The organism is Rhizobium sophorae (assembly GCF_013087515.1).
Taxonomy (GTDB): Bacteria; Pseudomonadota; Alphaproteobacteria; order Rhizobiales; family Rhizobiaceae; genus Rhizobium; species Rhizobium sophorae.
In genome coordinates, this window is record NZ_JABFCN010000045.1 from 1 (window position 1) to 53,940 (window position 53,940).

Genomic DNA, 53,940 nt, shown 5'->3' on the forward strand with positions numbered 1-53,940 from the left:
CCAATGCCAATGCCAAAATAACCTTGACCAAGGCAATGCGATTAGACAACCGCTGCACAGTTTTGCGCGACATACTCTAACCTCTCATCCGCCATGCCGCGAGCCGGCTGAAGCGGGCCGTAAAGCGGCGCAGCTCGGCGGCGGCGCGATACGGCAGGACGCTCCACGGCCGGCGGCGGCCAAGCCGGTATGCCGAGAGCCCTGCCTGGATCTGGGAACAGGGATCGGCCCTTTGGCTCACCGGCAGCGGATCGACGAAGCAGGCGCAAAGACCATCATCGAACTCCAGATCGAAGGCGAGATCATAGGGCAGACGCATGGGGACAAGCACGCCGGCAATCCAGCCCGCCGCCTTGCGGTTGATCAGATAGGCGCCGGACCCCTTCTCGCGGGTCAGCGCGATGGCAAGCGAGCGCGACGCTGTCAGCGGCTCCACCTTGTGCTTTCGGCCGGAATTGACAGTCGACAGTCGCAGGATGTCCCAGCGCGCCTGGTGTTCGAGGGCGGCCTCGAGCAGTTCCGCCAGATCGTCATCGAAATCGAGATCGTCTTCCAGAATGAGCGCGAATTCGGCATGGCTGCCGAGGAAGCGCTTGGCGCATTCGACGTGGCTGAGATAACAGCCGATCTCGAAAGGGTTCGGCCGGCGGCCGTGCCGGCTGAGATAGGATGCTTCGTCAAAGCCCGGATGCGGCAGGCTCAGCCCCGCCCCGTCGATCGCCGCCACGCGCTCGAAGGCAAGGCCGAGGTTTGTCAGCAGGCGCTCCATTCGAAACCTGCGCAACGGCGCACGGTCGAGATTGATCAGGTAGGTGTTCACCCGCAGGCTGACCGGATGAAGGGCCGGCATAAGGGCGGCAGGTGCGGCGCGCATGTTCATGAGAGAGCTGACCTCGACTTGGCAATGATGGCGCCAAGCCTGCGCCCCAAACCTCACGGGGACCTCGCTGGAACTATACATTTTGGTAAAGTGCGGCGGTCGAACGGCCGGGGTGGCATTCTTACGGATTGGTATGATCCCGGCAAAGGACTCGTAAAAATTCCGCGCTACCAGCGTCATGCGGCATGCAGTGGACGCCTCCCTTCCCGCGATCGAAACGACAACCCCGCGCCTTCGATGACGACAGCGACCACTGCGTGCCGCGCCGGATGGGCCTTGGCTGAGCAATCGGCTCAGAGCCCACCACTCTTAAACCCCGACGGAGACCAACGATGAAATCAGTTACCAGACTGCTGCCACTTTTCGCCGCAGTTGCCATCGCCTGCTCGGCCGGAGCAAGCTTTGCGGCCGCCACCGTGATCAATGTTACGGAAGATGGAGAAGGCGGCGGTGCAATGTCGCTGAAGCTCGACCCACCAACGGTGAAAGCCGGCCCCGCGACCTTCGCAGTCCATAACGATGCGATGACGGAGCAGCATGAAATGCTCGTCGTCCGCCTGAAATCTCCGGACCTGCCCATTCCGCTCAACGCCGCCAAAAACCGCGTCGATGAATCGAAGCTGAAAAGCCTGGGCGAGGTTTCGGATCTGAAGCCAGGGGCCAGCGGCAGGCTGAATGCCAAGCTGGCGCCAGGCACCTACCTGCTCTTTTGCAATATGAAGGGACACTACGAAGCCGGGATGGAAGCCAGGCTGACGGTTACGCCGTAGGGCGTGCGACTGCCTTTCTGCAGGACCGCTTCCGGCCCAGTTGTGCCGGCATTAAGTAGCAAAGACCACCTAAAACGGCTTACTCATTGAATTAGACCAGAAATCCCAGCTAAACTTCCGGGAATGCCGCTGACATCGATCGCGTTAGTGGCAGCGTTGCACGTGAGCGTCAGAGTGCTTCGGTCGGAAAGCGGCAGAAGTGGTCATCTCAATGTCGTCTCATAATAGTGAATCTCCAGCAGCAAGCAGCCCATCTCTGATCTGAATGGCCCATGAAAGACCCCTGGAGGACGGCATGCGTAGGTATGAGCAGGATATGTTTCGGGGGACCTGTCGCCGACTATGAGGTCGCCTTCGAGAAGATAGACCTCTTCCCAGTAGTCATGCACGAACGGCTTTTCAGTGCGCGCGCCCGGCAGGAAACGCAGCAATCGTGTCCGGTTCCCTTCGCCCTTCACTTCGTCGAGCCGCCCCGCCAATATTTTCTGCTCGATCCCCTCCGGGTAGCCGGGAGGGACGCGCCACCCTTGTCCCATGTCCACCTGGTGGAATTCCTTGTGCTCTTTCAGTGGGAACGGCTGTGTGGTCATGCCGCCACCGCCGTATGGGCCGCAAGGTCGCCCTCGAGAGAATAGGAATCGAGCATCTGATCGACCAATCGGGTTCCCGAATGCCAGTCGCACGTTCTGTAACTGTGGGTCCTGGTGACGAAGTTCGCGCCCGCATAGAACATCTCGTATTGGGTATGCCTCGAGGCGAACTCGGAGCCGATAGCGTCCCAGGCCAGCTTGAAGAGCTTCACCCGCCCTTCGGCACTCGTGGATGGTGACTGCTGGGTCCTCTCGATCAGAGCCTTGAGTTGGGGATCGGCGAAGTCTTCGACGCTTGAGGGCAGCATGATCAGTCCGCCGCCCGCCAGTTCGCGCAGTGACGAAATCACGTCCGGATAGAGCTTCTGGGTGAGTACCTGGGCAGAGTAGAGGGTGTGCGCATCCGGGACGAAATAGGCACCGAAGTTTCGTCCCTTGACCTCCATGGCATGCACCAGCGCATCGACCATGGTGGCCTGGGCCGCCAGGACTCCGAGCGTTTCGCGCACTTGCGGGAAATTGACGATGCCGTTGGTCTCGGCGATGCGATGTGCCAGACCCAGGAGAAATCGCATCTTCACCATCAGCCGGATTTGTGCCTGATAATTCTGCAGGACATGGGCGGGCGTGGCATGAAACTGCTGCTGGCACATGCGGATATCCTGGTTGATGAAAACCCTGTCCCATGGAACCTTGACGTCATCGAAGTAAAGGATCGCATCGTTCTCGTCGAAGCGGCTGGCGAGCGGATTGTCGAAGACGCTGGTCGCCTGCTCTTCATAGGACCTGCGGGACATGATTTTGAGCCCGCGTGCATTCATCGAAATTGCAAAGGAGACCGCATAGGGTTCATCGCCCTCGGAGAGCGGCTGAATGCAGGTGACGAAAACCTCGTTGGCCATGATGCCGCCGGTCGCCAACATCTTTGCGCCGCGGATCGTCAGACCTTCTGCATCCTGGTCGACGATGCCGGCCGTCAAGGTACGGTCCTGCTGCTGGCTTGCGCTCTTCGATCGGTCGGCCTGGGGGTTGATGATCACATACGTCAGGTAAAGGTCGTTGTCGCGAGCGTATCGATAGTATTCGGCAAGTGCCTCGGCGCGTTTCGGCTCGTAGGCCTGAAAGACCTCAATGCCCATTATCATGCCCGCGAGACACGAAGCGACATGGTCCGGGGCACGGCCGAGGAAACCGCAATGCAACGTTGCCCAGGTTTCCAGTGCCCTGCGGCGCGCCACCAGCTCGGCGTAATTGCCGGGCATCTGCCAGATACGGCTTGCAGCGCCGGCGCCGTTCACCTCGTATGTCATGATCGCACGGTTCTGCTCGGCGCTTTGGAAATCGTAGAGCCGCGCCACGGACTGTATCGATTGTCGGAATGCGGGATGAACGGTGACATCATCCGCAAGCTTTCCATTGATGAACACCTGCCTGCCGTCACGCAGGGTTTCGATGTGCTCCGAACCCGTTTTCAACATGTCATCCCCCTCAATAATGTATGGCCAGTGGCCAGGACACCTCGTTATGACTTCCACTTTCCAGCGCGGCATATCTGCCCTGGCTGAACACGAGCGGCCGGCGGTCGCAAAACGATTGGAATGATGTCACTCTGCCAATGAACAGCAGATGGTCGCCGCCATCATGGGCAGCCCACGGCGCGCAGTGAAAGACTGCGGCAACTCCCGGAATGATGACGCCATGCCCGACCTTCGTCTCACAGGCGAACCCTTCCCATTTGTTGGTAAGCGGCCTGGAAAATCGGCTCGACAGATCGGCTTGGTTCTCGGACAGCACATTGATGGCGTAGCACTCCGCCTGCATCCACAGGGAAAGGCTGGCGGCCCGGCGATCGATGGAAAAAAGGATCAGCGGCGGATCGAGCGACAGCGAGTTGAACGAACTGATCGTGACGCCGAGTTTTTCAGTGCCAATCACGCTGGTGACGACGCAGACTCCGGTGGGGAACTGCCCTAACGCCTGCCTGAATGAACGCACGTCGATGACCGGTCCCATGGCCGCCCCCGATGTCGATTTGATCTATCTGATTGCCAATCACGTGATCCCAGTTTTATTTGCCAGTCTGGCCGCAAGTTGCGACCTATACCACCGCGCGCGAGCCGGGCGACCAGTCGCCGAGTGTGGGTGCTCGCAATGCGGCCAAAGTCCGAGCCAAATGCACTCCCACCGCTGCGGCGGCCTCGTCCGCTTGCGATGTACGAATGGCCTGCGCTATTGCCCGATGTTCCGCCAGCACCTCGTCAACGCGGCTGCCGACAGAGATCGCATGCACCCCCATTCGAACCTGCCTGTCGCGAAGGCTCTCATAGAAGGTCGCGAGAACAGGATTGCCCGCAGCCCTTACGATCGTCCGGTGGAAGTCTCGATCGCTTTCGATGAACGCGACACGATCGCTTCGGACTTGCTCCTGCTGGGCGATCAGCCGATCCAGCTCGTCGGCCAGGCTCGCCCCGAAACGGCTTGCCTGTTGTGCGCACCATTCCTCGACCAAGCCGCGCGCCTGCATGATCGCGTCGACCTCGATCTCGGTGATTGGCGCGATATATGCCCCCTTCTTGGGCAAAATCCGCAATAAGCCATCGGCCTCCAGCCGCAAAAACGCCTCTCTGACCGGGGTTCGCGAGACGCCGGTTTGCCGACAGACCTGCGTCTCCGTCAGGAACGTCGCCTCATTGCGCGGCAGTGTCAGCACATGCTGCTTCAGCCAGGCATAAACGACATCCTGCGCTGCATGGAGCGCGGCAGAGCCGCTGGCCGAATTATTTGTCATAGACGTGTTGTATACAAGATGCATATAACAAAGTCAAGCGCATTTCATTTTGACGATGGTTGACCGGAATGGCCGCTCAGAGCCGACTGGCGTGAACCGGATAGTGCGGGTGTCCGGGCTTTCGCTGCACTTGCTTGCTGCGATCGTTGAGGTCGATGCGTTGAAGGTCGGCGACACGCACCATGATGAGCTGTTAATGCGGTTGAAAATTGGTCCGAAGTAGTCACCGTCGGTGGTATCAAGCGCCAATGCACACACATCCTCGAACGTTCTTCGGAAAGGGAAAAACTTGGCCGAGAATGATTATGATGCGTTCGCGGCGGCTTATGATGCCGATAACGAGGTCAATGCCTGGAATGCCTATTACGAGCGGCCGGCTATTCTTGCCCTGGTTGGCGATGTCGCCGGGCTTTCGGTGCTCGATGCGGGATGCGGCGGCGGGGTGCATGCGGCAGCGCTCCTTGAGCGCGGGGCTGTTGTGACCGGGATCGACGCCAGTGCCGGCATGCTGGAGATCGCGCAACGTCGCCTGGAAGGGCGCGCGCGGCTGCTGTCGGCCGATCTCAACGAAGCACTGCCGTTTGCGGACCAAGCTTTCGATCTGATCCTTGCCTCGCTCGTCATGCATTATCTGCCCGACTGGTCGAGGCCGCTTTCGGAAATCAACCGGCTGCTGCCCGAAGGCGGACGCCTGGTTTTTTCCACCCATCATCCCTTCATGGATCACGCCTCGACCGGCCGCGACAATTATTTCGAGACCTACAGCTTCGATGAGACCTGGCAGCGCGGCGGCAAGGATATCGCCATGCGCTTCTGGCACCGGCCGCTGCATGCCATGTTCGATGCGCTCAGGTCGGCCGGATTTCAGATCGACGTCGTCAGCGAGCCCCAGCCCGACCCTCGCGCCCGCGCGCTTTTTCCGCAGGCCTATCAGAGCCTGACAACCAAGCCGCGGTTCCTGTTCTTTTCGGCGGTGAAAGCGTGACGACGGGCGTTGGGGTCTCTTGACTCTATCGGGCGTGCTGTTCCGATCTTTGTTCTGAATTGGCTGCGGCGACCGGTGTAGTTTGGACGATATCATTCGTTGTCACGTGAGCCACAATGGCCGGGAGAGCCAGCCACCGGCGATTCAACGGTTGCCGGCTTTGCTCCGGTGAATACCGATGTTTAGGCATTCGCCTCGAGTGTCCCGATGTCGCACCCCAGTCAAGTTCGGCCGGTCTTGCCTTGCCTCGCGCGGAGCCCCTCGGGCGAGCACAAAGTTCCTTGCCTGCCATTGAACTTTTATTAATATATAATATATTATAATATATATTGTTAGACGCCACGGAGCCAGCCATGCCTGTAACCGCAATATCCGAGAAACTGTCGGTCTCGCCGCAGCCAAGTATCGAGGACATCCAGTCGCTACGCGACCAAGGATTCAAGACCCTCATCAACAACCGACCGGATAACGAGGATACTTCCCAGCCGAACACGCGAGCCGAAAGACAGCAAGCGAAGCAGTGCGACCTTTCCTATGCGTTCATTCCCGTCACGGCCGACACGATCACCGAGGCGGACGTCCGTGCCTTCCAGCGGGCCGTCGATGAATCGGACGGACCCGTTCTTGCACATTGCCAGACCGGCAAGCGCTCGCTTAACCTCTATCTGATTGGAGAGGTTCTTGACGGCAGCATCTCTGGCGACAAGGTCGCCGAATTCGGACGCAGCCGCGGTTTCGACACCAGCGCGGCTGCAGCCTGGCTCAAGCAACATGCTGCCCGCAGGCCGCAGGTGAAGGGCTTCTTCGACAGGCGCACCTGGAGCGTCCAGTATGTGATTTCCGATCCGGTGACCCGCAAGTGCGCTATCGTCGATCCAGTACTCGACTTCGACGAGAAGTCCGGAGCTACGGCGACTATCAACGCGGACGCGATCCTCGACTACATCAGCGACAACGGGCTGACGGTCGAGTGGATCCTCGACACCCACCCCCATGCCGACCACTTCTCCGCCGCCCATTATCTGCACGAGAAGACCGGCGCGCAAACGGCGATCGGCGAGCGCGTCGTGGACGTGCAGAAGCTGTGGAAGGGCATCTACAACTGGCCTGAGCTTGCCACCGACGGCTCGCAATGGGACCGGCTGTTTGCCGATGGCGAAACCTTCGAGGTCGGTTCGGTCGAAGCCAAGGTGCTGTTCTCGCCGGGACACACCCTCGCCTCCATCACCTTTTTGATCGGCGACGCTGCCTTCGTGCACGACACGCTCTTCATGCCCGACAGCGGCACGGCGCGCGCCGATTTCCCCGGCGGCGACGCGCGCGTCCTGTGGAAGTCGATCCAGGAGATCCTCGCACTCCCGGACGAGACGCGGATCTTCACGGGTCACGACTACCAGCCAGAGGGTCGGGCACCTCGATGGGAAAGCACGGTGGCCGAGCAGAAGAAGTCCAACCCGCATCTTGCCGGCGTGAACGAGGAAGAGTTCGTTGCGATACGGACGAAGCGCGACAGGACGCTGCCTATGCCAAAGCTCATCCTGCATGCCCTGCAGGTGAACATCCGCGGGGGGCGCCTCCCTGAGCCGGAGGCCAACGGCAAGCGCTATCTCAAGTTTCCGCTAGATGCATTGCAGGGAGCGGCATGGGAATGACAAGCGATCTGAAGGCGATAATGAAGGCTGGGCTTTCCCCCGCCGAAATGGCCGGCCGAGCCGGAGAGGTGGCGAACCTGCTGAAGACGCTGTCACATCCCGCGCGCCTGATGATCGTCTGCACGCTGGTGGAAGGCGAGCATTCTGTCGGGGAGCTTGAAGAGAAGATCGACGTCCACCAGCCTCATCTGTCGCAGCATCTGACGGTACTGCGTGGCTCCGGGATCGTCGAAACGCGGCGCGAGGGGAAACAGATCTTCTACTGCCTGACGGAGGCGAAGGCCGCGCAACTGGTCGCCGCCCTCTATGACATCTTCTGCGTAAAGGATGACAAATGAACGCGTATTTCCCTTCATTGGTCGGGGGCATGCTGATCGGCGTGTCGGCTGTCATGCTTCTGCTCCTCAACGGCCGGATTGCCGGGATCAGCGGGATCGTCGGGCGTCTCGCGCAAGGGATCGGCTTGACGACCAATCTTGCCTTTGTGCTGGGGCTGCTGCTCGGGCCGTTTACCTACCTGCTGTTGTTCGGCGGCTGGCCGGCTGTTCAGATCACCGCCGGCTGGCCGCTGATTATCGTCGCGGGGCTGCTCGTCGGCTTCGGCTCGCGCATGGGATCGGGCTGCACCAGCGGCCACGGCGTGCTTGGGCTTGCCCGCCTGTCGCCGCGGTCGATGGTGGCGGTCGCCACGTTCCTGACGGCCGGCATTATTGCCGTCACAGTTCTGCGAGGTCTCGGACTATGAACCGGAACATGCTCCAATTCGTGGCCGCTCTCGCTTCGGGTATCGTCTTCGGCTTCGGCCTGTCGCTGTCCGGCATGCTGAACCCGGTCCGGGTCCAAAACTTCCTCGACGTGTTCGGCGCCTGGGATCCGAGCCTTGCCTTCGTTCTCGGCGGCGCGATCGTTGTCGCGTTCATCGGCGTCCACATCATGAAACGGATGAAGCGTCCCGCCTTCGACGACAGCTTCCACGTGCCGACGAACCGTCGGATCGATGCTCCGCTGGTCGTCGGTTCGGCCTTGTTCGGCCTGGGCTGGGGGATCGGTGGCTTCTGTCCCGGTCCGGCAGTCGCATCCCTATCGCTCGGCCTCCCCCAGACGTTCCTCTTCGTCATCGCCATGCTGGTCGGGATGACCTTGTTTGACAGAGTATGGAGCAGGCGGGCGTGAACACCTCCATTTTGGCGGCAGTTGGTTCCGGCGGAATCGTCGGCTTCATGCTCGGCCTGCTCGGCGGCGGCGGGTCCATCCTGGCGACGCCGCTACTCCTCTACGTGGTTGGCGTGACCCAGCCGCATATCGCGATCGGAACGGGTGCGCTTGCGGTCTCGGTGAATGCCTTTGCGAACTTCGCAAGCCACTCGATCAAGGGGCACGTCTGGTGGCGCTGCGCAGCCGTCTTCTCCGCGCTCGGCGTCATCGGCGCCCTCGGCGGTTCCAGCCTCGGCAAGGCGATGGATGGAGACAGCCTGATATTCCTGTTCGGCGTCCTGATGGCGGTCGTCGGCGCTCTGATGCTGAAACCTGGGAAGGCAGTGACGGTAGAGTGCCGTCCGGTCGACCTCAGGATGTGCCTCGCCACCGCCGCCGTGGCACTCGCCGCCGGCGCTGCATCGGGCTTCTTCGGCATCGGCGGAGGCTTCCTGATCGTTCCCGGCCTCATGCTGGCGACGGGCATGCCGATGATCAACGCGATCGGCACATCTCTCCTCTCCGTCGGTGCGTTCGGACTGGCGACGGCCTTGAACTATGCCAGTTCAGGCCTGGTGGACTGGTGGCTTGCCGCCGAATTCATCGGCGGCGGCATCGTCGGCGGCGTGCTCGGCATGTTGCTCGCCACCCGGCTCAGCGCCTACAAGAACATCCTCAACCGCCTGTTCGCAGCGCTCATCTTCGTGGTCGCGGGTTACATCCTGTATCGGACTGGGGGAGGTTAATGGCTGGCTGGACGCGCAGTGCTGCCGGCTATAGGTCGACGCCAAGCCCTGCCGCGGAGCACTTAGTTGTCTGATATCCGCTGATCTCGTCGAAAAAATGCGGTCCTTCGGCATCCCATGGCTAGATTCTCATCGTGTGCAGCATCTCGCTGCCGCCCTCCGGAATAGCCCGTCTCTGCTGTCAGTCAGCGCAGCTTGGCTGGTCGGGGATAAAGACGAAGCAATTCGGCGGTTGCGAGAGGCGATAGAGCGCAGACCTGCCGCCAAAGAGCATTTCAGTACTTGGGCAATCAACAATGGTGTTGCGCTCTGACCGGATCTGGACACGTGGCCGTCTCTTTGGGAACCCTGACATGGGGCTAAGTGACAGGCGGACCCCGTCATTTCTTTTCCTGCCAATATCTTTGCCAGAGGTCGAGCCTCGGCTTCAGCGGATCTGCTCCGAACGTCACGCCGTGATTGGTGAAGTCCATGACCCTGTCGGCGAACGGGTCGTGGTGAGGCCATTTTGGCCGTGAGCCGCTATTGGGGTCACCCCTCCTTGCAAATTCGAGCCAGTATTCGCTTGCCAATGTGGCCATGGCCCAGTCGGCCGGTGTCACCTTGTCTTTCACCAGTGCGTCTGGAATGCCCAGCGTATACGGAATTTCGAAGCCGTGCGGAGTGCCTTTCCACATCGGATCATTGCGTAAGGCCTCGGCGACATAGGAGAAACGATACCACCACGTCGGCTGACCAGCGCGGACCAATTCGTCAGCGAGGTGGCGAGACGGTTCAACGAGCGTCTTGTCGGCCAGAACCTGCTGCTTCAGCTCATCGAGCGTCTGTTGACCGCTGGGATCGTAGAGGCTGCGGGCTTCGGCTGCATGATTGCCGAAGAGCGCGAAGAGATCGTCTTTCGTCGTGGCCTGACCAAGACCGAGATCTCGATTATTTGCCCCGACGATGACCGGAACCGGCGCCTGACGGCCCGCCGCAAAAGCCGCTTCCGGCGTTTCGAGCAAAAACCGTCCGTCAATAATCGCACCTGAGATGCCGAGGACCGGCTCGCCCGTCGACATTCCCTCCAGCACCTCTTGTGCCGACGCACCTTCGGTCAGCTTTTCCGCAGGCAGCGCCCGAAGGGCCGCCAGAGCCTCGGCATCGCTACCATCGATCCCCAGGGAAGCCGCATAGTCCAACGCGGTTTTCTCTGCTTCCTTCAAAGGCGACAAAGGCGTGCTCTCGGCACGCGCGGTCGGCAGACCCGGCGACTGTAGAATGGCGCCGCGGAAAAGCCCGCGTGACAGTGGCGATATCATGTGCGCCATCACCGAGCCGCCACCGGCCGACTCTCCGAAGATCGTCACTTTCTTCGGATCGCCGCCGAAGGCATCGATATTCTGCTGGACCCATTTCAGGGCGGCCAGCTGATCCATGTAACCATAATTGCCGACGGGCTCGTCAGGGGCTTCCTTCATCAGTGCAGGATGGGCAAAGTAACCCAGCCGGCCCACGCGGTAGTTCATGCTGACGAACACAACCTTCCGGGCGGCGAGATGGCCACCGGGATATTGCGGGGTGTTTCCATGGGCAAGAGCGCCGCCATAAATCCAGACCATCACCGGCAGCGGCGTGCGGAGACGCTTGACGGGTGTCCAGACATTGAGGGTCAAACAATCCTCTGACTTCGGCAGGTCGTCGGTCTGCATGCAGGACGGACCGAAATCGCGGGCATCCTTGATACCGCTCCATGTCTCCGCTGGTCTCGGATTACGCCATCTCAGATCACCAACCGGCGGTGCCGCATAGGGTATGCCTTTGAAGCTGACGACCGTGCCCGACCTCTCACCCTTCAGCATTCCGCTGTCGATCGCAACGGTGTCGTCTGCCGCACCCGATCGTGGCGCGAACGTCACCTGACACGATGCGACGGCCAAAAAGAGCAGAAACGTGCGACTGCCGTCCACAAACACTGCACTCTCCAACGCCAAGTTGAGACAGTTTGGGAGCAAAATACTCCCGTAGAGCGGCAACGGAAAGGGCGTCAGACGTCGGCCAGAGTCTGCTATTGCTCCACGCCAAGTTTCGGCCCGATCCGCTGGGAGTTGGGCGAAAACGCATCCCCAACCTCCGTCATCCCAGGCCTTGAGCCTGGGATCCATGTCCCTGCCGATGGAGGCCGGCGTGGATCCTCGGGTCAGGCCCGAGGAAGACGGAGGGTGGGTTGAGCTCTGCGGCAAGAACCGCGATGGTGGACGGCCGTATTTCGCCGGACCTCGGCCGCCGCTCCGCCTGATGGCTCATGACCGGATTGGCGAGGATGTGATCAGGTTGATCTACGTTCCGGCTTGATCTCGCGACGCGCCGGATGAAAATCCCAGCGCTGCTTCCGGCCGGATTACGGCAAGCGTCGCCGGCGACCTGCCGGCGTCAGTCGCGCGATATGGACAGCCCCGTGAGAAGCGGAGCGTAGGCGGCGAGCCTGCCGGATACGAACTCCGTGAAGAGCCGCACGCGCTTGGTCTTGCGTGTCTCCCCCTGTGTGAGGAGCCAGAGCGTTCCGTACATGTGCAGGTCGGTGCCCGGCACCCTCACCAGGTGGGGATCGGCATCTCCGACGAAGCACGGCAGTGTCGTGATCCCGAGCCCTTGCCGTACAGCAACGATCTGCGCCTCGCCGTCCGTGGTCCTGAACGGAACCCCCGTGGTGCGAACCTCGCCGTCGCGGACCCAATCCGGGATGCCATGAATGCTTATGACGATCCACCGGATGGGATCCGGCGCGCCCGCACGCCACGCTGCCAGCAGATCGCGGGACATGTAGATACCGCCGAATATATCCGATCCCTTCAGGCCGTGAAGATTGAGCGGCAGGGTCTTGCGGTCGTAGACGACGCGGATCGCGACGTCAGCCTCTCGGTTGGTCAGATTCGCCAGCTCGCCGGACGACACGATTTCCATCTCGATATCAGGATGCAGACGCGCGAAATCGGCGAAGTCCGGCATCAGCAGGTGTGTCGCAAGGGTCGGTGCCAACGTCACCCGCAGCAGACCGCGCACGCTCTGGTCGCGGCCGAAGACGCGCGTCTCCAGCTGGTGCGACGACGCTTCCATCTGCTCCGCGAGCTGGAGGACCTCCTCGCCCGCAGCCGTCAGGCGGTAGCCCGAAGGCAGCTTTTCGAACATCTGCGCCCCGAGGCGTTCCTCGAGCTGGGCGATGCGTCGCAGCACCGTCGCGTGGTTCACCCCGAGGCGCTTGGCGGCAGCCCGCAATGAGCCTCCACGCGCGGCGGCAAGAAAGTAGCGAACGTCGTCCCAGTCGATCATGGTGCATTCCCGCGCCGCGCGGTGCGGCTTCCGAAGCCCGTTCTAGCACACTGAGCCGCACCGTGCGCGAGTGTTGCGGCACTTCATCATCCGGATGGATCGTTTTTGCACCACCCATGTGCGTGATTGCGCACTCACCGCCCGACTTCGCCGAACCCATATCGGAGTTCTCGGGGGGACCTCCCCGTACAGCCGAAAACATGTGACGGCGAAACCAAGGACGCATGACATGAACAGACTGAATGGAAAGACCGCCGTGATCACCGGCGGCGCTACCGGCATCGGCCGCGCAGCAGCCAAGCGCTTCATCGACGAGGGCGCCTTCGTCTTCATCTTCGGCCGCCGGCAGGAGGCGCTTGACGCCGCTGTGGCGGACCTCGGGCCCAACGCGCGGGCGGTGAAGGGCACGGTCTCGGACGAGGCCGACCTTGATCGCCTCTACGACGCGGTGAAGGCAGAGCGCGGAACGCTCGACATCGTCTTCGCCAATGCCGGGGCGGGAAGCCCGCTTCCGCTCGGCAAAATCACCGCCGAGCACATCGACGAGACCTTCGACACCAATGTGAAGGGCACGATCTTCACGGTCCAGAAGGCGCTGCCGCTGATGGGCTCAGGCGGTTCGATCATCCTGACCGGCTCGAGCGCCGGCACCACGGGCGCTCCGGGATTTACCGCCTACAGCGCAAGCAAGGCAGCAGTGCGCAATCTCGCGCGGACCTGGGCAGAGGACCTGAAGGGCACCGGCATCCGGGTCAACGTGCTGTCACCCGGGGCGACGGCGACCGAACTCGCGAAGGAGGCGCTGGGTGAGGAAGGCCAGAAGGCCTACGGGGCGATGACGCCACTCCAGCGTATGGCCGATCCGGCTGAGATCGGGGCGGTGGCCGCCTTTCTCGCGTCGTCGGACAGCAGCTTCATGACCGCCAGCGAGGTCGCCGTCGACGGCGGCCTGGCGCAACTCTGAACCCCGGCGCGATCCCGCGCCTGACGAACACAACGAAGGATAGAACATCATGAAAAAACTTGAAAGCAAGATAGCAGTCATCACGGGCGGAAGCAGCGGGATCGGATTGGCCACCGCCAAGCGCTTCGTGGAGGAAGGTGCGCAGGTCGTGATCATTGGGCGACGCGAGAAGGCCCTACAAGAGGCCGCAGCCCTTATCGGGAAAAACGTGACAACAGTCGTGGGCGACGTCTCGCGCTTGGAAGATCTGGACCGGCTCTACGCCACCGTGAAGGAGAAACATGGTCACATCGACATTCTCTTCGCAAACGCGGGCGCAGGTACGGTCGCGCCGCTCGCGGCAGCGACTGAGGCCCACTTTGATCAGACCTTCGATGTGAACGTGAAGGGTCTGTTCTTTACGGTGCAGAAGGCCCTTCCCATCTTCAAAGACGGCGGATCGATCATTCTGAACTCTTCGGTCTCGAATGTGATGGGGCTGCCAGCGTTCAGCGCCTACGCAGCAAGCAAGGCGGCTGTTCGCAGCTTCTCGCGGTCTTGGACCCAAGAGCTGAAGGACCGCAATATCCGCGTCAATACGATGAGCCCCGGCGCGATCGAGACTCCCGCCTTGGCGACAACGACCGGCCTCACCGCTGAGCAAGCCGAGGAGGCGGTCGCCCAGTTTGCTGCACAGATCCCAATGGGTCGCAGGGGCAAGCCAGAGGAAATCGCGGCTGCGCTCACGTTCCTCGCCTCCGATGAAAGCTCCTACATCACCGGTATAGATCTCGCCGTCGATGGTGGTTGGGCGCAGGTCTGACCCAACGTCAACACAGGATCGGAGAAGCATTATGAGCTACTCAATTATAGGATTCGGCCATATCGGCCAGGCGCTTGCCAAGGCCTTTGCCCGAAACGGCATCGAAGTTTCCGTTGCAACCACGCGCGACCCGGAAAGCTTTGCATCCGATGCGGCTGCGATCGGCCCTACGATCATTCCCAAAACACTGGCGGAAGCCGTCAAGGCGGACATCATCTTTTTGGCTGTGCGTTTCGAGTCGCACCCGGAGGTCGCGAAGGCGCTTCCCACCTGGCAGGGGAAGACAATCGTCGATGTGACCAATGCCTACGGCGTGCCCCCGGAGGAACTGGAAGGACAGCCGTCTTCCCGGTTCATCGCACAGGCGTTTTCCGGTGCGAAACTGGTCAAGGGCTTCAACCATTTGGGTGCGGCCGTCCTTGACCAGGATCCCGCAGTGCATGGCGGTAGGAGAGTTGTGTTCCTGTCGAGCGACGATGACGCTGCCGCAGCGCAGATCGGTACACTCGCGGAAAATCTCGGTTTCTCGCCGATCAAACTTGGCGCGCTTTCGGAAGGCGGGCTGCTGGTCCAGGCGCGCGGAAAGAGCTGGGGTCATCTGATCTTCAAGGACCTGGTCAAGTTCGACTGATGAAGACCACCTGCCCACCGGCAGCGCCACGCTGCACGGATCGGATCGAGCGCGATCCGATCCAAGCGAAATGGAGAAATAATGATGAGCACCGAAAAGAACATCCAGACCGTGAAGGACTTCTTCGCCGCGATCGGCAGCAGTGACAGGGAGGCTCTGCTGGCGCTGGTCGCCGAAGACATCGAGTGGATCATTCCGGGCAAGGACTGGCCGCTGGCCGGAACGCACCGCGGACACGCGGGACTTGCGAATTTGCTTGAGACTGCATCCAAGTCGATCGAAACGTCCACGGAGCCCCGGGAGTTCATAGCGCAAGGAGACCGGGTCCTGGTCGTCGGCTTCGCGAAGGGAAAGATCAAGGCCACGAACAAGACGTTCGAGGACGACTGGGTCTTCGCCATCACGGTCCGGGACGGCAGACTGACCAACATCCGGGAATACGTCGACACGCAAGCACTGGCGCGCGCCGCGCAGATGGGCGCGTCAGGGCCGGCGTAGATGGGCGCGTCCGGGCCGCCGTAGTGCTGGGCGACCGCGGCCCGCGCTCGTCGAATGCTCAACCGTAAAGGAGATTCCAATGTACGACCAATCCAAGCTATCCGAATTGATCCGGTTCGCACGGATCGATGCGGGCTCCACCGTCATCGACGTTTACCCGGGCGACGGTGACTGGACCCGCCTGTTCTCCGACGTCGTGGGACCCGACGGACGGGTCACCAGCTTCGTGCCGGCCGAAGTCGCTCACTTCAAGAACGATCCGGTCGGCCGCATGCGAACGCTGGCGATGGAACCGGGCCGCGCGAATGTCGAAGCCGTCTCTGCGGACCTCGTGGCGATGCCGGAGGTCACGCAAACAGCGGATGTCCTGTGGCTGCATCTGTTTTACCACGATCTCCACACCGCCCTGATCCAGGCCAGGGGCGCGACCGCCGCCGCCTTCAATCGAGCCGTCTACGAGCGGCTGAAGCCCGGCGGGTCCTACGTCATCGTCGACCACGCCGCCGCCGTCGGGGCGGGCACGAGCGATGCGCAGTCGCTGCATCGGATTGAGCCTGCATCCGTTCGCGAGGAGGTGGAGGCGGCCGGCTTCGTACTGGACGCGGAAAGCACCGTGCTCGCGAACAAGGACGATTCGCACTCGATCAAGGTCTTCGATCCCTCGATCAAGGGAGAGACCGATCGCTTCGCCTATCGATTTTTGAAGATCTAGCACTGAGCCATTCGCCAACGATGAGGTCGGCTCTCGTACGGGAGGCGGCTTCTGGTGGTTCATCTTCGAAAGTGGACGAAATGTTCCAATCCGTTGTCACCCATTGACGTGAACAGGTTTCACCCCAATACGGTCAGGCCAGCCAGACGACAACAGGAGTGTAATCGTGAGCGAACCGACCGTAGCAGATGCAACAAACCGCATTTATGAGTCGCTCCAGGCGGACAACGCCGACATCGACGCGCATATCGCGGCCCTCAAGGCAGCGTTGACGCAAGCGGGTTTGAAAGAGGCCGTATTCGACCCGGCCAGGCTCGTGCAGAATAACCGTTCTGGCAGGAAGCGGATGGAGGCCTACTTTCGGCAGCGCGGTGTCATGGTGAAATTCTCAGCCTCGTGAAGCCTTCCTATGAAGGCAGACGGCTGTAATCACACATGTCACAGCATGCCCCCTCGCCCCGCTCCCGCCCGTGTCTCCAGGCCGCTGCTGATGGAGGCCGGCGTGGATCCTCGGGTCAAGCCCGAGGACGACGAAGGGTGGGGTGAGCTCTGCGGCAAGGACAGCGATGGCGGATGGGATGTCGGCGAATTTCGCGTCCGTCGCTCCGTCATCATCAACCGGCCCTCGCCCCTTGCAGCGCCGTCAATCCCCTGCGCAGCGGGTGGAATTCCGACTGGCGGCAAGCGGGGATCGGTGGTGTCTTACTTTACTGCCGAAAAGGCGGTCGGTGACAGCAGCTGGCTAGAGATATTGGCGAGGATTTGCCCGTCGCGCTCTGACTCGTCGCGGGCCTCAAGCCATGCAGGATCAGTGGTGAAGGCTTTCCATTTCACCTCGCGATCGGCTAGCGATTCCCAGGCGATGAGATAGGTGAGACGCTGGCTGCTTTCGCCCACGATTGTGGTGAAGAAACCCGCCTGCTTGATGCCGTGCTTGTCCCATATTGCCAGCGTATGTTCGGCAAAGCGGTTGAGCAGCGCGGGCAATCGGCCGGGCAGGCACTCGTAAATTCTGAGCTCGTAGATCACAGTCTTGCTTCCTTAGGTCCCTTGAGAACGACATGTGTTTGGCACTTGCTCCCCTGCGCCCACAATGTCCTCAAAACTTGCAGCAACGTCAATTTCACGGTGGATCCGTCAATATCCCTATTAGAACAAGCCCTGCAGGTATGTGCGAACCGCCAATCTTCTGTCAATCCGATCGCCTGTGTTTAGGCGTGGCAATTTTGACCCCCGGCTTGAGCCACTCCATCACCCACCCCTCGCCCCCCGCAGCGCCGTCAATCCCCTGCGCAGCCACAGCAATTGCTGCGGCGGCATCTGGCGCAAATGGTCGTAATCCATCACCGTCACATTATAGACCGTGCTCCTGACCTGCGGTCCATCGGGGCAGCGCAGCAGGATGCCCTGCAGCGCCATCATGCGGTTGCTGGCTTTGCGGGCGCGGTCGGCGAAGGTTTCGGTCTGCTCGCCTTCATGGCCTTTGACTGAGAATAGCGATTGCGCCCTCGGGCTCGGGGCCGGGATGCCTGTGGTCTTGTGGTAGCGGGCGATCGCCTCGGCATAGTCGTCGCCGGCTTGGCGCTGCTCGGCGGTGATCAAGCCGTCGAGGAACATGCGGCCGAGGGTGTAACCGGCAAAGGGGCTCTTGACCGTCTCGTCGGCAACCGCCCGGCCGAAGCCGTGGATGCGCCGGCGGGCTGATATCGCGACGCTGATATTGTCCTTCTCGGTTTCGAAGGGCTTGATCTTGCCGCAGGGAAAACGCTCGACATTTTCCTTGCGCGGCCGGCCGGCGCCCTTGTTTGCCCGTCCTGTCTTCACCTTGGTGGCTTTGCCGCCCATGCTGATCGTCCTTCTATCGAATGATGCCGTTTCTGAGTGCCGCGGCGACCAGCGCCGTTTCCTTGAAGACGCCGAGCTTCATCTTGGCGTTGGCAATGTGCGTATTCACGGTGATCGGCGAGATGCCGAGAATGGTGCCGATCTCGGAGGCGGTCTTGCCCTCCGCCATCCAGCGGATCACTTCGGTTTCGCGTGGGGTCACTGGGCTCATGGCTCCGCAGGCCCATCGATGGACGGCACGCGCGGCATCGTCACATGCGCGCCCGACAGGGTCACCCGCGTCACGCGGTCGGGGTGGCGGATCGGCTGGACGGGCGGGCCCGCCTTCGGCTGCGGATGCCAGGTGTCCTGCCTGGAAGGGAACCTGTCGCGGTTGCGGTGCGCCATGTTGATGACGGTGTTCTTCTTCGAGCCGAAGAGGTTGGCGATTTCTCTGGCCGACAGCCCTTCCCGCCAAAGCTTTTCCGCCTTGACGATCTTGTCTTCCGTCCAAAAGGTGATGGTCACTTGGCTGCCTCCTGTGCGTCCCGCGCGGCGCGGGCGATGATCGGGTTGTCGGGAAACATGCGGGCGAGTTCCCGCTTGGCGTTGTGGCTGCCATTGGCCGCATCGCGCAGCAGCTGCATCTTGTAGGCCGGCACTTTCGGCCGCGGCACCTCGGGCTCGGCTTCCAGGCGCGGCCGGCGCTCGGCCTCGATCGCCGCCTGCTGCTGCCGGCACTCCTCGGCAAAGCTGGCACTGCTCGGGGCAAAGGCGCGGTTATGGTCCCTGACCTGGCCGGAGATGAAGCGTTTGGCGGCCCGCCAGACCGCCTCTGCCGGAAGGCCCTCGACGGCGACGAGATAGGCGCGGATCTGCATGTCGGGATCAGTGCCTGCGGATGCCGGGAAGCCAGAAAGCATCCCCGAAATGATCTTCACCAGAGGGGAAATCTCGTGCGGCATCCACTGCTGTCCTTCTCATGCTGCTGTTGATCGACCCGGCCTCCCTCGCCTTCTCCTTGAGGTACCAGTCGCATTTGATCGCCTGCCAGCCGCGGAAGATCTGCATCTCGGCGGCGCCGACCGGATCGCCGGTCATCAGATATTCCCTGGCCTGCATCCGGGCTGCATAAGCCGTCAGCGGCTTCTTCAGCGTGCGCTTGCGATGCTCGATGATTGCCGCCGCCAACTCCTCGCCCAGCACCGGGCGGAGGATCTCCATGATCTCCTCACTCACCATGTCCTTAGCCATGCGGTGTCCCTTTCCCGCTCGCGGCCGCCACGGCCGCATGAATGGTTGGCCTCAAACCCCCGGCCTCCGTCGCCCGTCGAGCAAAATTGACCGGGGCGCCGGGCCTCGCGGGAAGGCGGGGAAATCCCCGGATCTTTGAGCCGGCATGGTTCTGCTGGGCGGTGTCGCCCTTTTCTGCACTTCGAAGCCGGTGGATCTCGATTTCCACCGAGGGCTCCGACGTCCCAAGGAGGGCGGCGATCTCGATGTAGTCCCGGCCGGTGCGGAAGAGTTCGAGCGCGTTCATGTGGGCACCTTGCTGCGCCGGGGCGGCGTTGACCTGGAAGCTCATCGCTTGATCCTTCTTTCCGATTTCGAACGCAGCCCGCCGTTCCCGCCGAAGCGGGTGCTGGCCATATGCTTCATTTTCAAATTCGTGGATGACGACCGGAGCCGGCTTTGGAAACAAGGGCTCCGGTCGTCTGCGAGGCCGCCGCCTGGGTGGGCGCGACAGAGCCGCGCCCGCTCGGCGCGACAGAGTCGCGTCCGAGATGCTGGCGTCGCCGAGGGAGGGCGACGACGCCAGCCACCGATAGCCGTCAGGGAGGGGCTGGGCTATCGGGATTGGGGATCGGCAGAGCGCCGGGCGGGATCATCGGTTCCCGCATCTCTTCCGGGCGCGTCGGCCGACCGCAATTCTCGCAGTGGCGCTCGATCACTTCGGCAATCGACAGCGCCTTTGCGCAGATCGGGCAGCCGGTGTAGCGGGCGACTGTTGCGGAGGCGATGGTCATAGCGATTCCACCTCCCGGTTGACGTTCAGCACCTGCTGCAGGGCCTTGGCGAGGAAGGGAATATCCTCGTTGCGAACTGGGATCACGGAGATCCGCCCTCCCCTTGGGCCTTGCGGCCGGTGAATGACGACGCCGGTCGGCATGACGTCCATGGCGAGCTTCTCTTCGCTTGAGATGGTGAACCTCATGCCATGGTCTCCCCAGCCGCGGAACGTGGCCCGTTGTTGATGATGTTAGTGTTTGTCATGGCGATTAGGGTACAATTAATACCCGTAATGTCAAGCACATTAGGGCATGACATGTACCTTAATTTAGGGTATTTTTTATATCATGTTGAAAGATCAGGAACAATTTGAGCGCGAAGAACGCGCAAAGCGGCTGGTCATGGCCCGAAAGAATGCCGGCTTTGCCGGGCCGAAGGCGATCGTCGATCGGTTCGGCTGGAACGCCAATGTCTACAAGGCGCATGAATCCGGCCGCAACGGTTTCGGCATTGCCGACGCGAAGAAATATGCCCGCGCTTTCAAGGTCGATCTCAACTGGCTGCAGTTCGGCGCCGGCACCGCGCTCGATCCGGATGAGCTGCCGGCCTCGGTCGCCGACGTGCCAAAAATCTCCTGGGTCAGCGCCGGGCAGCTGAGCGAGCAGGCGCCGATCACCGATTTTTCGGAATTCCCGACGGTCGCCGCCCTCGACCTGCCCGATGGCGAATGGATCGCGCTCGAGGTCGAGGGCAATTCGATGAACAAGATCTCGCCGCCGGGCTCTATCATTTTCGTCAATCTGCGCGACAAGCGCCTGGCCCCGAACGCGCTCTATGTCGTCGCCGACGAAACCGGGGCCGCAACCTACAAGCGCTATCGCCCGAACGACGACCCGCCCTTCCAGCCGGCTTCCTACGAAGACCTGCCGCCGCCGGAATTCCAGGGCGCCGTCACCATCGTCGGCCGCGTCCGCCGGTCGATCATCGAGATGTAGGGGCTCGGAATTAATGCCGCGAACCAACCATATTTCAATAGAGAAAACAGGATGATCCGCCCCTCCTCACGCGCCGGCAGAATCTGGTTCTATGTCGTCACACTAGCGGTGTTGCTCCTGGCCTACAGTGCCGCGCGCGAGATCTACGGCCTGTAGGATTTCGCTCCGAAACTCGCCGATCCCCAGCTGGGATTACGAGGGGTATCGAGGCGATCCATCCTTTGAAACCAAAAATTGTGGAAGCTTCGGATGCCGTTTGCGCACCACCCTCTCACTGCCGCCAGGATGGAACGAATGGCGGCGGGGAACATGTCCTTCGGCAGCTTATCCTCCCTGGACCTAAAAAATTCGGTGAGGCCTCCGGACCTGCCTCGATCACCTCGGCGGTGATTTCGATTTCATGCGCATGGCCGGCCTCCTTTTTTGCTTTCATCATCTACTTCAACTTCAGTTCTCTATCCTCTCTCTTAGGCTTGGGAGGAGAAGCTCCTGAAGGCTGGTGAGGGAGGGTTCCGGCCAAAGCTTCCCCCTACCCCATGAGCAAAGCCCATGAAGCCGGGAGAGCATTGGCCAGGTCCTGAAGGCCGGAGCCGGGATGGGACACGTGCCAGAGGGGCCATTCGCTTCGCCCTCGTCCTGATTTTCTGACAGCGCACTTAAGGACTTTCGCTTCCCGCGCCGCTGGGCTTCGTCAGCTCGGGAGTTGCACCCGGTCGCCCAATCACTGGCCCCAGACATAGACCTACGATTCGTACCTCGTCAATCCTTGAGGTATTTTTTATACCTTTTACGATTGACGCAATAGGGTATGATATATACCTTTCTCTCACAAGCCGATCAGAGGCGCGAGAGGACAGGCGATGCAGCACATCCGCAAGATCGAGACCGAGGAGAGCAAGCGGGATGCCCGCTGGAATGCGGCGCGCACGATGGGCGACTGCCGCGCCTATATGGCCAACGAAGCCCAGCGCATGGGCGCCCTCGGCTTTGCCTTCCTGCGCCGTCCCGAACATTCGATCCGCGGTCCGTCCTGGCTGCGCGGTGCGGTGGCTTCCGTCGAGGAACATTACCGCTATGCCCGCGAGATCATGGGCATCGCCAACAATGATCAATTCTACGCCTGAGGGGAACGGAGATGCCTGCCGCCAACCTTACACTCGGTTCAACCGAGAGCCCTTCCCTTCCAGCCGCCCGACAGGCCGGAACAGCCGAAAAGATCCGCGCCAAAGCCCGCTTCACCGCCGGGGCACCCGATCTCCTGCAGGCGCTGATGGAGGCCGAACGCTTCTTCGACGGCAGCAAAGATCACGGCTGCCCGCTTCACCGGAAGATCCTCGCCGCCATCGACACGGTGAAAGGTGGCGCAACATGAGCGATTGCCTGATCAAGGCCTTTTCCGGCTGCGCCTGCCCGCCCGGCGAATGCGCGAAAAAGCCGGTCGTCCCGGCGCCGGTTACCTTCGTCTCATGGCGGATCCAGGCCATCGCCTGCCTCGCCTTCGGCTTCCTCGCGGCGATCGTCTCGGCCGCCTGGATGGAGACGCAGTTCAAAACCCGGGATCTGCGAAACCAGGAGCAGGTATCATGGAAGTGAGCCAGGGTTGTTGCCAACACCACCGGTCAGGAGCTGAACTTGATGTCGCTCGCCTTGGCTGCCGTGATGAATGCGCGGCGCACCTGCTCCGGCCCGGCCGCATCATTGAACACATCAAGCACAAGCCGCTCGGCCACCTTCGCCGCCGGCGTCTGCTCGGGCCAGTCGTTCAGCAAAGTGTTGCCGGCCTGAACGACATTATAGACCGTCCTCGTCTTGCCATTGATGGTGATCTTCACCGGCTTGAACCTTCGTCGCCTGCTCATGACGCTGCCCCCTCACGCTGGACACGCGACTCAACGAATCACTGCGGGACTCGTTCCGGTTGATTCGAATGCGGGGACCACCGCACTCGATTCATGCGACGCCAATGCACCGCTCCTGTTCAGCCGCACCTCGATTATAACTTTTCTGCAGAAAAATTATATCCGGAGAGACCGGCTTTCGGCCGATTCTAAGTGATGCCGATACACCCTTGGAAATTCCCCCTCTTGAGTTCGTCGGCGTCAATGTCGGCATGGTTTCATCAGCAGGGCGAAGCCGATAGCCTGTCGGCTCTGTCAGTCCCGGAGATCGAGAAGGGAATGCGGAGCCTTCACCGCCGCGGCGGGATCGAGAGGGCAAAGCGCCTTTCGGCATGGCTGGACGTCATCACCGAGAGTTTCGGGGATCGGATCTTGCCGATGGATACCGTTGTCGCACGCATCGTCGGCGCCCTCAAAGACGAAGCCGAAAGCCAGTGCCGCCATCCCGGCCTGCGCGATCTCATCATCGCGGCGACCGCACGCGCCTATGACCTCACCGTCATTACGGAAAACCTGCGGCCTTTCCAGCCACTGGATGTCGCTGTCGATCTTCCCGCCGCGTTCCGGTCGGAATGATCGCTACCTCATTTTTGAATAGCGATTAGCGCCCGCAAGGCGGACAATCATATCGTCGGTATTTCGTGAAATGGAAAAATTCGGGAAACATGAGCAACCCTGATTTTCGGAAATGATGACCGAGGGTTACAGCTGGTCGGAGTGGAGTGATTCGAACACTCGACCCCCACGTCCCGAACGTGGTGCGCTACCAGACTGCGCTACACTCCGTGACCAGCGGCGCTTCTATAGAACAGCCTATCTGGTTGCACAAGCACCAAATTCCAAAAAGCCGGCGGAAATTTTGACGGGGTTGTGACGGGTTTGGGATCACGCGGCTGCAGCAAAAAGCCACACCTGCCGCAAATCGAACGGAAGTCTCAAAGGGGCAATTTTCTTTTGCCAGGTTCCGCGCTAAAGGGCAGACGGGACAGGCGAAACCGCTGTGACGGCGGCTTCGCAGCCAATGCGCTTGAGATCAGGGACGACACGATGAATTTCCGCACCATGACCGCGGCCGGGCTTGCAATTGCGCTTGCCGGATGCACGACCATACCTTCCGCCGGCAATCCGATCGAGGCCCGCTGGGTCGGCAAATCGGCCGGTATCTTCTTTGCCGCCTACGGGCCGCCGATCAGCGACCGTGAGGAAGGCTCGAGCACCATCTACACCTGGCGCGGCGGCTACAAGACCGTGCGCATCCCGGCGAAATATGCCGAAGGCGCCGATGGCAAGCGCGGCAAGCAGATCGCGTCGGCCCGCACCGCCTATCTGCGCTGCCAGGCCGAAATCACCACCAGCTCCGATTACACGATCCGCGACATCCGCACCGTCGCCGACATCCCTGGCGTCAATGGCCCGTCCTATTGCGCAGAGTTCCTGGCGCCCGAACAGAAGTAACGGACGGTTTGTCCGAAGTGCAGAACAGGCGGCCCGGGTGCCGCCTGTTTTCATTCGCGGCCGCTGCTTCCCCTCAAGCCGGCTTCTGCACGAAGAGCACATTCCGCCAGACCTGCCGTTGCAGCGAATGGCCCATCGACTCCCCGCTCCGAATATCCCGACAGCCCGCAGCCGGATCCGGCGCAAAAAGGGGGCTTGTCGCATTCAGCCCTCCGGCGTATCTATTGCCCGTCGCGAAAAGCGGCTGCCTCCCTTGATCCGCTCAGTGGCGGAGTAAACAGGTGGACGAATGGTCGTCCAGGTGGTCGAGCACACGCCATTCATGCCTTTGCAGCATGGATCGGCCAGCACCTCCCAGAAACCAAACGCCTGATCAGCTCAGGCCTCATCGTGAGTCCATTGGCGCTCAAACGGCGCTCGTGCGCTTGCGTCGACCGGAACGCGCCATGACCAGATCCCTTATCGTCATCTTCACCGCCATTGTCCTCGATGCTGTCGGCATCGGCCTGATCTTCCCGATCCTGCCTTCGCTGCTGCGAGATATCACCCATGCCGAAAACGTCGCAGCCTATATCGGCACGCTGACCGCGCTCTACGCGGTCATGCAGTTCATTTTCGCACCGGTGCTCGGCGCCCTCAGCGACCGGATCGGCCGCCGGCCGGTGCTGTTGATTTCGCTCGCCGGCGCCGCCGTCAATTATCTGTTCCTCGCCTTTGCGGCCAATCTTCCGATGCTGTTTCTCGGCCGCGCCATCGCCGGCCTGACAAGTGCCAATGTGTCGGTGGCGACCGCCTATATCACCGACATTTCGCCCGAGGAGAAGCGCGCCCGCCGCTTTGGGCTTTTCAACGCCATGTTCGGCCTCGGCTTCATCATCGGCCCGGTCGCCGGCGGCGTCCTCGGTGATCATTGGCTGCGGCTGCCCTTCATTGCGGCCGCCCTGCTCAATGGCTTAAACCTGCTGCTCGCCTTCTTCGTCCTGCCGGAATCGCGCCCCGGCAGCCGGGAGAAGATCGCGCTTTCGGCGCTCAATCCGCTGAAGCCGCTGCACGCGGTGCTGGAGGTCAAAAGCCTGCTGCCTGTCGTCATCCTCTTCTTCATCTTCAGCGCCACCGGCGAGGCCTACGGCACCTGCTGGGCGCTCTGGGGAAGCGACGCCTTCCATTGGAGCGGGCTTTCGATCGGCCTTTCGCTCGGCGCCTTCGGCATCTGCCAGACACTTACCCAGGCCTTCCTTCCGGGACCGGCGGTCAAATTGCTCGGCGAACGCGGGGCAATCCTGACCGGCATCGCCGGCGCCTCGATCGCGCTGACCGTCATGGCCTTTGCCGGCCAGGGCTGGATGATCTTCTCGATCATGCCGGTCTTCACGCTCGGCGGCATCGGCGTACCAGCGCTGCAGTCGCTCGCCACCCGGCAGGTGGAGGCGAGCCGGCAGGGCCAGTTCCAGGGCGTGCTCGCCTCGGCCGTCAGCCTCGCCTCGATCGTCGCGCCGCTTGGTTTTTCCAGCGTCTATTTCCTCGTCCGCCAGGCATGGCCGGGCGCGATCTGGCTCTCGGTCGTCGCCGTCTACGCGCTAGCCGTGCCGCTCATTCTTGCTCTCAGGCTGAAGAAGCCGGAACCGGTGGGCTGAAACTGCTTCACGATGACGGACTGTTCTTCCAGGTCAGCCCGAACACGCGCAGCCAGTTGTCGAAGCCGAATTTCGACAGGGTCTGCCTGTCGAAGCCGCTCTTGCGCATCGCGTCGAACAGATGCGGCAAGCCGCTGGCATCCTTGATCGCGCGGGGGATCACCGCGCCGTCGAAATCCGATCCGAGGGCGACCCTGTCTTCGCCGACGCGGTTGACGAGATAGTCGATATGGCGAGCGACGGCATCGAGCGGCGTATCGTCATTCAGGTGGCCATCGGCGCGGATGTCGCAGACCGAGAGGTTGAAGCCGATCACGCCATCGGTATCGCGGATGGCGTCGAGCTGCCTGTCGGTGAGATTTCGGGTCGACGGGCAGATGGCATGGGCGCAGGCATGGGTGACGACGAGAGGGGCGTGGCTCAATGCCGCCACATCCCAGAATCCCCGTTCGTTCAGATGCGAGAGATCGATCATGATTCCGAGCCGATTGCAGGTCCTGACCAGGTCCTTGCCGATCTCGGTCAGTCCGGGACCCGTATCCGGCAACCGCGGAAAGGCGAAGGGAACACCATAGCCGAACATATTCGGGCGGCTCCAGACCGGTCCCAGCGACCGCAGGCCCGCCGCATGCAGCCGATGGAGATAGTCGAATTCGCCATCCACCGCTTCGGCCCCTTCCATATGCAGCACGACGGCAAAGGCTCCCTCGGCTCTGGCGGCCGCGATCTCATCGACATCAACCGCCATGCGCATCCGGTCGCCGGAGCGGCGGATCAAAGTTTCGAGCGCCAGGCGCTGTGCCTCGATCTGCCGGCGGGCATACAGCGGATCGACGGTCTCGGCATAGATAACCTCGTAGCCATTCTCGGTGATGATCAGATCATTTTCCGGCTGGCGCTCCGGGCCTGCATGCAGCGCAAACAACCCGCCGGCCAAGCCGCCCTCGCGCGCTCTCGGCAGATCGAGATGCCCGCTTTCCGACCGCACCAGAAAGTCCCGGCCGGAGGATGTGTATTCCGCGATGAATTGAACCGCATCATTGTGCCCGTCGAAGACATCGATTTCGGCCATGTCGGTTTCCTCCGGATCAATTTTGCATGGCTGGGGAAGCTGATGCGCGGGCAACATGCAGGAGATTGCCGCAATAGTCACCGCGGTGCATGGATACCCCCCTCTGTCCTGCCGGACATCTCCCCCACAAGGGGGAGATCGGCTGGGCTCACGGGCTTCCCCAAACAACGACCGCTGGCATCAGCGTATCGATAGAGAGGGACGAGGTGTCCGCCCCTTGCCAATCTTGGGGGAGATGCCCGGCAGGGCAGAGGGGGGTGCCACACGCCCCCGAACCCTACGCCCTCACGCCGCCTCCCCCGCCTGCGCCACACTTTCCGCCAGCTTGTGGGCCGCGACGAAATCCACCTTGCCGGAGCCGAGTACCGGCACCTTGCCGATATTGACCTCGGCCGGGACCATCATGTCCATGGCACCCTTGGATTTGGCGAAGGCGAGGAATTCGGCGCGGGTGGCGGTGGGGGCGTCGGTGAGGAGCACCAGCCGCTCGCCCTTCTTGGCGTCGGGCAGCGAGGAGACGACGGAGAGAGCGCCCGGCCAGAGTTCGGCGGCCAGCGTCTCGACGGCGGCGAGCGAGATCATTTCGCCGCCGATCTTGGCGAAGCGCTTGGCGCGGCCGCGGATCTTGACGAAGCCGTCCTCGTCGATGGTGACGATGTCGCCGGTGTCGTGCCAGCCGTCGACGAGCGGCTCGAGCACGCCGGGCTTTTCGGCGCGGAGATAGCCTGCCATGACGTTTGCGCCGCGCACATGCAGCCGGCCGCCCTCATCGATGCCGGGCACCGGTTCGAGCTTCCATTCCATGCCCGGCAGGATTTTGCCGACTGTGCCGGACTTATTGTACATCGGCGTGTTGATGGAAATGACCGGCGCGGTCTCGGTGACGCCGTAACCTTCCAGGATGCGCAGGCCGAATTTTTCCATATAGGTCTGGCGGGTTGCGGCCTTCACCGGCTCGGCGCCGGAGAAGATATAGCGGATCGAGCGGAAGTCGTAGGGATGCGCCGTCCTCGAATAGCCGTTGAGGAAGGTGTCGGTGCCGAAGATGATCGTGGCGTTGGAGACATAGATCAGCTCCGGCACGATGCGGTAATGCAGCGGCGACGGATAGAAATAGACCGGCACGCCCGAGATCAGCGGCAGCACGGTGCCGGCCGTCAGCCCGAAGGAGTGGAACACCGGCAGGATGTTGAACACCTTGTCGCCGCTGTGGAAATCGATGCGGGCGGCGGCCTGGGCGGCATTCGACAGGATGTTGCGGTGGGTGAGCACCACACCCTTCGGCGTACCTTCGGAGCCCGAGGTGAAGAGGATGACGGCCGGATCATCCGGCTTACGCTTCACCAGCGGCCGCGCCTTCCTGAGAAACCCGAAAATCTTGTCCTTGAGCGAGATTTCTGCCCGGAGATCATCGAGCCAGACGATCTCCACCTGCTTTTCCATCTCGGCGATCACAGGCCCGAGTTTCGCCTGGGTGACGAAGGCGCGCGAGGTCAGCACGTGTTTGACCTCGGCGGCCTTGCAGGCGGAGAGGATATTGGCGGCACCCGCCGTGAAGTTCAGCATCGCCGGCACCTTGCCCGCGCTCATGACGCCGAGAGGCGTGGCGGCGGCGCCATTGGCATTCGGCAGCATGACGCCGAGATTTTGTTCCGGGAACATCGTGCGGAATTTGGCGCCGAGCACGGCAGCCCCGGTCAGGAGCTTGCCATAGGTCAGCCGGCCGGTGACCGGATCCTCGACGGCAAGCTTGCCCATGCCGAATTCGTGGCCGGCCCGGATGACGCGGTCGAGCACGGTGGACGAGGTATCGGCGGTCTGGAAGAGCAGGTTCGACATCACCTGATAGAGTGCCGCCCCTGCCGCCGTGCGGCGCTTGCGGCCTTTCAACTCCGGCGGCACTTCGAGCTTCACCGGCTCGAGAATGGTGACCTTGACCTTGGGGAACAGCCGGCGGCGGATCTTGCCGTTGTCGAGATAGGAGAGATAGCTCTTCTCCAGTCCGTCGATCTTCACCGGCACGACCATCGAGCCGGTCTTGTCGGCGACCATGGCGGCACCGTCATAGACCTTCATCAGCGTACCGGTCACCGTCAGCCGGCCCTCGGGGAAGATGCCGATCGGGTTGCCGTCCTGCACCACCTTGATCAGCGAACGCGTCGCCATCGGCTTTGTCGGGTCGAGCGGCAGGAATTTGCACATCTTCAGGAAGGGGCGCACCCACCAGGCCTGGGCGATCTTGTAATCGACGGCAAAGGTCGGCTCTTCCTCGGTGATGGCAAGCGCCAGGGCGCCGTCGAGCAGGCTGACATGGTTGAGCGCGATGATCGGCGCGCGGCCGGCCTTCTTGATATTCTCCAGGCCTTCGACCTCGAGGCGCATGAAGGCGCGGAACAGGATCGAGATGAAATCGCGGAAGGGATTGGTCGGCAGCGTCTTCAGCATCAGCCAGGCGACGGCGAAATTGATGATGCCGAGGCCGATCAGGATCTCAGGAATGGAAGCGCCGAGCGCCTGGACGACGGCAACCAGGCCGAGGCCGACGGTGATGAACAGGGCAGACAGCACATTGGCGGCGCCGATGACGCGGGCGCGGCGGTCCTCATGCGCCCAGGTCTGCAGGGCGGCAAAGGTCGGCACGGCGATGAAGGCGCCTGCTATCGCCATGCCGGCGAGATCGATGGCGACGCGGATGGTATTCTGCCCGGCAAAGAAGGTGCCGATCGTTGTCGCATGGCTCGCCGAAGCCAGGCCCCAGAGGTTCCAGGCGAGATCGAGGCTGAAAATGCCAAGCAGCGCCGTGCCGACAGGGGCCGGCAGCAGCACGATGCGGCCGGACGACATCCAGGCGGCAATCGCCGAGCCGACGGCGACGGCGATGGCAAAGACAGTGAGATAGGCCGGCACGACGAGCTCGGAGCCGCCGAGCAGCTCGGTCACCATGGTCGGCAGGATGGAGAGAACGAAGGCGCCGACCAGCCAGAACCAGCAGTTCATCAGCGCCGAACGCCACAGCCGCTTGTCCTCGCGGATTTCCTTGACGAGGGTGTAGCTGGAGCGGATGACATTGCGGTCGATCTGAAGATCCGGCGCCTTGGAGCCGGTGGGCGGGATCATGCGGCTGGCCAGCCAGCAGAGAAGCGAAAGCCCCATCATCATCGTGCCGAAGAGCAGCACATTATCGCCGCTGGAAAAGGCAAGGGCGGCGATGATCGTGCCGGAAAGGATGGCGATGAAGGTGCCGCCCTCGATCCAGGCATTGGCCTTCGGCAGGTCGCGGCGTTCGAGGTGATCGGGCAGGATGCCGTATTTGATCGGCCCGAACAGCGCCGAGACGATGCCGAAGCCGAACAGCGCCGCCATCAGCACGAAGATGGAGGAGAAGGCGAGACCGACAACGGCAAGGGCGGCGACCGCGATCTCGCAGCGTTTCAGCAGCTCGGCGATCTTCGCCTTGTCATGCTTGTCGGCGAGTTCGCCGCCGAGTGCGGAGAGCAGCAGGAAGGGCACGATCAGGATGACGCCGGCAAGCGTCACCAGGGCGGCGCCTTCGCTGGCCGACATCTTGAAGAGAATGAGGAACACCAGGGTGTTCTTGAGGAAATTGTCGTTGAAGGCGGTCAGGAACTGGGTCCAGAACAGCGGCGCGAATTTCCTTGAGGTCATCAGATTGTGTTGCACGGCGGGTCCCTCTTTCGACTGGCAGAGAAGGCCACAGAGTTGTTACGCAAAAGTTGAATGCGGTAACAACTCTGCGCTGTGGTTAACCAAGATCAATCTTCATCGTTACGATTGAACTTGACCAGGAGTTTCTCGGTGCGGGCATCCTCGACCTTGCGGATCAGCTTCTCGGATTCGGCATTGTCGCGCAGCGTCTTGGTGATATTCACCGTGGTCTGCACCAGCATCAGAATGCCCATGGCGAGATAGCCTTTGCCCCAGAGATCGAGCGGCATCATGTAGAGGCCGAGCGCGAGCATGAAGGCGGCCGAGCCGAAGGAGATGTAGGAGAAGCTGACCCAGCTTGCGGAATGTTTCTGGAAACTGTCGTTCATATCAGTGGTCCCTATGGTTCGATGGATGGATGGTTGGATGGATGCAATTTCAGGCAGCGGGCGTGATGCGGCTCTTCAGCCGCGCCAACACATCATCGGCGGATGAGCGCAGCGGCGCGCCGAAGCCGGCATTGGCAAGCTTTTCGATAATGCCGGCCGGGCGGATGGCGCCTTCCATGTCCTTCAGGGCGGCGGCCGTCAGCTCATTCTGGCTCTGGCGCAGGCGAAGGCGCGCCAGGGTCTCCTCGGCATCGTCGAGCGTCGCAAAGCCAGGGCCGGCGACTGTGACATCGAGCTTCTGCGCCTCTTGCGTGGCACGCGCCAGCCGCTCGCCGCGCTGCAGCTCCTGCAGCCGCGTCTCGGAGGCTCGGACGATGCCCTTCAGCTTGTCGATCGCTCCGGTGAATTGGGCCTGCGCCTTTTCCGATGCATCGCGCTCGGCTTCGAGATAGGCGATCGCCTCGGCCGCCTCGCGGGCCAGGCCCTCATTGCCCTTGGTCAGCGCCGCGGAAGCGCGAACTTCGAGATCGGCGATGCGGGCAACGATCGTTGCATGCTGCCCCTTCTCCTGTTCGTTCTGGGCGATGGCGACCGCGACACTGCGCCGCGCCGACTGGATCGATTGGGCGGCATCACGGATCTGCTGGGAAAGCAGCGGCACGGCGTGGCAGTCGGCGAAAGCCTGTTCGGCATCATGCGCCCTGCCCCGCAACAAAATGGAAATCAGTTTGAACATTTCCTTCCTCCGGTTTATGAACGTTGTTCACGAGGGGTGTTATGCCAGAATCATGAACGTCGTTCAAGATAAATTTTGAACGACGTTCAAAAAATCGAAGTGGAATGGTGAATGGCCGGCAGACGAGAAGAAAAACGCGAAGACCTGAAGGCCCGGCTGATCGAGGCGGCGCGCGAGCGGATCGCCAGAGACGGGCTGGCGAACCTCCGAGCCCGCGACATCACCCAGGATGCCGGCTGCGCGCTCGGCGGCCTCTACACGGTCTTTTCAGACCTCGCCGAGCTCGTCATCCACGTCAATTCCGCCACGCTGAAGGCGCTGGAGGCGAGGCTCACCCTGCCCGAGACCAAGGACCGCCCGCCGACCGACCGGCTGCGCAACCTGGCGCAGGGCTATCTGAGCTTCGCCGTCGAACACCGGAACCTCTGGAAGGCACTGTTCGAGCACTTCCCGCCGGAATCGAGCCCGACGCCGCAATGGCATCTTGACGAGCACCTCTTCCTGATGGATGTGATCGCCGAACCGCTGGCCGAACTGCAACCCGACATGCCCCCCGAAGACCGCGCCATCCGCGCCCGCACCCTCTTCGGCGCCGTCCACGGCGTCGTCAGCATCAGCCTCGAAGGCCGCTTCGTCGGCCTGCCGCTGGAGCGGCTGGCACGGGAGGTGGATGAGCTGGTGCAGACGATTGCGGCGGGGGCGGAGCGGCGGCGGGGGTGATGGGGCGGCGTTGGGTGGAGTGGCGGCGGAGGCGACAAACCGTGGTTTGGCCGCCGCATCACCACACACTCCGTCATCCCAGGCCTTGAGCCTGGGATCCATGGCGCCGCCGTTTTTCGCCGAGCCCCACCACCTCCTCCGTCATCCTCGGGCTTGACCCGAGGATCCACGCCCCGAGCATTGTGCTCACCGTCGACAGACCGAGCGGCAGGGGGCATCCTATGCGTGAACTCATGTACGTCGAGTGCTGCGTATGGATCCTCGGGTCAAGCGCGAGGATGACGGAGTAGGTGGGAACCAATCTGCAAAACCGCACCCTCGCTGGCGGACTTGTCCACCATCCCACCTTGACCCGAGCACCCCTACCCAAGCACTCTCTGCCCTCCACGCCGCCGCGAAAGGACACCCCATGAGCCGTATTTTCATCACCGGTTCCTCCGATGGCCTCGGCCTTGCCGCCGCCCGCACCCTCATGAAGGGGGGCCATGACGTCGTGCTGCATGCCCGCTCCAGCGAGCGTGCCTCCGCCATCTCAGAGATTTCGCCCACCGCACTCGGCATCGTCATCGGCGATCTCGCCAGCGCCACGGAAACGCGATCGATTGCCGAGCAGGTCAACGCCATCGGCCGCATGGACGCCGTCATCCACAATGCCGGCATCTACCTCGAGCGGAGCCGGGGCGAAACGCCTGATGGTCACGCAAAGACGCTGGCGGTGAATGTGCTTGCCCCCTATCTGCTCACCGCATGGATCACCCGCCCCGATCGCCTGGTCTATCTCACGAGCGGCATGCACCGCAGCGGCAGCAGCGCCCTTGACGATATCGACTGGAAGAAGCGGCCGTGGAACGCAAGCCAGGCCTATTCGGAAAGCAAGCTCTACATCGCCACCCTCGCCGCCGCCGTCGCCCGCCATTGGCCGGATGTGCTCAGCAATGCGGTGGATCCCGGCTGGGTGCCGACAAAAATGGGCGGCGCCGGCGCGCCCGATGACCTGGAGATGGGGCATCTTACGCAGACGTGGCTTGGGGCAAGCGAGGACAAAGCTGCGAAGGTCAGCGGTGGGTATTGGTATCATCGGCAGCGGCGGGAGGCTGCGCCGGAGATGACTGATGCTGGGTTTCAGGATGCGCTGGTGGACACGCTGGCGGGCTTGACTGGCGTCCATCTGTTTGCAGAGCGCCGGTGAGGCGCGAGACCGGGTTAGCGGGCTTTGCCGGGTTCGCGCTCAATGTTTGCCAGCAGGCCTTCCTTGTCCAATCGCGCTTAGGATTGTCGGTCCACGCTGAGTCGAAACCGACGACAGATATAGTTGTGGCGCTCCCCCGGTCACCCACCCTCGTAAGCCCGAACCAGTAATGGCTGTGCTTTCTCAAAATCCGCCATCGACTTTAGCGTTACCTGCAGATCACCAGTACCAAAATGGCCAACATTGCTGACGTCGCGCGTAAAGCCGCTTTCAAGCGCCAAGGTAGTTGGATCGAGCTTTAGGAAAAGCGTCACAGTCCGCGCCTGGGGATAGATCTCCATGCAGACGAAGTTCTTCAGCCGCTTAAATGCTGTATAGAGCTTCAATTCCTTTACCTGCACATCATCCCCGAGCGCGATCAGAAACTGGTGAACTGCGTCATAGATATCTCGAAGGTCTGCCGACGACTGCGATAGGCGGTAGCTCATCCTTTGACTGAGATAGGGGTCGTTATCCTGACTCGCGTCGGCTGCGGGCTGCAGGGAACTTATAGCTTTCGCCTCGGCTACCACCTTAGGGCCATTGAGTTTACTGGTCTTCGGCACATGCACCAGTTCCAACATCAGCAGATCCTCGCCGAACCGCCGGTAGCGAATAAGCTCGATGTTTCTGGCGATCTGCTTAACGGCGTGCTCGTCATAGCGGGTGAAATCGCCGGCGATGCAGAGCAGTCGCGGAGCAGACCAGTCAACGGCATTCGCCACGTCCTGGCCGAGGCGTTCCATAACCAGCCATTGGAATTCCTTGCAGTGATCAAGCAGCCAGTCGAGGTAGAACAGGCCCTGGTTGATGACGTTCTCGTTCACCGATCGTTTGTATTCGATGATGACCGGCGAGTTGTCCTCGTCCAGGCCCAGCGTATCTATCCTTCCGCCGTGCACGTGCCCGGTCGAATGCTCGGTCGCCAGGAAGCGGATGCCGAGCAACGCTTCAAGATTGGCCTCGAACAGAACTTGCAGAGATTTCTCGACCTGCATGGCGCTGCCGGGCAGTTCGCTCACCTGCGCGCCGCCAAAATGAAATAGTTTGATATCGCTCAAAATTTTGCCCCGGGCGTGACCGCAGATTGTACTGAAATCTCTATTCGCTTTATCGCCCTTGTCCAGACAATTTGCCGGCGAGCGCCGATTTGCTGGAATGGTCGTCGACCCCGGCTAAGTGCCGACGAAGATGGGCGGCGCCGGCGCGCTCGATGACCTCGAAATGGGGCAAGGTCAGGGCACCTCACCCAGACATGGCTTGCGGCAAGCGATGCGGGAGCCGCCAAGGTCAGCGGGTGGGTATTGGTATCATCGGCAGCGGCGGGAGGCTTCGCGGGAGGTCAACGATCCTGGGTTTCAGGATGCGCTGGTGGAGAGGTCTGCCGAACTCGCAGGTATTCGACTGTTTGAAGAGCGCCAGTGAGGCGCAAGACCGAGTTTAGCGGTGTTGCCGCTCGATGTTTGGCAGCAGGCTTTCCTTGACCAAAATAGCGCAACCTTCGTTCATGTAGGCATCAGCCAGCGTGACGCTACTCTTCATCGTCATCGTCGTTGAAATCATCCTCGATCACCTCGAACAGTGTTTCTCGAACGCTGGCCGACCTTTTGCGGCGCCCATCAACAACGATGATCTCGGGTGTTGCGAGGCCAGCTTCGATCTGAGTGTCGCGATGCTTCTGGATTTCAACCAATTTTTGGCCCATTTTCCCGACGTTGATCAGAAGAAAAGTGGCGCTGTCAGTGTTCGATGCGCCTTGATAGATACCGATCTGCGTCTTGTAGCCTTGGACTACTTTGCCCTTGGAAAGCTTGATTTCGACAAGCACCCGGTTTGTGTAGCCTTTGGAGAATCTGAAATCGACCGGGCCACCACCAGGATTCGTTTCAGGCGCGATATCGATATTATTCGCCTTACAGAAAGTGTCGGCAACGGCAAAGAAGATCAACTGCGCGGCCTTCTCTCGCTTAGGCTTGTCTTCATGCCACAGGAGTTCCCATAGATTGTTGTTCTCAACGAGTGTTTTGAAGTGTTCAACAATTATCAGAACGAGCCTCTGTAACTCCGCTGATGATGGCTTACCAACATTTAACCCCGGCTGCGTAAACACACTAAGATCGCCGGCGATCATCTCGCGAAAGCGGTAAAGGTTAAGCGGATCGGCCTTTGGGTCGTAAGAGTCACTGGAACCAAGCACGGCATATAGAATAGCGCCCTGTGTGGCTAGGAAACGATTTTGACAACTGCGTGGTGACGCCGCCTGCGATTTGCGCGACTTCAAGCGAGTGAGTCAGCCTCGTGCGATAGAAGTCGCTGTCTCCGAGATTCAAGATTTGCGTTTTACCTTGCAATCGTCGAAAGGACCCCGAGTGGATGACGCGGCCATAGTCGATATCACCTTCCTCGCGGGCATCTTCGGGCTGGGCCCGAAAAGGTTCGCGACGAGCACTCCAAATCATTCAATCAACTCCCAAAATAGTCTTTTGATGAGAGAGCAATATTCTTCATTCACTACCATTTAACGAACGAAAAGTTCATTTGTGCGCATCGGTCGCAATTTCACCGATGAGCGACTATCTGGCATATCGAATACACCCCTAATTCCCAGCTAGGCAAGGAGTGCCTGCAAACCTGATTTTGGCTTAGCAGAGATGTCCTTCCCGAGAGAGGGGTGACAGTTCATACCGGAGACATCGGTTACACTTTTTGCCTTTGCGAGGAGAGCGAAGGTGCCTTGGCAGGAGTGCAACCGCATGGACGAGCGTCTCAAATTCGTTGCGCGGGTTCTGGATGGCGAGAAGATAGCGGCGCTGTGCCGCAATTCGGCATCTCCCGCAAGACCGGTCACAAAATCATCAGCCGCTATAACGACAGCGGTCTGCAAGGACTGACAGATCGATCGCGACGGCCTTACCGGCACGCCAATCAGCTTCCGTTCCAAATCGAGAAGCTGATTGTGCAGACCAAGCAGGACAAGCCCAACTGGGGCGCACCACATGCGGGCTTGAACCTTTGCCGAACCCTTTCGGTCCAAAAGTGTTACCTATATCTCAGGAATAAACCGTAACCCATGTGTCCAGAACGGACCCTGAATGCGTGGCTGGGGCGCCTGGATTCGAACCAGGGGTGACGGTACCAAAAACCGTTGCCTTACCGCTTGGCGACGCCCCACCAGAGCTTGAGCGGAAACCGCCTGCTCAAATCGACGCCTGATTAGCAAAGCTCTTCGCCTGTCACAATGACTAAGTTTAACCCGGCGCAGATTTTATGCGCTGCGCAGCACCCGTCGTCGTGCTAGGAAGTGGCGACGTCATCGGCCCGAGATCATTCCTTCATGGACAGTCCCGCATTCGACCTCGCTTTCGAGCCGGCCTATGGGCAGGCCGTGCCGGTTGTTTCAGGTGTCGAGCGGATCACCGTGAACAATCCCGGGCCTTTCACCTTTTTCGGCACCAACAGCTATATCGTCGGCTCTTCCTCCGTCGCGGTCATTGATCCCGGGCCGGAGGATGAGGCGCATTACCAGGCGCTGATGGCAGCGCTTGGCGGCCGCGCGGTGACGCATATCTTCGTCAGCCACACGCATCGAGACCACTCGCCGCTGGCGAAGCGCCTGCAGGCGGCCACGGGGGCGGTGACGGTGGGCCAAGGGCCGCACCGGCCGGCGCGGCCGCTGCGCGAGGGCGAGATCAATCCCTTTTCCGAAAGCTCGGATCTATCCTTCGTGCCCGATATAATGATCGGTGACGGTCAGACCCTATCGGGCGACGGCTGGGCGCTGACTTCGGTGCTGACGCCGGGGCATACGGCCAATCATGCCGCCTTCGCGCTTGCGGGTCGCGACATCCTCTTCTCCGGCGATCATGTCATGGCCTGGTCGACCTCGATCGTCGCGCCGCCGGATGGTTCGATGGCGGATTACATGGCCTCGCTCGAACGGCTGATCGAACGCGAGGACCGGCTGTTGCTGCCCGGCCATGGCGGGCCGGTGACGGAACCTTCGACTTTCCTCCGGGCGCTGAAGGCGCACCGGCTAAAGCGCGAACAGGCGGTGCTGGCGCGCGTCCAGGCCGGCGACGAGCGGATTGCCGAGATGGTGAAGGTGATCTATCGCGATACCGATCCGAAGCTGCATGGGGCGGCCGCCCTTTCCGTGCTCGCCCATATCGAGGATCTCCTCGGGCGCGGCGAGATTGCGGCGGATGGGCCGCCTTCGCTGGCCGCCCTCTACCGGCCGGCGCCAAGGTCATGAGGATGGGGACATGACGATGAAGCCGCAAGCCGATTTCAGCTATCGCAACGATCCCGATGTGCCAGCCTTCGCCGACGACCGGCCGCTGATCATCTTCGATGGCGAATGCGTGTTCTGCTCCGGCTGGGTGAAATTCGCGCTGAAACATGACAGGCGGCAGCGCTACCGCTTCCTCGCCGCGCAGACGCCGCTCGGCGAAGCGCTCTACCGGCATTACGGGCTGCACGCGCGCGACTACGAAACCAATATCCTGATCGAAGAGGGCCGCGCCTTCTTCAAGTCCGACGGCTCGATCCGCATGGTGGCGGGCCTCGGCTTTCCCTATTCGCTGGTGAAGATTTTCCGGCTGCTGCCGCGGCGGGCGGCCGATGCACTTTATGAATTCATCGCCCGCAACAGGCTGAAGATCGCCGGGCGGCAAAGCTGCATGGTGCCGACGCCCGAGCAGCGAAGCCGCTTCATCACATGAGCGAGGACCGGTTTTCGCTACTCATCATCGGCGGCTACGGCACCTTCGGCGGGCGGCTTGCCGGGCTGCTTGGCGATCAACCCAGGCTGAGGCTGCTGGTTGCGGGGCGCTCGCTCGAAAAGGCTGACGATTTCGTTGCAGATCTCCGGACGCCGAAAGATGGCGCCGAGGGCCTGGGAAGCAACAATCTCGGCGCGATGGTGCAGGCCGTCAGCTTCGACAGAGACGGCGATCTCACCGAACAGCTGACGCGGCTGAGGCCTCATCTCGTCGTCGATGCCTCGGGGCCGTTCCAGAGCTTCGGAGAGGATGCCTATAAGGTGGTCGAGGCCTGCATCGGCCTCGGCATTGATTATGCCGATATCGCCGACAGCACCGGTTTCGTCGCCGGCATTGGTGGGCTGGATGCGGCGGCCAAGGCCAAGGGCACCTTCGCGCTCTCGGGGCTGAGCAGCCTGCCCGCCCTCTCCTTCGCAGCACTCGATGCGATGGCGCCGCATTTCTCCCGGATCGAATCTGTCGCGGCCGGCATTGCTCCGTCGGCGCATGTAAAGATCGGCCTCAATGTCGTGAGGGCGATCGCGAGCTATGCCGGCAAGAAGATCACCGTTCGGCGCGATGGGCGACCGGCCGCCGGGCGCGGGCTGATCGATTCGATGCGGGTGACGGTGGCGCCGCCGGGGGTTAAGCCGCTGCGCAGCCGGACATTCCTGCTGGTGGATGCGCCGGATCTCAAGCTGCTGCCGGCCCGCTTTGCCGATCTCAAATCCAGCTTCACCGGGGTCGGAACGGAGCCGCAGCCGCTGCAGCACTTGCTCAGCCTTGTGGCAAGGCTTGTGCACTTCCGACTGTTGCCGTCGCTGCTGCCGTTTTCGCGGCTGCTGCAGCGCGCCAGCCACGCTTTCGCGGTGGGCGAACATCGCGGCGGCATGTTCGTCCGCATCAGTGGCATCGATCACGCGGGAAAGAGGCTGTCCTGCGGCTGGCATCTGATTGCCGAAGGTGATGACGGGCCGTTCATCCCCATCATCGGCGTGGACGCGCTGGTGCGCCGGCTGCTGAGCGGCGTACGGCCGGAGAATGGCGCGCGGCCGGCGGCAGGCGAATTGCAGCTTGTGGATTTCGAAGCGGCCTTCCGGCGTTTTTCGATCACATCCGGCATCCGGATGGAAAACGAGGAGGCGCGCCAGCCGCTTTACCACAGGATTCTCGGCAGCGCCTGGGAGCGGCTGCCGCCTGCCATATCCGCCCTGCATGCCGGCGGCGCGCGCGTCGCCTCCGGCCGGGCGCGGATCGAGCGCGGCGGCGGGCTGCTGGCGAGGATCGTTGCTGGGGTGATCGGCTTTCCGAGAGCCGGCGAGGACGTGCCGGTCACGGTGCGCTTCGTGTCCGATGGCGACAGGGAGATCTGGACACGGGATTTCGGCGGCACGGTCTTCCGCAGCTGGCAGGTCGAAGGCAAGGGCCGCGACCGGCATCTGCTCACCGAAGTCTTCGGACCGTTCCGGGTGCTGATGGCGCTGGTGGCGGACGGAGAGAAGCTGCGGCTCGTCGTGCGCGGCTGGCGGTTTTTAGGGATACCGCTGCCGATGTTTCTGGCGCCTGGCGGGGATACGTATGAGGAGGAGCGCGATGGGCGGTTCCACTTTCACGTGGAGATCGGCGGGCGGCTGACGGGGCTGGTGGTGCGGTATACGGGGTGGTTGGTGGTGGAGTGAGTGAGTGGTGTGAGGTCATGATCGAAGGGGTTCCCTCGATGTTCTCCCTCATCTGTGTTGGCGTGCGTGATACCCCCCTCTGCCCTGCCGGGCATCTCCCCCACAGGTGGGGAGATCACAAGTGGCTTGAACTTCGCGCCTCTCTACCGTTTCGCCGTGCTGGACGCTCATTGTTTGGGGAAGCCGGTGCGCCCAGCCGATCTCCCCACCTGTGGGGGGTCCGAAGGACGGGTCGAGACCCATGGCTCGACCCCGGGCCCGGCAGGGCAGAGGGGGGTGCCACACGGCATGCCCTTCGCCGTCATTCCTTCCTCGGATCGATTGCTGCCGCCTTCGGCGGCACCATAGGGGCATCGAACCTGCCGCACCCTCTCCCGGCCCTTCGCTTTGGGCTCAGGGCGTTCGCAACTGCAATCGATTCGCCGGATCGATTGCAGGCGCCTGCGGCGGCACCGTATGGGCGTCGAACCTGCCGCACCGTATCCCGGCCCTTCGCTTTGGGCTCAGGGCGTTCGCAACTGCAATCGATTCGCCGGATCGATTGCTGCCGCCTTCGGCGGCACCGTTGCTCACCCACCCGCAATTCCCAGGAGTTCGGCATCCAGCGCCTTCAGGTAATCGCCGGCGATTTCGGCGCTGAAGCCGAGGTCGTTTTGGCCGTAGCGGGAGGCGACGCGGATATCGACGAAGGTGGTCTCGGCCTCTTCGCGCAGCCGAATGATGAAATCGAAGCGCAGGCCGAGGATCAGCGTGCGGGTGGTGCCCTGCAGCGTCACGCCGTTGACGCCGCGGATCAGCTTGGCGACATCGTCGTCATAGGGGCGCGGCGTCGGCACGGGGATGATATCGGGCGCATCAGCCACGGCATCGTCGCCCGGCTGCGGCTTCACCGGTCTGTCCTCGGGGTCGCGGCCGGGCTCAGTGTCGCCGCTGCTTTCGGTGATGGTCATGCCGCTCATCTTGGCGACCTTGCGCACCGCCTCCAGCACGCGGTCGAGCGCGCCCTCATAGCGCCGGCCGGTGAGTTCGGGATAGGCGGCGAGCTGCTTTTCGCGATCCTCGGGCGTCACCTGCACCTGGCGCTTCAGCCAGATCTGGTCGAAATACGGCTGCGAAAGCCAGTCGGGTGCGGTGACCAGATCGGTGGAAACGTCATAGATATCAGGCAGCGTCATGTAACGCTCGGTGGCATAGGCGCCAAGCGCCAGCGGAAAGGCGGCATAAATCAGTGCCGCAAGCGCCGCCAATCCGCCCTCTGCCCCAGTCATCCAGAGGCTGCGCAGCCCGAGGGCGGCGAGCATGGCGGCCAGCAGCGCGCAGCCGGCAGCGACAATCAACAGCAGTACCAGATAGGGTGTGGCGAGACCGCCGAAGCGATGGGCGATCATCACGGCCAGCGCCAGCACCAGGGAAAACGCCCCGATGAGCCGCGAAGAGCGGGCGGCGCTGGAAACGGGGCGGTCATAGCGGATGGCCATCAAACTTACCGGTTGCTCGTCAGCGCCCGCGCGTTCGACCACGCAAATCGCCTCAACCCTGTTTAGAGCATGATGCCGAAAAGTGTGAAGCGGTTTTCGGACGACATCATGCTCTATTCTTTGATTTAGATCCGGATTCAGATTTAGAGCCTTTCCGGGTTAGATTGCAGCATTCTGTTGGCTCAAACGGAGTCGGATGGTCGACCGGCCGGCGCGTGTCGTAGCCCGGCTCTGCGGCCAAGCCGGCCGGTCGATCAGCCGGCCCGTTTCAGCCAACCCTCCCGCAGATTTGCCTGGCAAATCTGCAAGACTTAAGAATCGCCGGACGCACTTGTCGCTTCGCATGGCGAAGCGGTGCGGCCGGTGGGCCGCGCATCTTTCCGCCAGGATCAAAGGCGATCGGCTCGGACGTACCTAGGGGTATGCCCGTCGCCAATCGCCTTTGCCCTGACGAAAACCTGCTCCGGCAGAATGCTGCAATCTAACCCGGAAAGGCTCTAGGCCGGCCCGGCCTAAAATCATCCGGACTGGGGCAAGATTCGGCTAAATTGAAACTATTGTCTGAGGCATTGCGTTGGAATTCACGGCGATGGTCATGGCGAAACGGCGGCTTCTTCATAAGCCCTTGCTGATATGTCAAAAAAAGGCCATTCTGCCGCGGTTTCATCTCCAGATGCAGAGGAGAGACGGGATGATTTTACCCGAAACGGCAGCAAGGCCGCAGGCGTCTGCGCTTGGCGGGATCGACCACCAGTCCGAACCAATGCTGCCTTTGGAGCTGCTCGAGCTCGAACTTTCGCTCGAAGGTTATGCCGGCGGTGATGCCGGCTTCTGCGAGGCCGTGCGCCAGGCGGCGGCACGCTCCGGCGGCGAACTGCTGTTCGACCTGCCGGCCGGCGGCCTTATCGACGATTGCCGCCGCATCGCCGTGCTGCGCATTCCGGGCGATGGCCAGGAGATGCGCGTCGTGCTGGCGCTGCTCGACGGCAACGGCACCGAAATCCGCATGCAGGCGCCCGATGAAGAGACCGCGCCGCTGGTGCGTTTTGCCGATGCCTTCATCGAACTGTTGGAGCGGATCTAATTCTAGATCATGATGTCAGCGGCGCTCGGCCGCGGCTTCCGCAACGCTGCGGAAGGGGAACTTGCGTCCGCATTCGCACTTGATGACGAAATTTTCCTGATGGTTGGAAGGCCGCTGCACGGCAAAACCGCGCGGCAGCTGATCGACCTTGAAATCCGGATGCTTGCGCTTGGGATCATCAACTTCCGAGGCCTCGGCAAAGCCCTCATTGCCGCATTGCGGACAGTTCAGTTTTTTCGAAAATCGATCGCGAAGGGCCATGCTCGTTCCAAGGTTTCCGGCCGCTCCTGGAGCGGCCATGCTTTTCCTCATACATAGGAATGGCCCTCATGCATAGAAAGGTTGGCCGGCGAAAGTGGAACCAAGTGCTGAGCCTGCCGTTCCTTTTTGAAAAAGGAGGCACTCATGCCGAACAGAGACCCGATCCCGACACCCAATGCCGATACACCGCGCGGCCCGACGCCGACGCCCGGCATTCCCGACCCCATCCAGCAAAAACCGCCGCTGACACCGGCGCAGGACCCGGCCGATACGAAGAACCCACAGGATCCGCCGCTCAATCCGGCACTGCTGCCGATTGGTGATCCGGCTGGGGCGGCGTGAGGTCCGATTTGACGGCACTGGTTGGCGCCGACGGCTGCCTCTCGGCCAATCTGCCCCCCTTGTAGGGGAGATGTCCGGCAGGACAGAGGGGGGTGCTCCTCGCCGCTACGCCGCACAAAAAACGGCGCGCGGCTGTCGCCGTTAGGTCGGCCAGGCTCAGAGCGGGTAACAGCTCGGTGCGCTCCGAGGACGTGGACCCCCCTCTGCCCTGCCGGGCATCTCCCCCACAAGGAGGGAGATCGGCAGGCGGCCAACGCTTCCTACACCAAAGGGCGCCTCCCCCCGTGGCAGCCGGATAAGGGGCAGGTGAGACAGCAGCAGCTTGACGCCCTCGCCCGAATGGCCTTTGCTCGGAGCGAGCATGCCTGAAGGAATAAAACAATGCGTATTCCCCTCCTCATCACCGTCATAACCACGATCGTCGCCGGGCTCTCGGCCTGCCAGACGATGACGCCGGAGGAGCGGCGGGCGGCGGACGAGCAGCGGTGCCTGAGCTATGGTTTCCGGCGCGGCACGGATGGGTTTGCCACCTGCCTGCAGCGCATCGATCTCGACCGGCGCGCCGAATCGCGGGCGCAAAGTGCCGAGATGATGAACCGCATGGCCTGGGATCTGAACGGGCCTTATATCTACCGCGATCGCTGGCGGTATCGTCACTGACCGCGGGCGGCCTGCCCTACACTCCCCCGCAGGTCTTTCGGACCGCGCCGGATTTCTTCCAGCCCGCCTGCAATCACCGCCTGCGCTGCCGCCAGTCTCGCGATCGGCACGCGGAAGGGCGAGCAGGAGACATAATCGAGGCCGATCGTTTCGCAGAAGCGGATCGAGGCCGGGTCGCCGCCATGTTCGCCGCAGATGCCGAGCTTCATGTCGTTGCGGGTGCGCCGGCCGCGTTCGGCGGCGATGCTGATCAATTCGCCGACACCATCGAAATCGAGCGAGATGAAGGGATCGTGCTCGATGATGCCCTTGCGCTGATAGGTGGGGATGAAGGCCGAGGCGTCGTCGCGCGAGATGCCGAAGGTGGTCTGCGTCAGGTCGTTGGTGCCGAAGGAGAAGAATTCGGCGGCTTCGGCAATCACATGGGCGCGAAGGGCCGCGCGTGGCAGCTCGATCATCGTGCCAACGAGATAATCGATCTTCATGCCGGCCTCGCTCATCACGTCGCCGGCGACCTCGTCGATGCGCGCCTTGACGTAATCGAGCTCTGAACGCAGGCCAACGAGCGGCACCATGATCTCCGGCACGACAGCAGCCCCGGTCTCCTGGGCCGCGGCAATCGCCGCCTCGAAGATGGCGCGGGCCTGCATCTCGACGATTTCGGGATAGGAGATCGCCAGCCGGCAGCCGCGATGGCCGAGCATCGGGTTGAACTCGTGCAGCGCATCGACGCGCTGGCGAAGCACGGATGCCTCCATGCCCATGGCGAAGGCGACTTCGGCCACCTCATCGTCGGTCTTCGGCAGGAATTCGTGCAGCGGCGGATCGAGCAGGCGGATCGTCACCGGCAGGCCGTGCATGACGGTGAAGAGGCCGGTGAAATCCAGCCGCTGCATCGGCAGCAGCTTGTCGAGCGCCACTCGCCTGCCCTTCTCATCCACAGCCAGGATCATCTCGCGCATCACATGGATGCGCTCGCCCTCGAAGAACATGTGTTCGGTGCGGCAAAGGCCGATGCCTTCGGCGCCGAAGGAGCGGGCGGCGCGCGCATCGGCCGGCGTATCGGCATTGGTGCGCACCGTCATGCGCCGGGCGCGGTCGGCCCAGCCCATGATACGGCCGAAATCGCCCGACAGCGCCGGCTGGGTCATCGGCACCTCGCCCTTCAGCACCTGGCCGGCCGAGCCGTCGATGGTGATGATATCGCCCTTTTTGAGCGTCACGCCGACGCCGAGCAGCCGCTCGTTGCGTTGATCGATGCGCATGGTGCCGGCGCCGACGACGCAGGGGATGCCCATGCCGCGGGCAACGACCGCCGCATGGCTGGTCATGCCGCCGCGGGTGGTGAGAATGCCTTCGGCGGCATGCATGCCGTGAATGTCCTCCGGGCTGGTCTCGACCCTCAGCAGAATGACCTTGCGGCCTTCGGCCTCCGCCTCGACGGCCTCTTCCGCCGTGAAGACGATGGCGCCGGTGGCTGCGCCGGGCGAGGCCGGCAGCCCGCTGCCGATCACCTGGCGGGTGACGCGCGGATCGATTGTCGGATGCAGCAGCTGGTCGAGGCTCGAAGGCTCGATGCGCAGCACCGCCTCATCCTCGGTGATCACTCCCTCATCGACCATGTCGACGGCGATCTTCATTGCCGCCCGGGTCGAGCGCTTGGCTGAGCGGGTCTGCAGCATCCAGAGCCTGCCGCGCTCGATGGTGAATTCGATATCCTGCATGTCGCGGTAATGGATCTCGAGCTCGGTGCAGATGCGGCAGAGCTCGCGAAAAGCCTCCGGCATCAGCTTTTCCATCGAGGGTTTTTCGGAGCCGGAGGAAATCCGCCCCTCCTCGGTGATGCTTTGCGGCGTGCGGATGCCGGCCACGACATCCTCGCCCTGGGCATTGACCAGGAATTCGCCGTAAAGCGCCTTCTCGCCGGTCGAGGGGTTGCGGGTAAAGGCAACGCCGGTGGCGGACGCATTGCCGAGATTGCCGAAGACCATCGCCTGGATGTTGATCGCCGTGCCCCAGCCTGCCGGAATATTGTGGAGCTGGCGGTAGGTGACGGCACGCGCGCTCATCCAGCTGGAAAAGACCGCACCCACCGCACCCCAGAGCTGGACTTCCGGATCCTGCGGGAATTCCTGCTCCAGCTCCTCCTCGATCAGCTTCTTGTAGAGCGAGACGATATGCTGCCATTCCGAGGCGCTGAGTTCGGTATCGAATTCATGGCCGAGCTTGGCCTTCTCGTCTTCCAGGATCTCCTCGAAGGCGTCGTTGCCGAGACCCATGACGACATCGGCATACATCTGGATGAAGCGGCGGTAGCTGTCCCAGGCAAAACGCGCATCGCCGGCATCGTGGCCGAGCGCCTGCACCGTCTCGTCGTTGAGGCCGAGATTGAGCACGGTGTCCATCATGCCCGGCATCGAGACGCGGGCGCCGGAGCGCACCGAGAGCAGCAGCGGCTGGCTGACCGAACCGAAGCGGCGGCCGGTGATCGCCTCGATCGCCGATATGCCGGCGCGCACCTCCGCCTTCACCGCATCCTCGATATGGCGGCCGTTCTTGTAATAGGTGTTGCAGGCATCGCTGACGATCGTCAGCCCCGGCGGCACCGGCAGTCCCAGGGCGCACATTTCCGCGAGATTGGCGCCCTTGCCGCCCAGAATCTCGTGATCGCGCGCCCGGCCCTCAGCCTGCCCGTCGCCGAACCTATAGACCCACTTGGTCATCTTCCCCCCAACATCGCAAAGGGATCAGCTTGATCCCTCAGACTGCCGACAACGCTGCGACCTTCTCTTTCGTCATGCTCGGGCTTGTGCCCCAGCATCTGCTACCGGTTGATGCGCAGCAGATCCTCGGCACAAGGCCGAGGATGACGCCGAGTAGAGAGCGACGTCTGTCAACAAACTTAGGGATTAGCTTAATCCCTTGGAGTTGAAATGAAAATCGACAAATGCGGCAGAATGTTGCGTTGCACAATAAATCTTGGCCGCGGGCGGCGTCGAAACGGTTGAAAGGTGCCCAAACAGAAAACAAGGCACAAAAAAAGCTTTGCGGGACTGCAACAAAGTCCCGCAAAGCCTTGTTTCCGTCCGGCCAGGAAAACCGGACGGGGGGTCCCTCAACCCAGGAACGGCTCAGCTTCTCTGTAAAACAGAACCGTTCTGACCTCGTCTTACGCAATTCCTGGGAAAATAGATCGCTACTTCCCAAGATTTGCTCTCGGTTTCCGGTTCTTGCCCTCGCCCGGAAAACCGCACGCAAATTCGACAATGCGCAACCTTTGATCGCCCGTTTTCGAGCAGAGTAATTAGGTTGCGTTGAAACAACTTCTAATGCAAGTCAGCGAAAAGAGCATCACCCAAATGGGGTACAGACGGCAAGAGAGCCGACCTTTTTTGGTGTTTATTGCTTGGTCCTTGATTTTACGCAATTTCTGGACGCAAAACCGCGCCGCACCTTTGCTGAAATTGCGTCTGCGCTCGCTCGGCGGGTCCATGGATGCTCGGGGTCAAGCCTGAGCATGACGGAGACGGGAGGGCGCGATGGCAAAAGGGGAGACGCCCGGAGCATTGTCTTGGTCAGCAGGTTCCCCATCCTCCGTCATCCTCGGGCTTGACCCGAGGATCCACACCGCGAGCACTGCCGGGGCGCGACAATAAGAAATATCGCCCTTCCCTAACGCCAAGAGCCACCGCAAAGGCTCTCCTCACAAAACCTCAGGCAATCTCGCGCAGGCGCTCGGCCATTTGCAGGTCGACGGAGACGAGCTGGGAGACGCCCTGCTCGGCCATGGTGACGCCGAACAGGCGGTTCATGCGGGCCATGGTGATCGGATTGTGGGTGATGATGACGAAGCGGGTTTCGGTGGAAGCCGCCATTTCGTCCATCAGGTTGCAGTAGCGCTCGACATTGTGGTCGTCGAGCGGTGCGTCCACTTCGTCGAGCACGCAGATGGGCGCCGGATTGGTGAGGAACACCGCAAAGATCAGCGCCATTGCCGTCAGCGCCTGTTCGCCGCCGGAGAGCAGCGTCATCGTCTGCGGCTTCTTGCCGGGCGGGCGGGCGAGGATTTCGAGGCCGGCTTCCAGAGGATCGTCGGATTCGATCAGCTGCAGCTCGGCAGTGCCGCCGCCGAACAGATGGGTGAACAGCCGCTGGAACTGGGCGTTGACGATGTCGAAGGCGGCGATCAGCCTCTCACGGCCCTCGCGGTTGAGGCTCTGGATGGCGCCGCGCAGCTTGCGGATCGCATCGATGACATCGTCGCGCTCCTTGATCAGCGCTTCGAGCTTCTCGCTCAGTTCCTTCTGCTCCTCGTCGGCGCGCAGGTTGACGGCGCCCAACCGCTCGCGCTCGATCCTCAGGCGTTCCAGCTCGCGCTCGACTTCGCGCGGATCGGGAAGCGCCTGCATGGTTGGGCGCCCGGTCAGCTGCAGCGCCTCGTGCGGCGCGACGTTCAGGACCTCGCGGATGCGGCCTTCACTTTCCTGCCGCTTCTCGCGGGCGGAGACGAGGCGCTCCTCGGCGCGGCCGCGGCGTTCACGGCATTCGGCAAGTTCGGACAGCGCCGTCGTCGCCTTCTGGTCGGCCTCGCGCTGGATGCGTTCGGCCTCGGCCAGAAGGTCGCTCGCCTGGCGGCGCGCCTCCTCGGCCTTCTGCAATTCGCTGAGCAAAGCGCGGCGCTTGTCGTCGAATTCATCCGGCGCCAGTTCGAGCTCGGCTGCCTCGTCCCGCGCCTCTTCCTCGCGCTCGCGCAGCGTCGCGACATGATCTTCGGCACTTGCCGCCCGCTGGCGCCAGGTCTCGCGCTCCTGGCCGATCGCGATAATGCGACGCTGGCGGGCCTCGTTTTCGCGGGCGAGGCTTTCATGGCGGGCGCGGCTTTCGGCCAGCGCGCCGCGATCGGTCGCAACTTCCGCCTGCTGGAAGTGCAGCCGCTCGTCGATCGCAGTCAGATCGGGCGCGTCCTCCAGCTCGATGCGGGCATTCTCTTCCTGGATGGCGATCTCTTCCAGCTGCGCGCGCAGCTGGCTGGCAGCCTCGCTGACGACATCGCGGCGGCGAATGAGATCGCCGGAGGCACGCTCGGCGGCGGCAAGCGCATCGCGCGCTTCGGCCAAATGGCGCGCCGACAGGCGGCTCATGTCGCGCGCCTCGGCAAGCCGGCGCTCCTCGGCGCGGATCGCTTCGGCAGCGGCTGCCTGCCGCTCTTCGGCTTCGGCAAGCACGTCGCGGGCAAGAGTGGCTTCGCCTTCGAGCTCGGCCAGGCGGTTCTTCTGGGCAAGGCGCAGTGCCGCCGCACTCGGGGCGTCGGCACCGGTGACATGGCCGTCCCAACGATAGACCGCCCCCTCTTTCGTCACCAGCCGCTGGCCGGGCTTCAGCGCCGCCATCAGCCGCTCCGCATCGCCCTCTGCGACCAGGCCGATCTGGCGCAGGCGGCGGGTCAGTGCCGCCGGCGCGCGGACATGGGCCAGCAGCGGCGCAACACCGGAGGGAAGCGCGGGATCGCCAGCACCATCGCCATTGTCGGACCAATGGGCCGGCGCCTCCGCATCCAGCGGCGATTCCAGATCGTCGCCGAGGGCGGCACCGAGCGCGGTTTCGAAGCCGCGATCGACCTTCAGCTCATCGGCAACCGGCGCAAATTTGCCGGCCGCCGCACCGGCGGCGAGCATGCGGGAAATGGTGCGGGCCTCGGTTTCGAGCGCATTCAGGCTCGAGCGGGCCTGATCGACCGGCGCACGCGACAGCGCCTCGGTCTGGCGGGCGGCGGCCAACGCCTGATCGACCACCTGGACCGCGGCTTCCGCATCGGCGACGGCGATCTCGCCGGCCTCGACGATGGCGCGTTTTTCGTCGGGATCGGGCAGGCCGGCGATCTTTTCGCCGATGGCGGAGAGTTCCTGGTTTGCCTCATCCATCTGGCGTTCGAGGCGCATCCGGCGGTCCGCGAGATCGCGGATGGCGCGCTCCAGCTGGTTGCGGCCGGCAGCCGCCTCGGCGCGTTCGGCCGTCAGCTGGGTGAAGATGCGCTCGCTGTCGGCCAGTTTTGCCGCCGCGCCCTCGAAGGCCTCGCGGGTTTCCTCGGCATAACGGCCGGAATCGGCGAGGATTTCCGAAATCTCCGCCTCTTCGGCATCGAGCCTCGCCAGGATGACAGCATTGTCGGCCACCAGCCGCTGCTCGCGGCTTATATCCTCGGCAAGCTGGGCGAGACGGCGGGTCAGCTCGTCGCGGCGGCGCAGGATGCGGCCGGCATCTTCCTCCAGCTGGCTTCTGGCGATCTGCAGGCGCTGCAGGGCAGCGGCCGCACGCGCCTCGCCCTCGCGCAGTTCCGGCAGCTTCAGGCTGGCAATACCCTGGTTCTTTGCCGCCTCCATCTGCATCTGCGCCTTTTCGGCGACGACTGATGTCGCCTGGTTCAAGGCACTGTCGGCCTCGGCCTCGGCTTCCTTGGCCTGCACCCAGCGGATATGCAGCAGCATCGCCTCGCGGGCGCGGATATCGGCAGACAGCGTCTTGAAGCGGTTGGCCTGGCGGGCCTGGCGCTTCAGGCTCTCGATCTGGCTTTCGAGCTGCGAGGTGACGTCGTCGAGACGCTCGAGATTGCCTTCGGCGGCGCGCAGCCGCAGTTCGGCCTCGTGGCGGCGGGAATGCAGTCCGGATATGCCGGCCGCCTCTTCCAGCAGCTGGCGGCGGGCCTGCGGCTTGGCCTGGATCAGCTCGCCGATGCGCCCCTGCCCGACCATCGAGGGCGACCGCGCGCCGGTCGAGGCATCGGCAAACAGCAGCTGCACGTCCTTGGCGCGGCTTTCCTTGCCGTTGATGCGATAGAGAGAGCCCTGTTCACGCTCGATGCGACGGGTGACCTGGATCTCGTCGCTGTCGTTGAAGGCGGCAGGCGCGGTGCGCTCGGCATTGTCGAGATAGAGCGCGACTTCGGCGGTGTTGCGCGCCGGGCGGTTGCCAGACCCCGAAAAGATCACGTCGTCCATGCCGGAGGCGCGCATATTCTTGTAGGAATTTTCGCCCATCACCCAGCGCAGCGCCTCGACAAGGTTCGACTTGCCGCAGCCGTTCGGCCCGACAACGCCGGTCAGTCCCCGCTCGATGATGAATTCCGTCGGCTCGATGAAGGATTTGAAGCCGACCAGGCGCAGCTTGTTGAACTTCATGCAGAAGCTCCGGGGCGCGGGACGGGCTTGTCACGCAGCCACAAAAAAACGGGCGCACGGCTTTCGCCGTCGCCCGTTCTATCGAAACGATCCGGTTCAGAGCAGGCTGTCGATGAGCTTCGACAAGGTGTCAACCGGCATGTCTCCAGAGTAGCGCTTGCCATTGATCAGGAAAGTCGGGGTGGCGTTGACGCCAAAATCCTTGGAACCTCTTTCCCGCGTGGCGTTCACTTCATCCAGAAGCTTCTGGTTCGTCAAGCATTTCGTGAAGCTATCCTCAGTAAATCCGGCAAGCTTCGACATCTGCAGCAGTGCGGCGCGGCCATCATCGGCGGCGGCCCAGACCTGCTGCTGCTTGAAGAGCATCGAAACCATCGGGAAATACTGTTCCGGCGTGCTCAACTGCTCCGGATTGGAAGAATTGCAGCGGGCGAGCATGAAGGCGGCGGCGGCGCGCGGGTCGAAGGGGAATTCGCGGATGATGAACTGCACCTTGCCGCTGTCGACATATTTCTGCTTGATCGTGTCGAAGGTGGTGTTGTGGAAATGGGCGCAATGCGGGCAGGTCATCGACATGTATTCGACGATCTTGACCGGGGCATCGGCCTTGCCGAGCGCCATTTCCGGCAGCACGCCGGGCTTCAGCACTTCGGCCATGTCGACATCGCCGTCGGACTCCGGCATTTCGGTCGCCGCGGTGGCCGCCGTCTGCATGGTGTCGACATTGGTGCCATCAGCCATGGTCTTGCCGGAGGACGAAGCATCGGCAGCGTCCTTGCTGTCGTTGCAGGCGACAAGCGCTACGGCAGCTGCGGCGATGGCGATACCGCTGAGCAGGCGGCGTTTCGTCAGTTGCATTTCGGACATCTGCATGGATTCCCCATAACTAATGAGATTGACGGCGTGACTGTGCGATATAACGGCTGGCGGCCACTCACAAGGCACGCTTGGCCAACTTCCTTCAAAGAATTGTGACCGCGGGAAGACGACTAGACCAAAAATTGCAGGAATTCATACCGCCCCCGTCTCTTCATCCGAACAACGGTGGTTTGCAGTTCGAAACCACTGCTGCCCGGTTCGTGCCTATGGCTGCCCCTTACCCTAGCCCTCTCCCCGTAAACGGGGCGAGGGGACGTGCCCCACGAGAGGTTGGTGAGGAATGGAGAGGTCGCGTCATGTTCCTTCGCCCCGTTTACGGGGAGAAGGTGCCGGCAGGCGGATGAGGGGCTGGCCTCGGCAATCTCCCTGGGCCGAGGCCGACAGGGCTAAGCGCCACCGCCCTCAGCCTTTATTCGCTCGGCATGCCGACGTTCGAGCCGCTCGAAGGCCATATCGGCATCGATATCAGAACCCGGATCATCGATCGCCTCGCGGATTTTTCGACGCCCGATTTCGTCGGTCGCACCTTCTTTCCGGGCAAACTGCGCGCGGATCGCCTGGCGACGTTCTTCGGCCGGCTGATCCGTGGTCTCGGCGAGGAGCTTGCGCATGCGCGGGCTAAGGACCATGCCGTCAACCGCACTGATCTTTTCGGCGCTGGCTTGAGTCAGGCCGCCGGTCTTGGTGTTGCCGGTCAAGTTGGGCGTTTTGCTCATCAGCGTTGTTTCCCTCCCTTCCCCATCACCGCGGTCCCCAAGCGCTGGATTGCCTGGCGCAGCTTGTCGTTCTCGATGCCCTCCATCATGCCTTCGAGCTTGCGGGCGGCTTCGCCCTTCAGCGGCGGCGGGGTGCGGGAGCGGCGGATGGCTTGTGAGACCGGCTTCTGGACGATGCGGATCTGGTGGACGGCGGCAAAGCCGAAGAAGCTGTTGATGCGCTGGATGAGTTCGCCCTGCGCATGGGTGAGGAAAAGTGCACGCGCGCCTTCGCAGGCAATCGTCAGCACGCCGGGCCGAAAGCCGCCGGTCTCATCGCCGCCGCAGGCCCAGGCGATCTTTTCCGGCCGGGTGCAATCGGCGAAATCCTCGCCGGCAATTTCGCTCCACGAGCCGAGCAGAGCCGTGTTGATGCCGGCCCGCTTGGCAAGCACGGGATCGATCAGCCCGTTCGCCAGCTCGGAAATCTGCTTTGCACCTTTGCGTGGATAACTCATCGAAACCCTTCAGCGACGCCGCCAATTCGCATGCCAACTCGCACAGGCGACTTGATCGCGCGGCATTGCTTCGCCAAGTATAGGCACTTCCCCCCATCGCGGCAAATCATGACGATCACCACACTCGACACGCCCTCAGCAAAGCCCCTGCTCGACTGGTACGATCGCCATCACCGCGACCTGCCCTGGCGCGTTTCGCCCGGGATGGCGGCCCGCGGCGTCAAACCCGACCCCTATCGCGTCTGGCTGTCCGAGGTGATG

57 protein-coding genes, 2 tRNA genes and 6 pseudogenes (1 of these 65 only partly in view) are annotated in these 53,940 nt (G+C 62.3%); 33 read left to right on the top strand and 32 right to left on the bottom strand.

Annotated elements, in window-relative coordinates; genetic code table 11:
* Positions 1 to 76: 76 nt before the first annotated feature.
* Positions 77 to 880, bottom strand: a complete 804-nt coding sequence (locus G9X64_RS22770) for a glycosyltransferase family 25 protein (protein ID WP_168313404.1) — start codon at positions 878 to 880, stop codon at positions 77 to 79.
* 332 nt (positions 881 to 1,212) lie between these two features.
* Here G9X64_RS22770 and G9X64_RS22775 point away from each other — a divergent pair, with 332 nt between their 5' ends.
* Positions 1,213 to 1,650 (top strand): copper resistance protein, encoded by a 438-nt coding sequence (locus G9X64_RS22775; RefSeq protein WP_168313403.1) that lies wholly within the window; start codon positions 1,213 to 1,215, stop codon positions 1,648 to 1,650.
* A 203-nt stretch (positions 1,651 to 1,853) separates the two neighbouring features.
* Here the strand turns inward: G9X64_RS22775 and G9X64_RS22780 are convergent, their stop codons facing one another.
* The 4 genes from G9X64_RS22780 to G9X64_RS22795 form a co-directional block, all read right to left on the bottom strand.
* Complete coding sequence (locus G9X64_RS22780) at positions 1,854 to 2,240, bottom strand: cupin domain-containing protein (protein WP_064248025.1); 387 nt, start codon at positions 2,238 to 2,240, stop codon at positions 1,854 to 1,856.
* On the bottom strand, positions 2,237 to 3,718 hold the full coding sequence (locus G9X64_RS22785; protein WP_171377418.1) for a 4-hydroxyphenylacetate 3-hydroxylase family protein: 1,482 nt from the start codon (positions 3,716 to 3,718) through the stop codon (positions 2,237 to 2,239). Before G9X64_RS22785 ends, G9X64_RS22780 begins: the two co-directional genes overlap by 4 nt.
* A gap of 10 nt (positions 3,719 to 3,728) precedes the next feature.
* Complete coding sequence (locus G9X64_RS22790) at positions 3,729 to 4,253, bottom strand: flavin reductase family protein (RefSeq protein WP_171377419.1); 525 nt, start codon at positions 4,251 to 4,253, stop codon at positions 3,729 to 3,731.
* Between the two features lie 85 nt (positions 4,254 to 4,338).
* Entirely contained in the window at positions 4,339 to 5,028 is a 690-nt protein-coding gene (locus G9X64_RS22795) for a GntR family transcriptional regulator (protein ID WP_171377420.1), read from the bottom strand.
* Between the two features lie 289 nt (positions 5,029 to 5,317).
* Between G9X64_RS22795 and G9X64_RS22800 the strand changes: the two genes are divergently transcribed.
* The 6 genes from G9X64_RS22800 to G9X64_RS22825 all read left to right on the top strand — a co-directional run bounded on the left by G9X64_RS22800 (position 5,318) and on the right by G9X64_RS22825 (position 9,605).
* Positions 5,318 to 6,013 carry a class I SAM-dependent methyltransferase gene (locus G9X64_RS22800; protein WP_171377421.1) on the top strand — a complete coding sequence of 232 codons (696 nt, stop codon included), beginning with the start codon at positions 5,318 to 5,320 and terminating at the stop codon, positions 6,011 to 6,013.
* 353 nt (positions 6,014 to 6,366) lie between these two features.
* Positions 6,367 to 7,665 (top strand): bifunctional sulfur transferase/dioxygenase Blh, encoded by a 1,299-nt coding sequence (gene blh, locus G9X64_RS22805; RefSeq protein WP_168313398.1) that lies wholly within the window; start codon positions 6,367 to 6,369, stop codon positions 7,663 to 7,665.
* Positions 7,656 to 8,003, top strand: a complete 348-nt coding sequence (gene bigR / locus G9X64_RS22810) for a sulfite-sensing transcriptional repressor BigR (RefSeq protein WP_171377422.1) — start codon at positions 7,656 to 7,658, stop codon at positions 8,001 to 8,003. The genes blh and bigR overlap by 10 nt, the downstream gene beginning before the upstream one ends.
* Positions 8,000 to 8,410 (top strand): YeeE/YedE family protein, encoded by a 411-nt coding sequence (locus G9X64_RS22815; RefSeq protein ID WP_168313396.1) that lies wholly within the window; start codon positions 8,000 to 8,002, stop codon positions 8,408 to 8,410. Before bigR ends, G9X64_RS22815 begins: the two co-directional genes overlap by 4 nt.
* Entirely contained in the window at positions 8,407 to 8,838 is a 432-nt protein-coding gene (locus tag G9X64_RS22820) for a YeeE/YedE family protein (RefSeq protein ID WP_168313395.1), read from the top strand. Before G9X64_RS22815 ends, G9X64_RS22820 begins: the two co-directional genes overlap by 4 nt.
* Positions 8,835 to 9,605: a sulfite exporter TauE/SafE family protein gene (locus G9X64_RS22825; protein WP_376766408.1), complete on the top strand. Its 771-nt coding sequence runs from the start codon at positions 8,835 to 8,837 to the stop codon at positions 9,603 to 9,605. The genes G9X64_RS22820 and G9X64_RS22825 overlap by 4 nt, the downstream gene beginning before the upstream one ends.
* 380 nt (positions 9,606 to 9,985) lie before the next feature.
* Here G9X64_RS22825 and G9X64_RS22830 read toward each other — a convergent pair whose 3' ends face one another.
* A complete protein-coding gene (locus tag G9X64_RS22830) occupies positions 9,986 to 11,560 on the bottom strand; it encodes a carboxylesterase/lipase family protein (protein ID WP_168313393.1) in 1,575 nt (524 codons plus the stop codon).
* 280 nt (positions 11,561 to 11,840) lie between these two features.
* Here G9X64_RS22830 and G9X64_RS22835 point away from each other — a divergent pair.
* Positions 11,841 to 11,939, top strand: a pseudogene (locus G9X64_RS22835) (dihydrofolate reductase family protein); the annotation flags it as partial.
* Between the two features lie 78 nt (positions 11,940 to 12,017).
* Here G9X64_RS22835 and G9X64_RS22840 read toward each other — a convergent pair.
* Positions 12,018 to 12,914, bottom strand: coding sequence for a LysR family transcriptional regulator (locus tag G9X64_RS22840; RefSeq protein WP_130725443.1), 897 nt, complete (start codon positions 12,912 to 12,914; stop codon positions 12,018 to 12,020).
* Positions 12,915 to 13,143: 229 nt separating this feature from the next.
* Here G9X64_RS22840 and G9X64_RS22845 point away from each other — a divergent pair, with 229 nt between their 5' ends.
* The 6 genes from G9X64_RS22845 to G9X64_RS22870 all read left to right on the top strand — a co-directional run bounded on the left by G9X64_RS22845 (position 13,144) and on the right by G9X64_RS22870 (position 16,921).
* On the top strand, positions 13,144 to 13,878 hold the full coding sequence (locus G9X64_RS22845) for an SDR family NAD(P)-dependent oxidoreductase (RefSeq protein WP_168313392.1): 735 nt from the start codon (positions 13,144 to 13,146) through the stop codon (positions 13,876 to 13,878).
* Between the two features lie 49 nt (positions 13,879 to 13,927).
* The gene (locus G9X64_RS22850) at positions 13,928 to 14,680 is read left to right on the top strand and encodes an SDR family NAD(P)-dependent oxidoreductase (RefSeq protein ID WP_168313391.1); all 753 of its coding nucleotides are present in this window, start codon (positions 13,928 to 13,930) and stop codon (positions 14,678 to 14,680) included.
* A gap of 31 nt (positions 14,681 to 14,711) precedes the next feature.
* The gene (locus tag G9X64_RS22855; RefSeq protein WP_246271009.1) at positions 14,712 to 15,311 is read left to right on the top strand and encodes an NADPH-dependent F420 reductase; all 600 of its coding nucleotides are present in this window, start codon (positions 14,712 to 14,714) and stop codon (positions 15,309 to 15,311) included.
* Between the two features lie 84 nt (positions 15,312 to 15,395).
* Positions 15,396 to 15,809 (top strand): nuclear transport factor 2 family protein, encoded by a 414-nt coding sequence (locus G9X64_RS22860; RefSeq protein WP_168313411.1) that lies wholly within the window; start codon positions 15,396 to 15,398, stop codon positions 15,807 to 15,809.
* A 79-nt stretch (positions 15,810 to 15,888) separates the two neighbouring features.
* Complete coding sequence (locus tag G9X64_RS22865; RefSeq protein ID WP_168315591.1) at positions 15,889 to 16,521, top strand: class I SAM-dependent methyltransferase; 633 nt, start codon at positions 15,889 to 15,891, stop codon at positions 16,519 to 16,521.
* 163 nt (positions 16,522 to 16,684) lie between these two features.
* The gene (locus G9X64_RS22870; protein WP_171377515.1) at positions 16,685 to 16,921 is read left to right on the top strand and encodes a hypothetical protein; all 237 of its coding nucleotides are present in this window, start codon (positions 16,685 to 16,687) and stop codon (positions 16,919 to 16,921) included.
* A gap of 302 nt (positions 16,922 to 17,223) precedes the next feature.
* Here G9X64_RS22870 and G9X64_RS22875 read toward each other — a convergent pair whose 3' ends face one another.
* The 9 genes and pseudogenes from G9X64_RS22875 to G9X64_RS22915 all read right to left on the bottom strand — a co-directional run bounded on the left by G9X64_RS22875 (position 17,224) and on the right by G9X64_RS22915 (position 20,560).
* On the bottom strand, positions 17,224 to 17,550 hold the full coding sequence (locus G9X64_RS22875) for an NIPSNAP family protein (protein WP_130708771.1): 327 nt from the start codon (positions 17,548 to 17,550) through the stop codon (positions 17,224 to 17,226).
* Positions 17,551 to 17,772: 222 nt separating this feature from the next.
* The gene (locus G9X64_RS22880) at positions 17,773 to 18,366 is read right to left on the bottom strand and encodes a hypothetical protein (RefSeq protein WP_168313387.1); all 594 of its coding nucleotides are present in this window, start codon (positions 18,364 to 18,366) and stop codon (positions 17,773 to 17,775) included.
* Positions 18,367 to 18,379: 13 nt separating this feature from the next.
* Positions 18,380 to 18,577 carry a helix-turn-helix transcriptional regulator gene (locus G9X64_RS22885; RefSeq protein WP_065279129.1) on the bottom strand — a complete coding sequence of 66 codons (198 nt, stop codon included), beginning with the start codon at positions 18,575 to 18,577 and terminating at the stop codon, positions 18,380 to 18,382.
* The gene (locus G9X64_RS22890) at positions 18,574 to 18,873 is read right to left on the bottom strand and encodes a GcrA family cell cycle regulator (protein WP_168313386.1); all 300 of its coding nucleotides are present in this window, start codon (positions 18,871 to 18,873) and stop codon (positions 18,574 to 18,576) included. The genes G9X64_RS22885 and G9X64_RS22890 overlap by 4 nt, the downstream gene beginning before the upstream one ends.
* Complete coding sequence (locus G9X64_RS22895; protein WP_168313410.1) at positions 18,870 to 19,268, bottom strand: hypothetical protein; 399 nt, start codon at positions 19,266 to 19,268, stop codon at positions 18,870 to 18,872. Before G9X64_RS22895 ends, G9X64_RS22890 begins: the two co-directional genes overlap by 4 nt.
* Positions 19,234 to 19,599, bottom strand: a complete 366-nt coding sequence (locus tag G9X64_RS22900) for a hypothetical protein (protein ID WP_131645800.1) — start codon at positions 19,597 to 19,599, stop codon at positions 19,234 to 19,236. The genes G9X64_RS22895 and G9X64_RS22900 overlap by 35 nt, the downstream gene beginning before the upstream one ends.
* Before the next feature lie 51 nt (positions 19,600 to 19,650).
* A pseudogene (locus tag G9X64_RS22905) lies at positions 19,651 to 19,930 on the bottom strand (sigma-70 family RNA polymerase sigma factor).
* A gap of 247 nt (positions 19,931 to 20,177) precedes the next feature.
* Positions 20,178 to 20,372, bottom strand: a complete 195-nt coding sequence (locus tag G9X64_RS22910; protein ID WP_171377424.1) for a molybdopterin-binding domain-containing protein — start codon at positions 20,370 to 20,372, stop codon at positions 20,178 to 20,180.
* Entirely contained in the window at positions 20,369 to 20,560 is a 192-nt protein-coding gene (locus tag G9X64_RS22915; protein WP_171377425.1) for a hypothetical protein, read from the bottom strand. The genes G9X64_RS22910 and G9X64_RS22915 overlap by 4 nt, the downstream gene beginning before the upstream one ends.
* 142 nt (positions 20,561 to 20,702) lie before the next feature.
* On the opposite strand from G9X64_RS22915, the gene G9X64_RS22920 reads away from it, so the two are divergent.
* From G9X64_RS22920 to G9X64_RS22935, 4 genes are all read left to right on the top strand, one after another.
* On the top strand, positions 20,703 to 21,350 hold the full coding sequence (locus tag G9X64_RS22920) for a S24 family peptidase (protein ID WP_171377426.1): 648 nt from the start codon (positions 20,703 to 20,705) through the stop codon (positions 21,348 to 21,350).
* Between the two features lie 860 nt (positions 21,351 to 22,210).
* Entirely contained in the window at positions 22,211 to 22,474 is a 264-nt protein-coding gene (locus tag G9X64_RS22925) for a hypothetical protein (RefSeq protein ID WP_171377427.1), read from the top strand.
* A gap of 11 nt (positions 22,475 to 22,485) precedes the next feature.
* Positions 22,486 to 22,722: a hypothetical protein gene (locus G9X64_RS22930; protein WP_171377428.1), complete on the top strand. Its 237-nt coding sequence runs from the start codon at positions 22,486 to 22,488 to the stop codon at positions 22,720 to 22,722.
* On the top strand, positions 22,719 to 22,943 hold the full coding sequence (locus G9X64_RS22935; protein ID WP_168315582.1) for a hypothetical protein: 225 nt from the start codon (positions 22,719 to 22,721) through the stop codon (positions 22,941 to 22,943). Before G9X64_RS22930 ends, G9X64_RS22935 begins: the two co-directional genes overlap by 4 nt.
* Before the next feature lie 26 nt (positions 22,944 to 22,969).
* Here the strand turns inward: G9X64_RS22935 and G9X64_RS22940 are convergent, their stop codons facing one another.
* A complete protein-coding gene (locus G9X64_RS22940) occupies positions 22,970 to 23,209 on the bottom strand; it encodes a DUF982 domain-containing protein (protein WP_130666756.1) in 240 nt (79 codons plus the stop codon).
* Between the two features lie 234 nt (positions 23,210 to 23,443).
* On the opposite strand from G9X64_RS22940, the pseudogene G9X64_RS22945 reads away from it, so the two are divergent.
* A pseudogene (locus tag G9X64_RS22945) lies at positions 23,444 to 23,824 on the top strand (PIN domain-containing protein); the annotation flags it as partial.
* 133 nt (positions 23,825 to 23,957) lie between these two features.
* Here the strand turns inward: G9X64_RS22945 and G9X64_RS22950 are convergent.
* Positions 23,958 to 24,034: transfer RNA gene (locus tag G9X64_RS22950), tRNA-Pro, on the bottom strand.
* Between the two features lie 261 nt (positions 24,035 to 24,295).
* On the opposite strand from G9X64_RS22950, the gene G9X64_RS22955 reads away from it, so the two are divergent.
* Complete coding sequence (locus G9X64_RS22955) at positions 24,296 to 24,703, top strand: hypothetical protein (RefSeq protein ID WP_168313548.1); 408 nt, start codon at positions 24,296 to 24,298, stop codon at positions 24,701 to 24,703.
* Positions 24,704 to 25,149: 446 nt separating this feature from the next.
* Positions 25,150 to 26,337, top strand: coding sequence for a TCR/Tet family MFS transporter (locus G9X64_RS22960; protein WP_168313547.1), 1,188 nt, complete (start codon positions 25,150 to 25,152; stop codon positions 26,335 to 26,337).
* A gap of 7 nt (positions 26,338 to 26,344) precedes the next feature.
* On the opposite strand, the gene G9X64_RS22965 is transcribed toward G9X64_RS22960, so the two are convergent.
* The 4 genes from G9X64_RS22965 to G9X64_RS22980 all read right to left on the bottom strand — a co-directional run bounded on the left by G9X64_RS22965 (position 26,345) and on the right by G9X64_RS22980 (position 32,200).
* Positions 26,345 to 27,409 (bottom strand): dipeptidase, encoded by a 1,065-nt coding sequence (locus G9X64_RS22965; protein WP_168313546.1) that lies wholly within the window; start codon positions 27,407 to 27,409, stop codon positions 26,345 to 26,347.
* A gap of 285 nt (positions 27,410 to 27,694) precedes the next feature.
* Positions 27,695 to 31,090, bottom strand: a complete 3,396-nt coding sequence (locus G9X64_RS22970) for an acyl-[ACP]--phospholipid O-acyltransferase (RefSeq protein WP_171377429.1) — start codon at positions 31,088 to 31,090, stop codon at positions 27,695 to 27,697.
* Positions 31,091 to 31,182: 92 nt separating this feature from the next.
* Positions 31,183 to 31,464: a YiaA/YiaB family inner membrane protein gene (locus G9X64_RS22975; protein WP_003546080.1), complete on the bottom strand. Its 282-nt coding sequence runs from the start codon at positions 31,462 to 31,464 to the stop codon at positions 31,183 to 31,185.
* A 49-nt stretch (positions 31,465 to 31,513) separates the two neighbouring features.
* Positions 31,514 to 32,200 carry a PspA/IM30 family protein gene (locus G9X64_RS22980; RefSeq protein ID WP_171377430.1) on the bottom strand — a complete coding sequence of 229 codons (687 nt, stop codon included), beginning with the start codon at positions 32,198 to 32,200 and terminating at the stop codon, positions 31,514 to 31,516.
* 111 nt (positions 32,201 to 32,311) lie between these two features.
* On the opposite strand from G9X64_RS22980, the gene G9X64_RS22985 reads away from it, so the two are divergent.
* Both G9X64_RS22985 and G9X64_RS22990 read left to right on the top strand, forming a co-directional pair.
* Entirely contained in the window at positions 32,312 to 32,920 is a 609-nt protein-coding gene (locus tag G9X64_RS22985; protein WP_166478024.1) for a TetR/AcrR family transcriptional regulator, read from the top strand.
* Between the two features lie 409 nt (positions 32,921 to 33,329).
* Complete coding sequence (locus G9X64_RS22990; RefSeq protein ID WP_171377431.1) at positions 33,330 to 34,109, top strand: SDR family NAD(P)-dependent oxidoreductase; 780 nt, start codon at positions 33,330 to 33,332, stop codon at positions 34,107 to 34,109.
* A 140-nt stretch (positions 34,110 to 34,249) separates the two neighbouring features.
* On the opposite strand, the gene G9X64_RS22995 is transcribed toward G9X64_RS22990, so the two are convergent.
* Positions 34,250 to 35,209 carry a DUF5655 domain-containing protein gene (locus G9X64_RS22995; RefSeq protein WP_171377432.1) on the bottom strand — a complete coding sequence of 320 codons (960 nt, stop codon included), beginning with the start codon at positions 35,207 to 35,209 and terminating at the stop codon, positions 34,250 to 34,252.
* A gap of 118 nt (positions 35,210 to 35,327) precedes the next feature.
* Between G9X64_RS22995 and G9X64_RS36695 the strand changes: the two are divergent.
* Positions 35,328 to 35,573 (top strand): annotated as a pseudogene (locus G9X64_RS36695) (SDR family NAD(P)-dependent oxidoreductase); the annotation flags it as partial.
* A gap of 106 nt (positions 35,574 to 35,679) precedes the next feature.
* Here the strand turns inward: G9X64_RS36695 and G9X64_RS23000 are convergent.
* Positions 35,680 to 36,429, bottom strand: a complete 750-nt coding sequence (locus G9X64_RS23000) for a DUF8371 domain-containing protein (protein ID WP_171377433.1) — start codon at positions 36,427 to 36,429, stop codon at positions 35,680 to 35,682.
* Positions 36,430 to 36,877: 448 nt separating this feature from the next.
* On the opposite strand from G9X64_RS23000, the pseudogene G9X64_RS37310 reads away from it, so the two are divergent.
* Positions 36,878 to 37,140, top strand: a pseudogene (locus G9X64_RS37310) (helix-turn-helix domain-containing protein); the annotation flags it as partial.
* A 105-nt stretch (positions 37,141 to 37,245) separates the two neighbouring features.
* Here the strand turns inward: G9X64_RS37310 and G9X64_RS23010 are convergent.
* Positions 37,246 to 37,319: transfer RNA gene (locus tag G9X64_RS23010), tRNA-Gln, on the bottom strand.
* A gap of 163 nt (positions 37,320 to 37,482) precedes the next feature.
* Here G9X64_RS23010 and G9X64_RS23015 point away from each other — a divergent pair.
* Genes G9X64_RS23015 through G9X64_RS23025 form a run of 3 tightly spaced genes read left to right on the top strand, consistent with a single transcriptional unit; the run spans position 37,483 to position 40,587 of the window.
* Entirely contained in the window at positions 37,483 to 38,400 is a 918-nt protein-coding gene (locus G9X64_RS23015; RefSeq protein ID WP_171377434.1) for an MBL fold metallo-hydrolase, read from the top strand.
* Positions 38,401 to 38,410: 10 nt separating this feature from the next.
* A complete protein-coding gene (locus tag G9X64_RS23020) occupies positions 38,411 to 38,869 on the top strand; it encodes a thiol-disulfide oxidoreductase DCC family protein (RefSeq protein WP_171377435.1) in 459 nt (152 codons plus the stop codon).
* On the top strand, positions 38,866 to 40,587 hold the full coding sequence (locus G9X64_RS23025; RefSeq protein ID WP_171377436.1) for a saccharopine dehydrogenase family protein: 1,722 nt from the start codon (positions 38,866 to 38,868) through the stop codon (positions 40,585 to 40,587). Before G9X64_RS23020 ends, G9X64_RS23025 begins: the two co-directional genes overlap by 4 nt.
* A gap of 569 nt (positions 40,588 to 41,156) precedes the next feature.
* Here G9X64_RS23025 and G9X64_RS23030 read toward each other — a convergent pair.
* Positions 41,157 to 42,065, bottom strand: a complete 909-nt coding sequence (locus tag G9X64_RS23030; protein ID WP_171377437.1) for a DUF1499 domain-containing protein — start codon at positions 42,063 to 42,065, stop codon at positions 41,157 to 41,159.
* A 196-nt stretch (positions 42,066 to 42,261) separates the two neighbouring features.
* Here G9X64_RS23030 and G9X64_RS37145 point away from each other — a divergent pair, with 196 nt between their 5' ends.
* Together G9X64_RS37145 and G9X64_RS23035 are read left to right on the top strand one after the other, a co-directional pair.
* Positions 42,262 to 42,483: a hypothetical protein gene (locus G9X64_RS37145; RefSeq protein ID WP_312864130.1), complete on the top strand. Its 222-nt coding sequence runs from the start codon at positions 42,262 to 42,264 to the stop codon at positions 42,481 to 42,483.
* Between the two features lie 273 nt (positions 42,484 to 42,756).
* Entirely contained in the window at positions 42,757 to 43,149 is a 393-nt protein-coding gene (locus G9X64_RS23035) for a hypothetical protein (protein ID WP_168310949.1), read from the top strand.
* Positions 43,150 to 43,164: 15 nt separating this feature from the next.
* Here G9X64_RS23035 and G9X64_RS23040 read toward each other — a convergent pair whose 3' ends face one another.
* Entirely contained in the window at positions 43,165 to 43,410 is a 246-nt protein-coding gene (locus tag G9X64_RS23040) for a hypothetical protein (RefSeq protein WP_171377516.1), read from the bottom strand.
* A gap of 144 nt (positions 43,411 to 43,554) precedes the next feature.
* Between G9X64_RS23040 and G9X64_RS23045 the strand changes: the two genes are divergently transcribed.
* Positions 43,555 to 43,752, top strand: coding sequence for a hypothetical protein (locus G9X64_RS23045; RefSeq protein ID WP_003546062.1), 198 nt, complete (start codon positions 43,555 to 43,557; stop codon positions 43,750 to 43,752).
* A 381-nt stretch (positions 43,753 to 44,133) separates the two neighbouring features.
* A complete protein-coding gene (locus G9X64_RS23050; RefSeq protein WP_171377438.1) occupies positions 44,134 to 44,412 on the top strand; it encodes a hypothetical protein in 279 nt (92 codons plus the stop codon).
* Here G9X64_RS23050 and ppdK read toward each other — a convergent pair.
* The 5 genes and pseudogenes from ppdK to G9X64_RS23075 form a co-directional block, all read right to left on the bottom strand.
* Positions 44,406 to 47,135 carry a pyruvate, phosphate dikinase gene (ppdK, locus tag G9X64_RS23055; RefSeq protein WP_171377439.1) on the bottom strand — a complete coding sequence of 910 codons (2,730 nt, stop codon included), beginning with the start codon at positions 47,133 to 47,135 and terminating at the stop codon, positions 44,406 to 44,408. The genes G9X64_RS23050 and ppdK overlap by 7 nt on opposite strands.
* A gap of 990 nt (positions 47,136 to 48,125) precedes the next feature.
* On the bottom strand, positions 48,126 to 51,587 hold the full coding sequence (locus G9X64_RS23060) for a chromosome segregation SMC family protein (protein ID WP_171377440.1): 3,462 nt from the start codon (positions 51,585 to 51,587) through the stop codon (positions 48,126 to 48,128).
* 96 nt (positions 51,588 to 51,683) lie between these two features.
* A complete protein-coding gene (locus G9X64_RS23065; RefSeq protein ID WP_376766409.1) occupies positions 51,684 to 52,454 on the bottom strand; it encodes a DsbA family protein in 771 nt (256 codons plus the stop codon).
* 542 nt (positions 52,455 to 52,996) lie between these two features.
* A pseudogene (locus G9X64_RS37150) lies at positions 52,997 to 53,182 on the bottom strand (hypothetical protein); the annotation flags it as partial.
* Positions 53,182 to 53,679, bottom strand: coding sequence for a DUF721 domain-containing protein (locus G9X64_RS23075; RefSeq protein ID WP_171377441.1), 498 nt, complete (start codon positions 53,677 to 53,679; stop codon positions 53,182 to 53,184). The pseudogene G9X64_RS37150 and the gene G9X64_RS23075, both read right to left, overlap by 1 nt.
* 108 nt (positions 53,680 to 53,787) lie before the next feature.
* Here G9X64_RS23075 and mutY point away from each other — a divergent pair, with 108 nt between their 5' ends.
* Positions 53,788 to 53,940 carry the beginning of an A/G-specific adenine glycosylase gene (gene mutY, locus G9X64_RS23080; protein ID WP_168310954.1) on the top strand. Its footprint extends 951 nt past the window's final position, so the window shows 153 of its 1,104 coding nt (coding positions 1-153); it begins with the start codon at positions 53,788 to 53,790; the stop codon falls past the right edge of the window.

Bases quoted from the DNA above. Each gene is read 5' to 3' on its own strand.
- G9X64_RS22770 (WP_168313404.1), bottom strand. From the start codon at position 880: ATGAACATGCGCGCCGCACCTGCCGCCCTTATGCCGGCCCTTCATCCG.
- G9X64_RS22775 (WP_168313403.1), top strand. From the start codon at position 1,213: ATGAAATCAGTTACCAGACTGCTGCCACTTTTCGCCGCAGTTGCCATC.
- G9X64_RS22780 (WP_064248025.1), bottom strand. From the start codon at position 2,240: ATGACCACACAGCCGTTCCCACTGAAAGAGCACAAGGAATTCCACCAG.
- G9X64_RS22785 (WP_171377418.1), bottom strand. From the start codon at position 3,718: ATGTTGAAAACGGGTTCGGAGCACATCGAAACCCTGCGTGACGGCAGG.
- G9X64_RS22790 (WP_171377419.1), bottom strand. From the start codon at position 4,253: ATGGGACCGGTCATCGACGTGCGTTCATTCAGGCAGGCGTTAGGGCAG.
- G9X64_RS22795 (WP_171377420.1), bottom strand. From the start codon at position 5,028: ATGACAAATAATTCGGCCAGCGGCTCTGCCGCGCTCCATGCAGCGCAG.
- blh (WP_168313398.1), top strand. From the start codon at position 6,367: ATGCCTGTAACCGCAATATCCGAGAAACTGTCGGTCTCGCCGCAGCCA.
- bigR (WP_171377422.1), top strand. From the start codon at position 7,656: ATGGGAATGACAAGCGATCTGAAGGCGATAATGAAGGCTGGGCTTTCC.
- G9X64_RS22815 (WP_168313396.1), top strand. From the start codon at position 8,000: ATGAACGCGTATTTCCCTTCATTGGTCGGGGGCATGCTGATCGGCGTG.
- G9X64_RS22820 (WP_168313395.1), top strand. From the start codon at position 8,407: ATGAACCGGAACATGCTCCAATTCGTGGCCGCTCTCGCTTCGGGTATC.
- G9X64_RS22840 (WP_130725443.1), bottom strand. From the start codon at position 12,914: ATGATCGACTGGGACGACGTTCGCTACTTTCTTGCCGCCGCGCGTGGA.
- G9X64_RS22845 (WP_168313392.1), top strand. From the start codon at position 13,144: ATGAACAGACTGAATGGAAAGACCGCCGTGATCACCGGCGGCGCTACC.
- G9X64_RS22850 (WP_168313391.1), top strand. From the start codon at position 13,928: ATGAAAAAACTTGAAAGCAAGATAGCAGTCATCACGGGCGGAAGCAGC.
- G9X64_RS22855 (WP_246271009.1), top strand. From the start codon at position 14,712: ATGAGCTACTCAATTATAGGATTCGGCCATATCGGCCAGGCGCTTGCC.
- G9X64_RS22860 (WP_168313411.1), top strand. From the start codon at position 15,396: ATGAGCACCGAAAAGAACATCCAGACCGTGAAGGACTTCTTCGCCGCG.
- G9X64_RS22865 (WP_168315591.1), top strand. From the start codon at position 15,889: ATGTACGACCAATCCAAGCTATCCGAATTGATCCGGTTCGCACGGATC.
- G9X64_RS22880 (WP_168313387.1), bottom strand. From the start codon at position 18,366: ATGGGCGGCAAAGCCACCAAGGTGAAGACAGGACGGGCAAACAAGGGC.
- G9X64_RS22885 (WP_065279129.1), bottom strand. From the start codon at position 18,577: ATGAGCCCAGTGACCCCACGCGAAACCGAAGTGATCCGCTGGATGGCG.
- G9X64_RS22895 (WP_168313410.1), bottom strand. From the start codon at position 19,268: ATGCTTTCTGGCTTCCCGGCATCCGCAGGCACTGATCCCGACATGCAG.
- G9X64_RS22900 (WP_131645800.1), bottom strand. From the start codon at position 19,599: ATGGCTAAGGACATGGTGAGTGAGGAGATCATGGAGATCCTCCGCCCG.
- G9X64_RS22910 (WP_171377424.1), bottom strand. From the start codon at position 20,372: ATGACCATCGCCTCCGCAACAGTCGCCCGCTACACCGGCTGCCCGATC.
- G9X64_RS22915 (WP_171377425.1), bottom strand. From the start codon at position 20,560: ATGAGGTTCACCATCTCAAGCGAAGAGAAGCTCGCCATGGACGTCATG.
- G9X64_RS22920 (WP_171377426.1), top strand. From the start codon at position 20,703: ATGTTGAAAGATCAGGAACAATTTGAGCGCGAAGAACGCGCAAAGCGG.
- G9X64_RS22925 (WP_171377427.1), top strand. From the start codon at position 22,211: ATGCAGCACATCCGCAAGATCGAGACCGAGGAGAGCAAGCGGGATGCC.
- G9X64_RS22930 (WP_171377428.1), top strand. From the start codon at position 22,486: ATGCCTGCCGCCAACCTTACACTCGGTTCAACCGAGAGCCCTTCCCTT.
- G9X64_RS22935 (WP_168315582.1), top strand. From the start codon at position 22,719: ATGAGCGATTGCCTGATCAAGGCCTTTTCCGGCTGCGCCTGCCCGCCC.
- G9X64_RS22940 (WP_130666756.1), bottom strand. From the start codon at position 23,209: ATGAGCAGGCGACGAAGGTTCAAGCCGGTGAAGATCACCATCAATGGC.
- G9X64_RS22955 (WP_168313548.1), top strand. From the start codon at position 24,296: ATGAATTTCCGCACCATGACCGCGGCCGGGCTTGCAATTGCGCTTGCC.
- G9X64_RS22960 (WP_168313547.1), top strand. From the start codon at position 25,150: ATGACCAGATCCCTTATCGTCATCTTCACCGCCATTGTCCTCGATGCT.
- G9X64_RS22965 (WP_168313546.1), bottom strand. From the start codon at position 27,409: ATGGCCGAAATCGATGTCTTCGACGGGCACAATGATGCGGTTCAATTC.
- G9X64_RS22975 (WP_003546080.1), bottom strand. From the start codon at position 31,464: ATGAACGACAGTTTCCAGAAACATTCCGCAAGCTGGGTCAGCTTCTCC.
- G9X64_RS22980 (WP_171377430.1), bottom strand. From the start codon at position 32,200: ATGTTCAAACTGATTTCCATTTTGTTGCGGGGCAGGGCGCATGATGCC.
- G9X64_RS22985 (WP_166478024.1), top strand. From the start codon at position 32,312: ATGGCCGGCAGACGAGAAGAAAAACGCGAAGACCTGAAGGCCCGGCTG.
- G9X64_RS22990 (WP_171377431.1), top strand. From the start codon at position 33,330: ATGAGCCGTATTTTCATCACCGGTTCCTCCGATGGCCTCGGCCTTGCC.
- G9X64_RS23015 (WP_171377434.1), top strand. From the start codon at position 37,483: ATGGACAGTCCCGCATTCGACCTCGCTTTCGAGCCGGCCTATGGGCAG.
- G9X64_RS23020 (WP_171377435.1), top strand. From the start codon at position 38,411: ATGACGATGAAGCCGCAAGCCGATTTCAGCTATCGCAACGATCCCGAT.
- G9X64_RS23025 (WP_171377436.1), top strand. From the start codon at position 38,866: ATGAGCGAGGACCGGTTTTCGCTACTCATCATCGGCGGCTACGGCACC.
- G9X64_RS23030 (WP_171377437.1), bottom strand. From the start codon at position 42,065: ATGGCCATCCGCTATGACCGCCCCGTTTCCAGCGCCGCCCGCTCTTCG.
- G9X64_RS37145 (WP_312864130.1), top strand. From the start codon at position 42,262: ATGGTCGACCGGCCGGCGCGTGTCGTAGCCCGGCTCTGCGGCCAAGCC.
- G9X64_RS23035 (WP_168310949.1), top strand. From the start codon at position 42,757: ATGATTTTACCCGAAACGGCAGCAAGGCCGCAGGCGTCTGCGCTTGGC.
- G9X64_RS23040 (WP_171377516.1), bottom strand. From the start codon at position 43,410: ATGGCCCTTCGCGATCGATTTTCGAAAAAACTGAACTGTCCGCAATGC.
- G9X64_RS23045 (WP_003546062.1), top strand. From the start codon at position 43,555: ATGCCGAACAGAGACCCGATCCCGACACCCAATGCCGATACACCGCGC.
- G9X64_RS23050 (WP_171377438.1), top strand. From the start codon at position 44,134: ATGCGTATTCCCCTCCTCATCACCGTCATAACCACGATCGTCGCCGGG.
- ppdK (WP_171377439.1), bottom strand. From the start codon at position 47,135: ATGACCAAGTGGGTCTATAGGTTCGGCGACGGGCAGGCTGAGGGCCGG.
- G9X64_RS23060 (WP_171377440.1), bottom strand. From the start codon at position 51,587: ATGAAGTTCAACAAGCTGCGCCTGGTCGGCTTCAAATCCTTCATCGAG.
- G9X64_RS23065 (WP_376766409.1), bottom strand. From the start codon at position 52,454: ATGTCCGAAATGCAACTGACGAAACGCCGCCTGCTCAGCGGTATCGCC.
- G9X64_RS23075 (WP_171377441.1), bottom strand. From the start codon at position 53,679: ATGAGTTATCCACGCAAAGGTGCAAAGCAGATTTCCGAGCTGGCGAAC.